This window comes from Asticcacaulis sp. (genome assembly GCF_051956075.1).
Taxonomy (GTDB): domain Bacteria; phylum Pseudomonadota; class Alphaproteobacteria; order Caulobacterales; family Caulobacteraceae; genus Asticcacaulis.
On sequence record NZ_JBQCGA010000013.1, the window covers coordinates 109,926 to 157,079 of the forward strand.

The following is a 47,154-nucleotide window of genomic DNA, read 5'->3' on the forward strand; positions in this document are numbered from 1 at the left end:
GAAGCCGTCGCCCATCAGCACGGCGCGCCGAAAAAGTAGGCGCAAGCGCGACTCAAGGTTACAGTCGCCGCACGGGCGCATGATGCGCCCGCCCGACTGAGGAAGCCTGTCCATGATCGCTGATCTTCTTATCGGCCTCGTCGCCGCTATCCATATTTACATTCTCGTTCTGGAGATGGCGCTATGGGACAAGCCGATGGGTCGGCGCGCCTTCGGCCTGAGCGAGGCGTTTGCGCGTTCAACCAGGGTTCTGGCCGCCAATCAGGGACTCTATAACGGCTTTCTGGCGGCGGGCCTGATCTATGGGCTTGTCGCCGGATCGCTGAGTTTCAAGGTCTTCTTCCTTGTCTGCGTACTGATCGCAGGCCTGTTCGGCGCCCTGACCGCCAGCCGCCGCATCCTGTTCGTGCAAGCCCTCCCGGCGGCTCTGGCATTGGTGGCGGTGTTTGTGAAGGTGTGAGGTGGGTTGGCTGCGTTTTGCTTCGCCGAACCTGTGCGCTGGGGTGCTCCGTTTGCAACCCTTGGTATGATTTAAGCGGGGAAATCATATCGCAAGGCTGTTGAGGTGCATTTTGAGTTTGATAAATCATCGCGGGATTGAGAAAATCTGTACCCGTACAGGTACTTGGTACCCTTTACCCAATTTTCAGAACCGGACGACACTCATGGGATTCGTTCGTTTGAATGAACGTGCGAACTGTCATTCGTGGCTGGCAAGAGCGCTAATGTCAGGCTGCTTACCTAAAATAGGAGAGGTCTTTTCCAGAAATTTGGACTGATGGAAATGCACCAGAACAAATCTGTGAGATCATTCCGCTTTGGACGTAAGGTAACAGTAGCGAAACATCGTCCTTGCTTGGCTGTCCTGCTAAATCCAACTGCTCGCCGTTTCGATATGCTAACCGATATGTTTCGGTCGCGTTGCGGCCAGTACAATTGACTGAAAATAGCTCTATCTCTTGAAAAGTAGTTTTGTCGTCAGCTCGGACGTTCACCAAAACGGCAGCGCGAGTAGTGCCCTGCTTCGGAATGGACAAAGAGCTCATTAGAAAATAGTCAACTTGACTATTGTCCAATACACCATAGCCGATTGGATAAAAATCTTGCGTAGACTCTGCCAACTGTTGAACGGTGGGTGTTTGGTTACCTTGCGCGACGTTTACACTTTGTAGTGTCATTACCAGCGCTACAACTCCCATCATTGTGGCCTCCTCAGATGCATAGAAAGTGTATTCGCAACTATTAAATCAGCGTGGAGTAAAATAAGCGGTATTAGCCACCGATACCACTAATATTTTAGGGACGAGTTTTGTAGGAACCTTTATGATAATAGCAGCCTAAATTAAAAAATAATCAAAAAATCAAATTATTATGGCAAATGTCGAACAGAGAGGGGTTGTCTGCGCTGCGCTCCCCCGAAACCTGCGCGCTGCCGCGCTCCGGTTTTCGAACCCGCATTAGGCTGGCTGCCGAGCGGTTCTGAACCCCGTTTCCGCCATTAAAAAAGCCCGCCGATTGGCGGGCTTTTTTAATGGCGGACAGAGAGGGATTCGAACCCTCGGTAGAGTTTCCCCTACACACGCGTTCCAGGCGTGCACCTTCAACCACTCGGTCACCTGTCCATCGCAGAAGGCGGCCTTTATAGCGGGGCCGCGCCAAGACGCAAGCGTTGAAATGGGTCTTTTACCGGCTTTTTTTGTAACCATATATCCGGCCCAGGCGTATAGTTGCTCCCAACCCATTTTTCGCGAGGTAAGTCCCATGTTCGGCCTCAAGACCCGCATGATCGCTCAAGCCGACGCCCTGCCGGGGCGCATCGAAGCGATCCCGACCGATGAAACCCACATCGTGCTGCACACGCCGCTGAAAGGCCCGTATCCGGCGGGTCTGGAGACGGCGGTGTTCGGCATGGGCTGCTTCTGGGGCGTGGAGCGTCTGTTCTGGCGCCTGCCGGGCGTCTATGTCACGGCGGCGGGCTATATTGGCGGCTACACCCCCAATCCGACCTATAAGGAGGTCTGCACCGGCCAGACCGGCCACACCGAAGGCGTGCTGGTCGTTTACGACCCGAAGAAGGTCAGCTTCAAAGACCTGCTCAAGGTGTTCTGGGAAAACCACGATCCGACCCAAGGCCATCGTCAGGGCAATGATGTCGGCACGCAGTACCGTTCCGCCGTCTTCCCCTCGACCGAGGCGCAGTATGAAGCCGCCCTGCAAAGCGCCGAAACCTTCCAGTCGGCCCTGAACGCAAAAGGCATGGGCCAGATCACCACCGAAATCTTCGCCCCGAACAGCCAGCCCTTCTATTTCGCCGAAGGCTATCATCAGGGCTATCTGGAGAAGAATCCCGATGGCTATTGCGGCCTGAAAGGCTCCGGTGTGGTCTGCGCTATTTAAAGCGTTTCTCCAAAAAAGGGCTTCATTTGTGTACAGGGGCGACAAGGCAAAGACTTGGAGCGCCGATCGGATGTCATCCTGTCATCGCTCCAAGACTGCGCAACACCGCCGGAACCTGTTCGCTCAAATCTTCGGCGATCAGGCCGGGGCCGAACAGGCGCGCGGCTTCGGCGTGGATGAAGGCGGCGGCGCAGGCGGCTTCGAACGGCGCCATGCCCTGCGCCATCAGCCCGCCCGCCAGTCCGGCCAGCACGTCGCCTGAGCCTGCGGTCGCCAGAGTCGGCGGCGCGTCGCGATTGACGACGATGCGGCCGTCGGGAGCGGCGATGACCGTATCGGCGCCCTTGAGCAGCACGACCGCGCCGGAGGCTCTGGCAGCGCGAAGGGCGTCTGTTTCGCGCGCCGTCGCCTGACTGAATAGACGCGCGAACTCGCCCTCGTGCGGCGTCAATAGGACGGGGCCGCGAATGGCGTCAAACAGGCTTTGCGGCGCGTCCTGAAACACCGTCATCGCGTCGGCGTCGAGGACGCAGGGCCGTTCGGTCGCCAGCGCCGCCAGAACCATCGCCTGCGTGCGGTCGGTAACGCCCGCCGCCGGTCCCAGAACAAGCGCCGTGATCCGCCGGTCCGCAATCAGATCGGCGAAGGCGTCGGCGTCTTTCACAACCTTCGTCATCACCGCCTGCAAGGCGGTCGCATAGACGATCAGGCTGCCCGGATCGCAGGCGATGGAGACGAGGCCCGCGCCGATGCGCAAGGCCGCGCGCGCCGTCATGCGCGCCGCGCCGGTCTGCGCCGCCGGTCCGCCCAGCACGACGCAGTGGCCGCGATCGTACTTGCTACCCTCGCGGCGCAAGGCGGGCAGATCCCAGAGCGCGGGCGAATTGTCCATATCCAGCGGTTTCCTGTTCGGTTTGCAATTTATTATGACAAGGCGCGCGCCGTGAAGGCAAGCGGGCGGAGTTGCTTTACGGTCGTGGCAAGGCGACGCTGTTCGACGGAGCCTGCCAGCGCGGGCTTAGGCCATGCGACAGCCGAACCCAGTCCTCGATAATCGCCGCCTGCTGTTCGTAGCCATAGGCTGGGAATGAGCGGCCATCCAGCCGGTAGGCGTAAACGCCCCTTTCGCGCCACAGGTAACGTAGCAAGGTCATGCCATCGGCATATTGCCAGACATGCGTCAGTTCATGCGCCAGCAGGGCCAGAAGCGCCGGATCGCGACTCATATCGTCCGGGGCGCCGGGCCAGAAGATTCGCTGTCCTCGAACCACGATCTGCGGTCCGCGACCGATCAGCCTGGCCAGCCTCGACGCCCAATGCTCGGCGTCAACCAACCGCGCCGCCCGCGCAGGCAGGGCGTCCGGCAGGGCGACGATTTCAGCCAGGGTTAAGCTGCGCGTCTGAGGTTTCGACATCACGTCTGATCATTATGCCCGCTTTCGTTCTTCGTCCACAGGGCCGCCGCAATCGCGCCCCATTGTATTCATGACCGGTTCATATCGGGTGCAGCATGATACCTTCGCATTGCTAATTTATACGCGCATACCCATCTGATGCTGGTCAGCGCGTAAGGCGCCTGAAAAGGAGACGCTCATGTCCTCGAAACTCATTCTCGCCGCAGCGGCTGCGGCCCTTTCGCTTGGCGCGCCTCCGGCCGCCCACGCGCAATATTCGACCCAGGCCTATGACGGCTATTGCTACGCCCGCAAGTCGGACGCGCAGAAGAACGGCGCCATTATCGGCGCCATTGTCGGCGGTCTGGCCGGGTCGCAAATCTCCAAGAACGAACGCGGTCTTGGCGCGGTCGGCGGCGCGGTTGCAGGGGGCGTGGTTGGCTCTCAGATCGGCAAGTCCTCGGTCAAATGCTATAACGGCGCCTATTACGCCTATAATGGCCGCTACTATACGCCCCCGGCGGCGCCGGACGGCTATGACGTGCTGTATTTCAAGCAGCGCCCGACCACTGGCGACTATTATGACCGCGTCTACACCTCGCCGCCCTCCGGTTATTCGGACAGCAACAGCGGCGGCTATTACGACAATAACCAGAACCGTTATGACAACGGCGGCCAGTATAACGACAATCGCTATAATGATAACCGTTATGGCGATAACGGGTATAACAACGACAACCGCTATAATAATGGCTACGGGCAACGGACTGAAGGCTTCCGCGACGATCAGGGCCGCTGGTATGTCGGCCAGCCGCGCGCCTATGGCTGGCAGGATGATCGCGGCCAATGGCACACCGGCGACGTGACCTATGGCTACCGCGACTCGCGCGGCGCCTGGCATGTCGATGACAACCAGAACAACCGCTAGACGATAGGAGGGGGAGCTTCGGCTCCCCCTTTTCATATCCGGCGTTTCATGCGACCTCTTGGCTATAAAGACAGGGAGAGGACGCCATGAAGACCGTGTTGACCGCAGCCGTATTGGGCCTGTCAGTGATAACGCTACCATGCGCTGCGCAGATCACGGCGCATGACGACCATCAGCAGATGATGCAGCAACTGGGGATCAAGACCCTGCGTCCCGGCCCCAGTGGCGATCCGTCCGCGCCGGACGCCGCCAATAACGATGAGGCGAAGGCCAATCCCTACCCCGACTGGCCGGACGCCCTGACCTTTCCCGACGGCTCGAAGGTCACAACGCCGCAGCAATGGTGGACGCAGCGCCGTCCGCAGATTGTCGCAGCGTTCGAGCGCGAGGTCTATGGCCGCATCCTCGACACCGTCCCCATGGTGAGCTGGCGCGAAACCGGTTCGGAAAACGAGTTCTGGCTGACGGGCGGCGGCTTTCAGGCCGTCACCGCGACGAAGCTGGTCGGTCATGTCGATAACCGCGCCGATCCGGCCATCAGCGTCGATATGCAGGCCATGCTGATCCTTCCTGCCGGCGCCAAAAACGTCCCCCTGCTGATCATGTTCGGCGCCGCCAACTTTCCGGCGCCAAGCGGTCCGTCCGGCGCCGATCTTGACCGCGTCAACGACGCGCTCAAGGCCGAGCTGGTCGCGCGCGATCCGTCGCTGGCGCAGATTTTTGCGCAGCATCCGGGCTATCGCATCGCCCCGGCAAGCGCTTTTCCGCCGCCGCCGCCGGAACAGCGCGTGCAGGATCTGATCCATGACGGCTGGGGCGTTCTGTTGCTCGACACCGCCTCGATCCAAGCCGATAGCGGCGACGGTCTGCGACAGGGTATCATAGGTTTGACCAACCGGGGACAACCGCGTTCGCCGGATCAGTGGGGCGCGCTGCGGGCTTGGGCCTGGGGCGCGTCGCGGGCGCTCGACTATCTCGAAACCCGCCCGGAGGTCGATGCCAGGCATGTCGGCGTCGAAGGCGTGTCGCGCTGGGGCAAGGCGGCCCTGGTGACGATGGCCTTTGATCCGCGCTTCTACATGGTTCTGGTCGGCTCATCGGGCGAGGGCGGGGCGGCGCCGTTCCGACGGCATTTCGGCGAGGCGGTGGAAAGCCTGGCTGGCGAAGGCGAATATCACTGGATGGCGGGCAATTTCCTCAAATATGCCGGGCCGGAGACCCCGAACGACCTGCCGGTGGAGTCGCCGGAGCTGATTGCCCTGTGCGCGCCGCGCCTGACCTTTATCTCCTATGGCAATCCCGCTGCCGGGGACGCCTTGTGGCTGGACCAGCAGGGCAGCTATATGGCCACGGTGCAGGCGGGGGCGGTGTGGAAGCTTCTGGGCGCCAAAGACCTCGGCGTCGGCAATGACGGCAAGACCGCCATCCTGCCGCCGATCGGGACCGATCTGCTGGACGGCCAACTGGCTTGGCGTCAGCACGAAGGCGGCCACACCGACACGCCCAATATGCCGTATTTCATCAAGTGGGCGGATAAAAACATGGGCCGGGAGAGCCAACTGCCCTAACCGAACACCTCGCCGAGCCGCGACAACTGGATCGACCAGAGGGTGAAGACCTCGCGCAGGCCGTCCTCATTGGCGACGCCGGACAGGAGGTCCAGTTCGACCGCCAGCAGGCCGTGCGGCGACTGGTAGGCTTTGACGAAGCGGTTGTTGCGGTTCCAGACATTGACCTGGTGTTCGTTGACGCTGAGGTCGAAGCCGACGAACAACTGGCCGGAGCGGACATGGCCGTTGTGGATGTCGAGGAACAGGATGCAGCGGTAGTCTCCGGTGTAGAAGTTGTAGGCGCTGGGCGCATTGGCGTGCGGCTCGAAGCGTCCGAAGCCGCAGCGGCTGGCCAGGCTGAGAAAGGCGGCCTCCTTGATCTTCATCGTCAGGCGCTTTCACGCTTGGCGGCGATGGGACGCTGAACGCGCAGCGTGTTGCCGAAGTCGAGCTTGACCCGCGCCTTGACGTCCAGAATGGCGTCGGCGCGCGCCAAGGCGTTCAGGTCGTCGGCCTTTATGTCTTCGCACAGATTGCGGCACATGCCGGCGGCGCGCGTCGCCAGACGCTGATCGCGGTTTCGGAACAGATCCATCGACAAAGCCCCCTTTGTTACGACAAGGAGGGCATGGTTAACCGGCGCCGTCAATCATGCTTCCATGACGATAGGGCCGTTTGCGGGCCTGTGGATTGTTTTCGCGCTCGGCTGTGGCGAGGCGACATCAGGTCGGGCGCCAAAAGCTTTCGCTTGAAACGGTTTCAAACCTGCGCAACAGTCGCGGCTTCCGTTACGATCTTACGAGAGACCGCATGTTTATCGCCGCCCTCGCCGCCGCCGCCCTGATGCAGGCCGCGCCCGCCACTTCGGTTCACAGCTATGGCGCCCTGTCGCTCAGTCCGGCGGGCGATAAGATCGCCACGGTCGAGAGCGTGAGCGGCGGCGATAAAAAGCCGCACGGCGTCGTCACCCTGCGCAATCTCAAGGGCGCGGTCAGCGCGACCGTCGATCCGTGCCAGACCTGCCGCTATACCGACACGGCCTGGTCGCCGGACGGCAAGACGCTGGCTGTCGTCGCCTCGGACGCCAAGGCCGGGACGGTGACGCTTTACGCCATCACCGGCGGCAAGGCGACGGCCCTGACCACGATCAAGGGCCTGATGGCGCACCCCAGCTTCTCGCCGGACGGGCAGAGCCTCGCCGTGCTGGCCGTGGTCAATCCGCACAAGCAGGTCGGCGCCACCCAGGCCGGGGCGCGTCAGGTCGGCGAGATCGACGTCGCCCAGGTCATTGACGAGCAGCGCATCGGCGTGGTCCCGGTCAGCGGCGGCGACCTCAAACTGGTGACCCCGGACGATTCCTGGGTCTATGAGTACGACTGGACGCCGGACTCCAAAGGCTTTGTCGCTACCTCGTCCAAGGGCGACGGCGACGCCAACTGGTGGGTCGCCAAGCTGGTCAGCCTTGGCCTTGACGGCTCCGAGCGCGTGATCGCCGCGCCGGACATGCAGATGAACTATCCGCGCATCAGCGCCGACGGCAAGACGGTCTATGTCATCGGCGGCCTGATGAGCGATTTCGGCTCGGTCGGCGGCGATGTCTATTCCGTACCGTTCGACGGCGGCGCGCCGGTGGATGTGACGCCGGGCGCCAAGGTCACCTTCACCAGCCTGACCCTGACCAAGTCCGGTCCGGTGGCCACCCTGATCACCGGCGGTGAGACCGGCGTGGCGCGGCTCGATCCGGCGAAGAAGACCTATACTGTCATCTCGCACGCCGAGGTCAGCGCGCGCGGCATGGACTTTGACGCGGCGGGCAAGACCTCGGCCGCGGTGGTGTCGTCCTTCTCCGTCGCCTCGCATATCGAGGCCGGGGCGCTGGGAGCCATGACGGTCCTGACCCACGACAATGACGCCATGAAGCCCGCCTATACCGCCAAGAGCATCACCTGGAGCAATGAAGGCTTTTCGGTGCAGGGCTGGCTAATGGCCCCGGCGAATATCGAGCCGGGTAAAAAGTACCCGATGGTCACCATCGTGCATGGCGGGCCGTCGGCGGCCTATACGCCCGGTTTCGCCACCGAAGGCACGGTGGCCGACCTGCTGAAGGCCGGATATTATGTCTTCGAGCCGAACCCGCGCGGCTCCTACGGTCAGGGCGAGGCGTTTGTCCTTTCCAACAAGCGCGACTTTGGCGGCGGCGACCTGCGCGACATTCTGGCCGGGATCGACGCCATCGAAAAGCAGGCCCCCGTGGACGATAACCGCCTCGGCATTATGGGCCATTCCTATGGCGGGCTGATGACCATGTGGACCGTGACCCAGAGCCATCGCTTCAAGGCGGCGGTCGCGGGCGCGGGCATCGCCAACTGGTCGAGCTATTACGGCGAGAACGGCATCAATACCTGGATGATCCCGTTCTTTGGCGCGTCCTTCTATGACGACCCGGCGATCTACGACAAGCTGTCGCCGATCCGCTATATCAAGAACGCCCAGACCCCGACCTTTATCTATGTCGGCGAGCTGGACGTGGAGTGCCCGGCGGCGCAGTCGCTGGAATTCTTCCGGGGTTTAAAGGCGATGAACGTGCCGACCTCGCTGGTCATCTATGCGGATCAGGGCCACGGCATCTATGACGCCAATGACCGCAAGGACATAGCCGACCGCGAACTGGCCTGGTTCGACACGTATCTTAAGTAGGCGTCTTGAGCGCCTTCTGCGTCGCCTTGACGGCTTCGTCCTCGGTTAAAGGGCGGTCGTCTTCGGGGCGCACGGTCTTTTCGTCGGTCCCTTCCGGGGGGAAGGGATCGGCGTCTTCGTCCTTGCGTTCCGCATTGACGGCTGTGTCGGCAGGGTTCGGCATGGCGCGCAGTTTCGCATATCCGGCATAAGGGCCGGATGCGGGTCGGGGCGCGGCATGTAAGAAAGTCAGAAAGACAGGAAGATACCCCACCACCAAACCGCCTTTGGCGGTTCGGTCCCCTCGCGGGCGAAAGCTATACTTTCGCCTCGCTCGACCCCAGTGAACTGGGGAGGCATAAGATAAGAAGGTGGTGGGGTTTCTTACTTTCTCACGGCGGCAATTGGCCGTTTTCGAGTTGGGTCATCAGGCTGCGCCAGGTCAGGCCCTCGGTCTCGAACAGTTTTCCGCCAGTCTTGGCTTCGACCTCGCGCATGATCTCATCGAGCGGCAGCAGCTCGTCCAGCCCTTCATATTCGTCGTCCTCGTCGATCTCATCCGTTTCGGGTTCATCGACGGGGAGAAGCGCACCTTCCTTATGCCTCCCTGAATGCGTCGCATTCGGGGAGGGGGACCGAACCGCCGCAGGCGGTTTGGTGGTGGGGGTTCTTACTTCAACAGCCACACCCGGTCGCGAGACGCCGACTCTGTCCGCCGCGCCCGGCGCATAGTCGGGCGCATATTTGATCCCGCCGCCCAGCGTCCGCCGTCCGGCGTCCTGAAACAGAAGGGTGAACATGCGATCCGCCGAGATATAGGCCTTGGCGGCGCGGTCGGCTTCGAGATGCGTCTCCGGCGCGTCGAGGCCTTCAAGCGTGTCCAGCAACTTGTCGGCCAGCGCGCGCAACCGCGCCCGCCGCGCTTCCAGCGGCGTCAGTTCCTCCCGGCCTGTCTCGATAGACTCCATCGGGACAGGATAAGCCCGCGGCGAGGGGAGGGGATAAGTTGCATTGATCTTATTATGCAGCTAGCAATGGAAGCCGCATTGATAGGGGTGGGATTCTTGCTTAGAAATGCTGAGGCTGTCGAACTTATTCGCCCCACGTCGGTGGGGAGGACTGGGCCACTTATTATCGCATGTGAACTCGACAATGGTGATGTGGTTGAGCTTGTCGCCAAATTTTCCGGTAGATGCGAGGAGGGGGCAATACATCTGGCAAGGGAGGTAATCGGCGCTTCTCTAGCGGGTTATTTGGGTTTGCCAGTACCGGAGCCATTTTTTGTAAATATTTCAGACGATTGGGTGTCCACGATTCCGGACCCTACGATTCGACAAAATGTTCTTATAAGTTCTCGAACTGCTTTCGGCTCCAGACTTATCACAGGCCAATATTCAATTTGGAGCGCTGGGAACATAGTCACTGCCGCAATGTTGCCTATGGCATCTGCAATCTTCGCTTTTGATGCGATAGTGCAAAACCCGGACAGACGAATTGGAAATCCTAACTGTCTTGTCCGCGGTGACCAACTGCGCATTTTTGATCACGAATTAGCCTTTTCTCATCGACTGCTAATTGGATGGCAACCTCCCTGGGCGTTAGGCTCACTTCAGTCTTTCCAAAATAATGGGCAGCATATTTTTTATCATGGTCTAAAAGGTAAAAATGTTGACTTGCAGGCTATAAAGGCTGCATGGAGCGCACTCTCTGATGAAACTATTGCAGGATTAGCAGACGGGCTTACCGGAATTTGGGACAACGTAAACGCCAGCGTCTCCGACGCATTAACCCTCATAGCTGGTGCGCGTGATAATATCGACGGATGCATAACCGAAATTGGACGGGTACTTGCATGAAAAAGATCGCATATAGTTTTACGGTGCTCCGTTACGTGCATGATATTGTAACAGGAGAGTTCGTAAACATCGGTATAGTTCTCTACGTTCCTTCGACACGCGAAGTGATGTTCCGTGTTCGTCGTACTATTGGCCGTCTTAAAGGGGTTTTCCCAGACATAGATAGGGCGGCCTTTCTGACCTCTGTGAATGCTGTTCATAGAGCGCTCTCCATTGTCGCAAAAAGAGAAACAGCTTCAGCTATGTTTAGCGAGGCGATCGATGCTGGTGGATTTGCGAGAGCGGTGGTTCCACCAGATGATAGTTCTCTTCAGTGGTCAACAGTTGCAACAGGAGTTGCAGAGCAACCGGCGAAGTCTTTAAATCGGCTCTATGAGCGATACGTCTCTAAATACGACCATCATTCGCGTCATAGACGCACCGACGATGACGTATGGCGGCCAGTTAAGCAACGACTCGAAGAAATGCATCTTGCAGACCGCTTCCAAGAAAAGGCCATTATAGGTTCTGTGGATGAAATCAGTTTCAAACATGCGTGGAAGAATGGCCTTTGGCATGTTTATGAACCTTTATCTTTTGATTTGGTCGATGCTGACGGAATTAAGGGTAAGGCTCGTGAATGGCTTGGGCATTTATCGGCCGTCTTGGCAGATAGTGAAGCAGAAGTCTTTAAGGCACACTTTGTCGTGGGGCGACCCTCAAATCCTGCTCTAGAAACCGCCTATAAAAATGCAATCGCTATCTTAAAAGCAGCTCCGAACAGGCCAGAAGTATTTGAGGAAACGGACGTTGATCAGTTGGTTGCAAATATAGAGGACGAAGTAAAAAGTCATGAAGCGGGCCGTTTGAATTAACCATCATAATAACTTTCCCTCTCGCACCCGCGAAAATAGTTGCGCGGGTGCTATGGCTTTATGCGCAAGTTTCGGTTATAAGCCGCGCCAATTCACCTGACATTCGCGTTCAGGTTTCCGCCTGAAAGCCCCTCGGTCGCAAGCTGGCAGGGTTAGGCCTCTCCGAACGGGAGGCTTTTTTTGGGTTTGGGGTTTCGCCAACACCTTTCCCGCTGACGCAGGGGAGGAGGGTAGGGAAGAACCCCCACCACCAAACCGCCTGCGGCGGTTCGGTGTCCCTTTCCGGTGAACCGGGGAGGTATGAAAAAGAAAGATACCCCACCACCACGCCCTTCGGGCGCGGTCCCCCTCCCCGAAATCAGAGATTTCAGGGAGGTATAGGTAGGTAAGATACCCCACCACCATCGCTTTGCGATGGTCCCCCTCCCCAAACGCTGCGCGTTCAGGGAGGTATGAGAAAGAAGACGCCCCTCCCACCGCTTCGCGGTCCCCCCTCCCCGCTGCGCAGGGAGGGATGAGGGGGAACCGGAACCCTTTATCCTCATCCCGGACGCGGGGCGGGGGACAACGCAAAAGAGTCATTTCGTCATGAATATGCGTAACATCGCCATTATCGCCCACGTTGACCACGGCAAGACCACGCTGGTCGATGCGCTGCTGGCGCAGTCGGGCGTCTTCCGCGCCAACGAAGCCACGGTCGAGCGCGCCATGGACTCCAACGATCAGGAGCGCGAGCGCGGCATCACCATTCTGGCCAAATGCACCTCGGTGCTGTGGCACGGCAAGGCGGGCGAGACGCGCATCAACATCATCGACACGCCGGGCCACGCCGACTTCGGCGGCGAGGTCGAGCGCATCCTCGGCATGGTGGATGGCTGCGTGATCCTGATCGACGCCGAGGAAGGCGTCATGCCGCAGACCAAGTTCGTGCTGGGCAAGGCGCTGAAGCTGGGCCTGCGCCCGATCCTGTGCATCAACAAGGTGGACCGCCCGCACGCCGATCCCGACCGCGTTCACCTTGAAGCCTTCGACCTGTTCGCGGTCATGGGCGCTTCGGAAGAGCAGCTCGACTTCCCGCACATCTATGCGTCGGGCAAGAACGGCTGGGCGACCATGGACATGAATACGCCGTCCGAAAACCTGGCGCCCCTGTTCGATCTGATCGTCGATCACGTCCCGGCTCCGAAGGCGCAGGCCAAGACCGACGAACCGTTCCAGATGCTGAGCGTGCTGATCGAATCCGACCCGTTCCTGGGCCGCCTGCTGACCGGCCGTATCGCTTCGGGCAAGGCCGTGCCGGGCCTGGCCATCAAGGCGCTGGACCGCAACGGCAACGAAATCGAGCGCGGGCGCATCACGAAAGTCCTCGCCTTCCGCGGCCTGAAGCGCCAGCCGGTCGATGAGGGCGCCGAAGCCGGCGACATCGTCGCCATTGCGGGCCTTTCCAAGGCGACCGTGGCCGATACGCTGTGTGCGATGGAGCTAAGCGAGGCCCTGCCCGCGCAGCCGATCGACCCGCCGACCATCTCCATGACGGTATCCGTGAACGACTCGCCGCTGGCCGGTCGCGAAGGCGACAAGGTGCAAAGCCGCGTCATCGCCGCGCGCCTCCAGAAAGAAGCCGAGTCAAACGTCGCGATCCGCGTCACTGAAACCTCGGAAAAGGACGCCTATGAGGTCGCCGGTCGCGGCGAACTGCAACTGGGTGTGCTGATCGAAAACATGCGCCGCGAAGGCTTCGAACTGGCGATCTCGCGTCCGCGCGTCGTCTTCCAGAAGGACGAAGAGACTGGCGAGCGCATGGAGCCGATCGAAGACGTGGTGATCGACGTCGATGACGAATATTCCGGCGTGGTGATCGAAAAGCTGTCGGCGCGCAAGGCCGAGCTGAAGGATATGGGCCCGTCGGGCGCGGGCAAGACGCGCATCACGCTGAAATGCCCGTCGCGTTCGTTGATCGGCTATCAGGGCGAGTTCCTGACCGATACGCGCGGCTCCGGCGTGCTGAACCGCGTCTTCTCGCACTATGAGGGCTATAAGGGCCTGATCGAGCAGCAGCGCAAGGGCGTCCTGGTGTCGAACTCGGACGGCGAAACGGCGGCCTATGCGCTGTGGAACCTCGAAGAGCGCGGCACCATGTTCGTCGGCGCGGGCGAAAAGACCTATATGGGCATGATCATCGGCGAAAATTCGCGCTCGGACGATCTGGACGTCAATCCGATGAAGGCCAAGCAGCTCACCAACGTGCGCGCTTCGGGCAAGGACGAGGCCGTGCGTCTGACCCCGCCGCGCCGCCTGACGCTGGAACAGGCCATCGCCTACATCCAGGACGACGAGCTGGTCGAGGTGACGCCGAAGAATATCCGCCTGCGCAAGAAGGAGCTGAACCCCAGCTTCCGCAAGAAGCGCGTGAAGGAAGACGCGTAGGGAAAGTCATGGGGGAAACGATCTTTCCCCCATGTGCCCCTTTGGGATTTGAGAAACGGCCTCGGTGGTGAAAACTGCCGGGGCTGTTTTTCTCTTGTCGGAGAGCATTACGGATGTCAGCCTCAGCCTATGAAACTTTATGGTATTTTCCCGACGATCCAGGTTTATAAGCCTGCGGACGCACGTGCACAGAGGTGTATAGAGATCGTTGCTGATATGGTCTTTACCAGCCTAAGATGGAACGGCGACCATTTCCATTTTGCCTTGGATTGGCATGATCCCGAAAGCGATCCGGACATGTACGGCTTCCATGAAGATCGTGCTCTCCCGCACATGGTCGATTTACGGGATGCTGAAGCACTTCGGAAAAGAATTGCCCAAATGGCCGATCCGAATATCCCCGGTCCCGGCAGCGTGATCAGATCCATTGCAACCTGTCGCGCTGTGCTTTTCGGTTATGATGGCCAAGCATTTCTTTGCCTGAGACATGAAGATCCAGCGCCCATTTCTTCTGACCCGGTGTTGGTTGTTGTTGAAGAGCGACCGGACATTCTTAATGAGACAGACTATCTTGATGGCTTTTTTCTGCCCGGAGAACAGGCTAAAAGCTCAAGCGGCGTTTAGGGAAGGTATTCTATTTATTTACCAACTCCGCGCGTTCCGCCGCTGTCATCAGGCGCCACTGGCCTTCGGGGAGGTTGGCGAGGGGGAGGGGGCCGATGCGGATGCGCATCAGGTCGATAACGCGCAGTTCGCACATGTCGCACATGCGGCGGATCTGGCGGTTGCGGCCTTCCTTGAGGATGAAGGTCAGGGACTGCGGGCCGGTCTGGGTGACGATGGCGGGTTTGAGCTTGCGCCCGTCGAGTTCAAGGCCGTGGCGCAGCCATTTCAGCTTTTGCTCGAAGATCGGACCACGCACCTGGACATGGTATTCCTTCTCAAGCTCGCTGTCCGGGCCGATAATGGCTTTCGCCAGCACGCCGTCTTCGGACAGGATCAGCAGGCCGTGCGAATCCTTGTCGAGGCGGCCCACGGGGGCGAGTTTCGAGTCGCGGTCGGGATAGACATCCGCCGGGCCGAAGACATTGGCGCGGCGGATCATGCGCACGGCGGGAGTCTCGCCCGGTTCCGGCTGGCCCGACACGATGCCGACCGGCTTGTTATAGATGACGGTCATTTTCGCGCCGACCGCCTGCGCATCGGTGAAACCGACGGTTTGTCCGCGCGTCAGCTTGCGGCCCGCATCGGTGACGGTTTCGCCATCGACCTGCACGCGGCCATCGAGGATCAGTGCGTCGGCCTCGCGGCGCGAACAGACGCCGCTTTGCGCCAGCCATTTGTTGAGCCGGATCGGCTCGTCGCCGTCATAGGTGAGGGTCTGCATGGCCGCTCTGTACGAAAAAAGCGCGCCTTGCGCCACTGGAAAGCTGCGTCGGATCGGGTTACCTCTTGGCTATGGACAGGTTCGATTTCTATCAGGACTGGTTGATGGACGCGGCATCGCGTACGCCCGTGATGGACGGGCTGGATGATTGTGATGTGATCGCGCTCGACGCGGCGGGGATGGCGGCGCTGGGGCGCGATGATTTGCCCGGCGATGCGGTGGTGCAGCGGGACGGGCGGCTGGCGCTTGGCGGCTATGATGAGGATCGCGCCATCTATGCGACGGCAGCATTTGCGGCAGGCGATGAGCCGCGCACGATCCATCTGGGGCTCGATATCTTCGCCGCCGAGGGCGCGCCGGTCTATGCACCGCTGGATGGGGTTGTGCATTCGTTTCAGGACAATGCGGCGCCGCAGGATTACGGTCCGACGATCATCCTCGAACATGCGGCGACAAGCCAACTGACTTTTTATACCCTGTATGGCCATTTGAGCCGCGACAGCCTTGAAGGGCTGGAGGTCGGGCAGGCGTTCAGCGCGGGCCAGACACTGGGCTGGCTGGGCGGGCCGGAGGTCAATGGCGACTGGCCGCCGCATCTGCATATCCAGCTTATCCTCGACCTGATGGACAGGGCTGGCGATTTTCCGGGCGTATTCAAAAAAAGCGAGCGCGAAACATGGAAGCGAAACTGTCCCGATCCGCGCCCCTTTCTGGGGCTTTCCGACTTTTCATAGGGCTGGCGGCGGCGCTGATCCTGCCCGCCTGCGCGAAGGCGCAAGACGTGGCGGCGGGCAAGGCGGCGTTCGAGGCCAGTTGTTCGCTATGCCATGACGCCAGCCCGCAGAAACAGATGTTTCAGGGGCCGCCCCTGTTCGGCGTGGTCGGGCGCAAGATCGGCGGCGTGGCGGGCTTTTCCTATTCGTCAGCGCTGAAAAACGCGGGCGCCAAGGGGCAGGTCTGGACGAAGGCGTCGCTCGATCGGTTCCTGGCCGATCCGCAAAAGGCGATGCCGGGGACGGCTATGCCGGTTAATGTCTCTGATGCGAAGACGCGGGGCAATATCGTCGCCTATCTGGCCAGTCTGGGCGGCGGCGCGGCCAAGCCGAAGCCGGTGGCGAAGACAAAGAGCGCCGCTTCGGACCTGAGCGCGCGGCTGGACTGGCATAAGGACGCGCCGGGCGTGGTCCATACGGTCACCGCGGCGGACCTGCCCGCCCCTTACGCCACGCAGTCGGCGGGCAATTCGGCGCGTTACGTCAAGCCTGCGGCAGGTAAGTTGCCCACGGTTCCGGCAGGTTTTGCGGTGTCGGTCTTCGCGGACGGACTGGACGGGCCGCGTCTGCTGCGCGCCGGGCCGAATGGCGACCTTTACGGCGTGCTGTCGGGTGAGGGCAGGGTGATCGTCTGGCGCAATCAGAACGGTCGTCTGGCGGCGACGCCGCAAACCTTCGCCACCGGCCCCAATCAGCCGTTCGGGATCGCCTTCTATCCGCAGGACAAGCCGCAATTCGTTTATATCGCCAATGTCGATTCGGTGGTGCGCGTCCCCATTGGCGGCGGCGAGGCGCAGACCGTGGTGGCGAATCTGAGCCGGGGCGGCGGACACACGACGCGCGACATCGCCTTTTCCGAGGACGGGCGTTACATGTATGTCTCGGTCGGTTCGGGCAGCAATGTTGCGGAAAATATGGGCGATGCGCCCACGGATTGGGCCGCGTCGCATATGTTGGGCGAGGCGTGGGGCAGCGAGGCGGGACGGGCGATGGTGTTGCGCTTTACGCCGGACGGCGGCGACCGGCATGTGGTCGCCACCGGCATCCGCAACTGCGTCAGTCTGGTCAGGCGGCCGGGGACGGGCGATCTTTACTGCACAGTCAATGAGCGCGACGCTCTGGGCGATAATCTTGTGCCCGACTATTTTACCCGCGTGCAGGACGGACAGTTCTATGGCTGGCCGTGGTGGTATCTGGGTGATCATCAGGATCCGCGCCATAAGGGCGAACGCGAGGACTTAAAAGGCCATGTCAGCCTGCCCGACGTTTTGTTCGCCTCGCATTCCGCGCCGCTGGGACTGGTCTTTTATCAACCGGCGCCGAATGGAGCCGCCAACTTCCCAGCGGACTATACGGGCGACGCCTTTATCGCCCTGCACGGCTCATGGAACCGGGCGCAGCGCACAGGGTCCAAGATCGTCCGCGTGAAATTCGAGAACGGCAAGCCGTCGAAAAGCTATCAGGACTTCATGACCGGGCTGATTGTCGATGACCACACCGTCAATGGCCGCCCGGTCGGCGTGGCGGTCGGGCCTGACGGCGCGCTCTATGTCTCGGACGATGCGGGCGGGCGCATCTGGCGGATCGCGCCGGCGGGGACGTAAAGGTTTTTATCCACAGATCAGCCAGATGTTCTGGATCATTGCACGCTACCGCTATCGTCGCGGGTAGCCCATTTTAAGAAAGGCGCTTCGCGCTCTCATCAAAACGGCTGACTCCAAAGATAGCGGTAGCGTGACGCCATCATGAAATCTGTGCTGATCTGTGGATAAAACCTTCTGACTGACTTAATCCTTGTTATGCCTAAACCCTGATCCCTGCCTTGAGCGCGGCGAGGGCCAGTTGGCGCACCTTGGCTTCGTCGAGGCCGTCGAGCGAGGGCGGCGGGGGTTCGGGGGCGTCGAGGATGTGGCCGTGATGGAGGCGGAGCGTCCGGTCGGCCAGCCGTTCGACCTCATAGGCGTCGTGGCTGACATAGAGGACCGGGACGCCCGCCTCACGGGTCAGGTCGGAGATCATCGGCACGATCTGGCTGCGCGCCTCGTGATCGAGGCTGGAGAGCGGCTCGTCCATCAGCAGCAGGTCGGGCGCGTTCAGGAGGGTGCGGCACAGGGCGACGCGCTGGCGTTCGCCACCGGACAGGGTTTCGACGCGGCGGCCGAGCAAGGGGGTGAGCTTCAGGCGCTCGATCCAGCCGTCACGGTCCACCTTGCGCCCGCCATTGCGCCTATGCGCAAAATCGAGATTGCCGCGCACATTCAGATGCGCGAGCAGGGACGGCTCCTGAAACACATAGCCGAGGCGGCGCTGATGCACGGGCGTGAACTGCGCGCCGTCCTGCCAGATTGTATCGCCAAGCCGGACGTGGCCTTCGAGCCTGTTCAGTCCCGCAATGGCGCGCAACAGCGTCGTCTTGCCCGCGCCGGACGGTCCCCACAGGGCGGTGACGCCCGAAGCGGGAACGACGAAGGCGGCGTCGATATGCGGACCCTTAAGCGCAATCTCGATCATGCGGCGGACTCCAGCCGCCGGTCGAGGCGCAGCAAGAGCAGAAGAACGGCAAACGAAAAGACCAGCAGCCCGCCCGCCAGCAAATGCGCCTGCGGCCAGTCGAGCTGCTCGACAAGCTGCCAGATGCGGATCGAAATCGTCTCGGTCTTGCCAGGAATGGCGCCGCCGATCATCAGCACCACGCCGAACTCGCCGACCGTGTGCGCAAAGGTCAGCACGAAGGCGGTCAGCAGGCCTTTGCGCGCCAGCGGCAGGGCGACATGGAAAAAGCTGTCCAGCGGTCCGGCGCGCAAGGTGGCGGCGACCCCCAGCGGGCGCGGGCCGAGGCTTGCAAAGGCGTTGCGGATCGGCTGCACGGCGAAGGGCAGGGAATAAAAAACCGAGCCGATCAGGAGGCCGGTGAAGGAAAAGGCGAGGGTGCGGACGCCGAATGGCCTGAGCAGCCAAAGAAGCGGGCTGTTCGGCCCCATCGCCACCAGCAGGTAGAAGCCCAGAACGGTCGGCGGCAGGACCACGGGCAGGGCGACCAGCGCAGTGACAATATCATGCGTCCAGCCCTTGCCGCGCGCCAGCCACCACGCCAGTGGCGTGGCGAGGACGAGCAGGCAGAGGCTGGTCGTCGCCGCCAGACAGACCGTCAGTTTCAGCGCGGTCAGGGCCTCGTTCATTTGACGCTGTAGCCGTAAGACGCGATGATCTGGCGCGCCTGAGAGGATTTGAGGAAGGCGAGCCAGGCTTTCGCGGCGGGATCGTTTGCGCCGGGCTTGAGCAGGACGGCGTCTTGCAGGATCGGCTTGTAAGCGCTGGCCGGGACGCGCCACATCGAGCCGCCCTGTTCCTTAATCACCTGCGATAATGCGACGAAGCCCAGTTCCGCCGCGCCGCTTTTGACGAAGCCATAGGTCTGGCCGATCGACGATCCCTTGACGATTTTCGGCGCGACGGCGGCGTAGAGGCCGAGACTGTTCAGCGTTTCGACGGCGGCCTGACCGTAGGGGGCGGCGGCGGGATCGGCGATGGCCAGGTGCTGGTAAGCGCCGGTTTTCAGCACCGCGCCCCCGGCATCGACAAAGCCGGGCGTAGCGCTCCACAGGACGAGCGCGCCTTTCGCATAGGTGAAGCGCGTGCCCGCGACCGCAAAGCCGTCGGCCTCCAGCTTTTGCGGGCGTTCGGAGTCGGCGGAGAGAAACACCTCAAACGGCGCGCCCTGTTCGATCTGGCTCAGGAAAGCGCCGCTGGAGCCGAAGCTGAGCGTGACGTGATGCCCTGTCTTGCGTTCAAAGGCGGCGGCGATGTCTTTTGCCGGTTCGGTGAAGTTGGCGGCGACCGCCACGCTGACGTCCGCAGCGCGGGCCGCGGCGGGCAGGAGAAGCATGGCGGCGGCGATGATCAGCAGACGGCGGCGCATGACGACCTCATTCGTGGATGCAGGTCTATACGCAATGATCCGTCGCGGGGTTGCAAACTTTTTATTGGCGGCCCGGCGGGAAAGGCGTTACTCCGACGCGAGATTTCAGGAGATCCGACATGGCGATTGCACAAAGCGACCTTCAGGCCCGAATCGAGGCGGCCTTTCCCGACGCCGAGGTGACGATCACCGATCTGGCCGGGGATGGCGATCATTATCGCGCGCGCATTGTCTCGGCGGCGTTCAACGGCCTGCCGCGCGTGCGCCAGCACCAGTTGGTCAACAAGGCGCTGGCCGATCTGTTGAGCGGGCCCTTACACGCGCTGGCGCTGGAAACGGTGGCGAAGGGGTAAGGGATGGTGACGCGGGCGGAGTTGCGTGAGATCATCATCGCCCTGCCCGACGTGGTTGACGGATCGAGCGAGGACCGGCTTGGCTTTTCGTATCGCGGCAAGGGGATTGCCTGGACCTTCATGCAGCGCGACGCCCCGCGCAAACCGCGCTGGCCCAATCTCGACGTGCTGGCCATCTCCTGTCCGCTGGAGCATAAGGAGATGTTGATCGCGGCGGCGCCGGACATCTATTTCGACGACGATCATTACCGGGGCTATCCGGCGGTGCTGACGCGGTTGCCGGTGATAGACGGCGAGGAGCTGGCGCATCTGCTGCGGCGCGCCTGTGAATTTCAGCTCAGCAAGCCGAAGCGGCGGCGCTAACGGTCATGAAGGCGCGCGCGTCCAGCGATAGGCGTCGCCGTCTTTGAGGTTCAGGATCAGCATGTCGCCGTCGATGCGGTAGGAAACGACCTCGGCCATGTCGCGGGCGATGCGTGTGTCCAGCGCGCCTTTGCCGCACATGGCGCGCGTCATGGCCAGCGGGCCGAAGGTCAGCGCGCCGCCGTCTGCGGACAGGGGTTTAGCCTCCCAGATGCCGCTGGCGCGGTTGCAGTCGAGTTGAAACGCTGCGCGGCCTTTCGGCAGGAAGCTGAGTTCATATTTGGCCGGATCGACGGGCGCCGAATCGGGCGTGGCGGCCAGCCGCCAGTCGCCGCCGAGGTCGCGGGCGACGCGCGCCTCGCCGCTCCAGGGCAGGGAGGCGCAGGCGCTTAACGGGATCAGGGCGAGCAGGGGCAGGAGCGGGCGCAGGGACATGGCTTCGCCTTTCCGGTGGGAAGAAGACCGATACCGAAAAGCTGCGCGATGATACCGTAAAAAAGCAATACGCGTAATATGGCGACCGGCCCCCTGATGGCCCCTCATCCGGGGAGCAAGGTTTACACGCTCGGCGAGGCGTCGCGCTTGAGGCGGCGCAGGCAGAAGGTTGAGCGCGCGTGGCGGATGCCTGGAAATTTCAGCAGCCGCTTGCGCAGGAAGTTTTCGTAGTCCTCGGTGTCCTCGACCGCCGCGATGATCACATAGTCGTATTCGCCCGTGGTCAGCCAGGCGTCGGTGACCTCGGGCAGGGCGGCCAGGTGGCGCGCAAAGGCCTCGATCTTGTCGTCGTCGTGCTGGTCGAGATTGACCTCGACGATGACGCTTAACGGGCGGCCGATCTTGTCGGCGTCGAGCAGGGCGACATAGCCGGTGATGACGCCGGTTTCCTCCAGCCGCTTGATGCGCGTCCAGCACGGGGTCTGGGACAGCCCGACCTTGTCGGCGACCTCCTGCGTGGTCAGGTGCGCGTCTTCGCGAAGCAGCCGCAGAATCTTGCGGTCAATCTCATCCGGGACATAGTCCGGTTTGGCCCTGTTCATTGCGCGATATTGCTCCGCAGCAAAAGATTATTCTGTTTTTCGCGACTATCGCAGAAAAACTATTTTGTGACCAGCGGTTTGCGAAACGCACTTCGGAAGCACTTTCCGCCCGGGCTGGCTTAGTCTCTTTCGTAACAAGATATACGAACAGGGACAATGTAAGAATGCGCGATCAGGTCACGCTCGACGACAAATACCTTCTCGATTCCGGCCCGGTCTTTATGGGCGGGATTCAGGCTCTGGTGCGTCTGCCGATGCTGATCCGCGACCATGACCGCCGCAGGGGCTTGAATACGGCGGGCTTTATCTCCGGTTATCGCGGCTCGCCTCTGGGCGGCTACGACACCCAGCTTGAGCTGGCCGCCGAACATCTGGCGGCGCACGACATCGTCTTTCAGGCCGCGATCAACGAAGACCTCGGCGCCACCGCCGTGTGGGGGACGCAGCATGTGCCTTTGTTTCCCGATGCGAAAAAGGACGGGGTGTTCGGCCTGTGGTACGGCAAGTCGCCGGGCGTGGACCGTTCGATGGACGCGATCCGCCACGCCAATTTCGCCGGGACCAGTCCGTTGGGCGGCGTACTGGCCCTGGCGGGCGACGATCACGCCAGCAAGTCTTCGACCCTGCCCAACCAGTCGGAATTTGCCTTTATGGACGCTGAAATTCCGGTGTTGGCGCCCGCAACCCTCGACGAGGTGATCGACTTCGGCGTGCGCGGCATATCCCTGTCGCGCTATTCCGGCTGCTGGGTGGCGCTGAAAGTGCTGTCCGACCAGATGGATTCGTCCGCGGTCGTGCATCTTGATCCGTCCAACTGGCAGAGCGTCATTCCCGATTTCGACATGCCCGATGAGGGCGTGTCGATCAGGCTGCACGACAGCCCCGAAGCCAAGGAGCGCCGTCACCGCCATATCAAGCTGCCCGCCGCTCAAGCCTTTGCGCGCGTCAACGGCTTCAACCGGCTGATTCTGGATGCGCCGCGCCCGCATATCGGCGTCGCCGCCAGCGGCAAGGCGTATCTGCATGTGCTGGACGCGCTGCGGCTGTTGCAGATTTCCGACGCCGAGGCGCGTGATCTGGGTCTACGGCTCTGGAAGGTCGGGATGGTGTGGCCGCTCGATGCGGCGGCGGCCAGCGCCTTTGCCGACGGTTTGCAGACCGTGCTGGTGGTCGAGGAGCGCCGCGCCCTGATTGAGCCGCAACTGCGCGACGCCCTTTATAACCTCCCCGACCGCCGCCGCCCGCAGGTGCTGGGCAAAAAAGACGCCCTAGGCGCGCCTTTACTGCGCGACCTGATGGAGTTCGATTCGGCGCATGTCGCTCTGGCCCTTTACCGCGTCCTGCCCGAAGCGGCGAAGACCGAAGCGCGCCGCGCCATCGTCGCGAAGCTGGAGCAGGCGGCCTGCGCTAAGGACGGGCTGCATCCGTTGCATGTGCGCTCGCCGTTTTATTGCGCGGGATGTCCGCACAATACCTCGACCGCTGTGCCGGAAGGCAGTCGCGCCCTGGCCGGGATCGGCTGTCATTACATGGCGCAGTTCATGCCGAACCGGAACACCGATCTGGTCACGCAGATGGGCGGCGAGGGCGTCACCTGGGTCGGCCAGTCGCCCTTCACCAATGAAAAGCACGTCTTCGTCAACCTGGGCGATGGCACCTATTTCCATTCCGGCCTGCTGGCCATCCGTCAGGCGGTCGCAGCGAAGGTCAATATCACCTACAAGATCCTCTATAATGACGCGGTGGCCATGACCGGCGGCCAGCACGTCGATGGCCAGCTCAGCCCGATCACGGTGGCGCAGCAGGTCGCGACCGAGGGGGTGGCGCGCATCATCCTGGTGTCCGAGACGCCGGACCGTTGGCGCAACCATCCGAAAATGCCAGCGCGCGTCAGCTTCTATCACCGCGACGCCTTCAAGACCGCCGAGGCCGAATTGCAGGCGACGCCGGGCGTCACTGTGCTGATCTACGACCAGATGTGCGCGACCGAGCGCCGCCGCCGCCGCAAGCGCGGTCTGGCGCCGCAGGCGACGCAGCGCATCTTCATCAACGACGCCGTATGCGAGGGCTGCGGCGACTGCTCGGCCAAGTCCAACTGCATTGCGGTCGGTCCGAAAGAGACCGAACTGGGCCGCAAGCGCGAGATCGACCAGTCGGCGTGCAATATCGACACATCGTGCGTGCAGGGCTTCTGCCCCAGCTTCGTGGCGTTGGATGGGGCGAAACCGAAAAAGGCGCAGGCCGCCGCCATCGACCATCTGATCGTGGATCTGCCCGAAGCGCGCCCCGTCGCGCTCGGCGATCAGCCGTTCAATGTGCTGCTGACCGGCATTGGCGGGCTGGGCGTCACCTCTTTGAGCGCCATTCTCGGCATGGCGGCGCATATCGACGCGTTGGAGGCGGTGTGCGTCGATCAGACGGGTCTTGCCCAGCGCGGCGGTGCGGTCGATGCGCATATCCGCCTGCGCCGGGCGGGCGTCGTGCCGGGCGGGCGCATTCCGCTCGGCGAGGCCGATGTGCTGATCGCCGCCGACATGGTGACCGCGCACGGCAAGTCGTGCCTGCCGCTGCTCGATCCGGCGCGCACCCACGGCTTCCTCAATACGCGCCTGACCCCGACGGCGGAATTCACGCTCAATACCAAGACCGTCTTCGATCCGATGGCCATGACGCGGCGCGTTAAAAAGGCCGTGCGGCAGCTCGACAGCTTCGACGCCAATGGGCTGGCGCGCACCTATCTGGGCGATGCGGTGTTTTCGCTGATGGTGATGCTGGGCGCGGCCTGGCAGTCGGGCGCCTTGCCGCTGACGCGCGCGGCGATCGAAAAGGCGATCGCGCTCAATGGAGCCGCCGTGAAGGCCAATCTCAACGCCTTTGCGCTCGGGCGGGCCTGGGCCGAAGGGCGGTTGGACGCGACGATCAAGCCGGAGCCGAAATTCGATCTTGACGCCTTTGTCGCGCGCCGCATGGCCGACCTGACCCAGTATCAGAACGCGGCCTATGCTGCGCAATATAAGGCGCTGGTCGATCTGGCGACATCGGCGGAAAGGCCGCTGAACGATGCGCGTTTCAGCGAGGCGGTGGCGCGCTACGCCTTCAAGCTGATGGCCTATAAGGACGAGTACGAAGTGGCGCGGCTCTACAGCCTGCCGACCTTCCGCAAGCAACTGGCCGAGCAGTTCGAGGGGACGAAAAAGGTCAATCTCTGGCTGGCCCCGCCGCTGCTCGGCGAAAAGAAGCGCAAGTTCGGCCCGTGGGTGTTCGGTCTGTTCGACGTGCTGAAAACATTGAAGGGCCTGCGCGGCACGCCGCTCGACCTGTTTGGCTATACGCATGAACGCCGTCGCGAACGCGCCATGGCCGCCGACTATGCGGCCATGATCCAAGAGATCGCGCCGCGTCTGGCCGCGCACAATCTCGACATCGCCGTCGCCCTGGCCAGCCTGCCTGACGAGATTCGCGGCTTCGGTCCGATCAAGTCCGCCAGCGCCGACAAGGCCGACCTGAAGCGCGAAGAGCTGCGCGCCCGTTTCGACGCCGCGCAGGCGCAGAAAACTCCCTCAAAAACCTCCCAAAAAGCCATGCCAACAAAGGAAAACGTGCATGTTTGACCATCCCGATTACGACGGCCACGAAAAAGTGCTGATGGTGGAGGACGCGCAAAGCGGTCTGCGCGCCATCATCGCGGTCCATTCCACCGTCATGGGGCCTGCGGCGGGCGGTTGCCGCCTGTGGAGCTATGAAACGGGCGAGGCGGCCCTGTCCGACGCGCTGAAACTGTCGCGCGGCATGAGCTATAAGAACGCCATGGCCGATCTGCCGTTCGGCGGCGGCAAGGCGGTGATTCTCGGTCCTGTCGCGCCGGAGCGTCGCGAGGCGGTGCTGGAAGCCTTCGGGCGCGCGGTCGAAAGCCTGAACGGCGCCTATATTACCGCCGAGGATGTCGGGGTGAATGTGGCCGATATGCAGACCGTGGCGCGCACGACGCGCTTCGTGTCGGGGCTGGCGGGCGCGGAAGGCCGTTCCGGCGGCGATCCGTCACCCTATACGGCGCGCGGCGTGCGCGTCGGCATCGAGGCGGCGGTGCGCGCGCAGCTTGGCCGCGCCGAGGTCGCGGGTCTGGCGATTGCGGTGCAGGGCCTCGGCCATGTGGGCATGTATCTGTGTCAGGAACTGCATGAACTGGGCGCGAATCTGGTCGTGGCCGATATCAATCCTGCGCGCGTTGACGAAGCCGTGGCGCGCTTCGGCGCCAGGGCGGTCGGCGTCGATGACGTGCTGACCCAGGATGTCGATGTGGTGGCGCCGTGCGCGCTGGGCGGGGCGATCAGCGAATATGTCGCGCGCTACGTCAAGGCGAAGATCGTCGCGGGCGCGGCCAATAACCAGCTCGCCACGCCGGAAGCGGGGCGGATTCTGGCCGAGCGCGGCGTTCTGTACGCGCCGGACTATGTGATCAATGCCGGCGGCATCATCATGGTGTCGGGTGAAATCTCCGGCGATAACGATACGCAACTGACCCTGCAACGGGTGGACGCCATCGGCGCGCGGCTCGATGCGATCTTTGCGACGGCGAAAGCCGAAAATGTGATCACAAATGAGGTTGCCGATCGCATGGCGCGCGCTAAGATCGCCGCCGGTAAAATCGTTAAGGCTCCGGTTCCCGCGGTCGCTTAAGGTTTCATCCCTCCCCGTTTAGGGGGTGGGGGGACCGCGAAGCGGTGGGAGGGGGGCTTCCATCGCTTCAGATCCCGGAATTGACCATGCGCGACATTCATCACTTTATCGACGGCAAGGCTGTGGCGGGAACGTCCGGCCGTTTCAGCGACGTGTACGATCCGAATACGGGGCAGGTGCAGGCGCGCGTGGCCCTGGCCAGCCCTGCCGAGGTCGATGACGCGGTGCGCCGGGCGGTAAAGGCGCAAGCCGGGTGGGCCGCCATGAACCCACAGCGGCGGGCGCGGGTCATGTTCGCGTTCAAGGCGCTGCTTGAAGCGCATATGGACGAACTGGCGCAGCTTCTGTCGTCCGAGCACGGCAAGGTGATCGCCGATTCGCGCGGCGACGTGCAGCGCGGGCTGGAGGTGGTGGAGTTCGCCTGCGGCATTCCGCACCTGATGAAGGGCGACTACACCGAAGGGGCCGGGCCGGGCATCGACGTCTTTTCGATGCGCCAGCCGCTCGGCGTTGTGGCGGGCATTACGCCGTTCAACTTCCCAGCCATGATTCCGTTATGGATGAGCGCCATCGCCATCGCCTGCGGCAACGCCTTTATCCTCAAGCCCTCTGAGAAAGACCCCTCCGTACCGGTGCGGCTGGCCGAACTGATGATTGAGGCGGGCCTGCCCGAAGGCGTCTTGCAGGTGGTGCAGGGCGATAAGGTCGCGGTCGATGCGCTTTTGACGCATCCCGATATTCGCGCCGTGTCCTTTGTCGGCTCATCCGACATAGCTCAATATGTCTATGCGACGGGTGCGGCATACGGCAAGCGCGTGCAGGCGATGGGCGGGGCCAAGAACCACGGCGTCATCCTGCCCGACGCCGATATGGATCAGGTGGTGAAGGATATTGTCGGCGCGGCCTTCGGTTCGGCGGGCGAGCGCTGCATGGCGCTGCCGGTGGCCGTGCCGGTGGGCGAGGCGACCGCGGATGAATTTGTCGCGCGCATGAAGGACGCTATCGCCGGGCTGAAGGTCGGAATATCCACCGACGCCGAGGCGCATTATGGCCCGGTGATTTCGGCGGCGCACAAGGCGAAGATCGAAAGCTACATTCAGATGGGCGTCGATGAAGGGGCGGAACTCGTCATCGACGGGCGTGGTCTGACGCTTCAGGGTCATGAAGGCGGCTATTTTCTCGGGCCGTCCCTGTTCGATCACGTTACGCCGGGGATGAAGACCTATCAGGACGAAATCTTCGGCCCGGTCTTGCAGGTGGTGCGGGCGCAGAGCCTTGAGGAGGCCGCCGCCCTGCCGTCGCAGCACGCTTACGGCAATGGCGTCGCCATCTTCACGCGCAACGGGCTGGCGGCGCGCGATTTCGCTGCCAAGGTCAATGTCGGCATGGTCGGGATCAATGTGCCGATCCCCGTGCCGGTGGCCTATCACTCCTTCGGCGGCTGGAAGCGCTCGGCCTTCGGCGATCTCAACCAGTATGGCGAGGACGGGGTGCGCTTCTACACCAAGGTCAAGACGGTGACGCAACGCTGGCCCGAAGGCGATATCGGCGATCAGGCGTTTGTCATCCCCACAATGAGGTAATATGGACATTCTCACCCGCATCGAAAACGGCGTAGGCCGGATCACGCTGAACCGGCCTAAGGCGCTGAACGCCCTGACAGAGGATATGTGCGCAGGCATAGACGCGGCGCTGATCGCGTGGGCGGATGATCCTCTGGTGCGGCTGGTGATGATCGAGCATGCGGAGGGGACGCGCGGTTTTTGCGCGGGCGGCGACATCAAGGCGGCTGCGCAGAGCGGGCGCGGCGATGGGCGGGACGGCGAGCGGTTCTTCCATACCGAGTACGGCATGAATATGCGCATTAAGGCGTTTCCCAAACCCTATATCGCCTTTATGGACGGGGTGACGATGGGCGGGGGCGCAGGCATTTCCGTGCATGGCTCGCACCGCATCGCGACCGAAAACACCCTGTTCGCCATGCCGGAGACGGGCATCGGCCTGTTCCCCGATGTCGGCGGCGGCTGGTTCCTGCCGCGCCTGAACGGCCAGTTGGGGACGTGGCTGGCCCTGACCGGCGGGCGGCTGAAAGGCGCGGATGTGGCGGCGGCGGGGATCGCGACTCATCTGGTGGCGTCGGCGGACATTCCCGCGATCAAGGCGGCGCTGCTGGCGGGCGAGGGGCCGGATCAGGTTTTGCCGCGCTTCGCGCAGGATGTGCCTGCGCCGACCTATGGCGAGCATATTGTGGTCATGGATCGCTGTTTCGATCAGATGAGCGTCACCGCGATTATCGACGCTCTGCGCGCCGAACAGGATGACTGGGCGACGCAGCAGGCCGACATTCTGGCGACGCGCTCGCCCCTGTCGATGTGCGTGGCGCTGGAGCAGTTGCGGCGCGGTCGCGAGATGACGGACTTTACCGAGGTGATGCGCATGGAGTACCGCATCGCCTGCCGCATCCTCAGATCGCACGATTTCTCCGAAGGCGTGCGCGCCGTTCTGGAGGACAAGGACCATGCGCCGCGCTGGTCGCCTGCCTCGGTGCGCGAGGTTACGCCGGAGATGATTGCCGGGGTGTTTGCGCCGCTGGAGCGCGAGTTGGCGCAGGAATAGCTACGATTTTCCTCTCCCCTCGTGGAGGGGAGAGGGGAGTCAGATCACGTACAGATCGACATACTCATGCACCGGCATGGCTTCGAGCGCACGCTGGTCGAGCGAGACCTTGAGGATGACGTCCTGCTGTCTGGTCGGGAAGCGGCGGTTGAGATTGGTGCGGAATTTGGCTTCGAGCAGCGGGATGCCGTCCTTGCGGCGGCGTTTGTGGCCGATCGGGTATTCAACCACGACCTCGTCGAGCTTGGTCCCGTCTTTCAGGATCACCGTCATGGCGTTGGCGATCGAGCGCTTGTCCGGGTCGTGATAGTCGGCGGTGAAGGCCGGTTCCTCGACGCAGGTGATCACGCCGCGCAAAGTATCGATGCGCGGGTCGACGGCGATATTGTCCTCATAATCGGCGGCGGTCAGGCGGCCGAAGATCAGCGGCGCGGCCACCATGTACTGGATGCAATGGTCGCGGTCGGCGGGATTGTTCAGCGGCCCCTGCTTGTCGATGATGCGAATGCAGGCCTCGTGGGTGCGGATGGTGACGGCGGCGATATCGTCGGCGCTCTTGCCCATCGCTTTCAGGCGCTCATGCAGCGTCATGGCGGCTTCGACGGCGGTTTGCGAGTGGAACTCCGCCGGGAAGCTGATCTTGAACAGGATGTTCTCCATCACATAATGGCCATAGGGGCGTTGGAACCTGAACGGCTGGCCTTTGAACAGCACGTCGTAAAAGCCCCAGGTTTTTGCGGTCAGCACGCTCGGATAGCCCATCTCGCCCTTGGCGGCCATCAGGGCCAGACGCACGCCGCGCGCGGTGGCGTCGCCTGCGGCCCACGATTTGCGCGATCCGGTATTGGGCGCATGGCGGTAGGTGCGAAGGCTCTGGCCGTCCACCCAGGCCAGCGATACGGCGTTGATGATCTCATCGCGGGAAAGGCCCAGCATCTGCGCGACCACGGCGGTGGTGGCGACCTTGACCAGAACGACATGATCGAGGCCGACGCGGTTGAAGCTGTTTTCCAGCGCGAGGCAGCCCTGAATCTCGTGCGCCTTGATCATGGCCGTCAGCACGTCGCGCATGAGGAGCGGCGGCTTGCCGTTCGCGACGGCTGTGCGGCTCATCCAATCGGCGACGGCCAGGATGCCGCCGAGATTGTCGGACGGGTGACCCCATTCCGCCGCCAGCCAGGTGTCGTTAAAGTCAAGCCAGCGGATCATCGCGCCGATATTGAAGGCGGCCTGCACTGGATCGAGCTGGAACTGCGTGCCGGGCACTTTTGCGCCATTAGGCACGATCGTGCCGGGGATGATCGGCCCCATCAGCTTGGTGCAGGCCGGATAGTCGAGCGCCTCAAGCCCGCAGCCCAGCGTGTCGATCAGGCAGTTGCGCGCCGTCTCATAGGCCAGGTTGGAATCGATGCGGTAGTCGAGCACGTAGTCGGCGATGTCGGTCAGGACGGCGTCGGGTTCGGGGCGGTGGTTGGGGATATGGGCGGACATGGGGTGATTTTCCTTAGGGAAGATTAAGGAAGGCGATCCACAGATAAGCCAGATAAGCACAGATATTTATATGGCGTTTCGGCCTTGAGGGCAGGACGATAACCACAGCGCGTCGGCGCGGAGCGCCATCTGTGCTTATCTGGCTGATCTGTGGATAAACCTTCTTAAGGCCTCTGGTTCAGCGGCACGAACGGGCGGTCTTCGGGGCCGGTATAGTGGGCGTTGGGGCGGATGATCTTGCCGTCGGCGCGCTGCTCCAGCACGTGCGCGGCCCAGCCGGTGGTGCGGGATATCACGAACAGGGGGGTGAACATGGCGGTCGGCACGCCCATCATGTCGTAGGAGACAGCCGAGAACCAGTCGAGATTGGGGAACATGCGCTTGGCGTCCCACATCACGCTTTCCAGCCGCTCGGCGATATCGAACATGCGCGGCTGGCCCTGTTCCTGGCTCAAGTCACGCGCCACCTCCTTGATCACCTTGTTGCGCGGATCGGAGACGGTATAGACCGGGTGGCCGAAGCCGATAATGACCTCCTTGGCCTCGACGCGGCGACGGATGTCGGCCTCGGCCTCGTCCGGGCTGTCATAGCGCTTCTGGATTTCATGCGCGACCTCGTTTGCGCCGCCGTGCTTGGGGCCACGCAGCGCGCCGATGCCGCCCGCGATGCAGGAATAGATGTCCGATCCGGTGCCGGCGATCACGCGTGCTGCGAAGGTCGAGGCATTGAACTCATGCTCGGCATAGAGGATCAGCGAGGTGTGCATGGCGCGCACCCAGGAGGCGGGCGGCGTCTTGCCGTGCAGCAGGCGCAGGAAGTGGCCACCTATGCTGTCATCGTCGCTTTCGACCTCGATGCGGTGGCCATTATGGCTGAAATGATACCAGTAGAGCAGCATGGAGCCTAAAGAGGCCAGCAGCCTGTCGGCGATGTCGCGTGCGCCGGGGACATTGTGGTCGTCCCTTTCCGGCAGGACGCAGCCCAGCACCGACACGCCGGTGCGCATCACGTCCATCGGATGCGCCGAGGCGGGCAGGGTCTCCAGCACCTGAGTCACGGCGGCGGGCAGGCCGCGTAAGGCCTTGAGTTTGGTCTTGTAAGCCTTCAGCTCGGCCGGATTGGGCAGGTGACCGTGAATGAGCAGGAAGGCGATCTCCTCGAACTCCGACGATCTGGCCAGGTCGAGAATGTCATAGCCGCGATAGGCCAGGTCATTGCCGGTGCGCCCGACCGTGCACAGCGCGGTATTGCCCGCAATCTGGCCGGACAGCGCGACGGATTTCTTCGGCCTGAAGGCGGGGGTGTCGATTGTGTCCATGTGTTCGTCCCTGTATTTATTTTTGACCACGAAAGACACGAAAGGGCACGAAAGGGACTGAGATGCGGAAACGTCCGTTCCAGAACTGACGGGTTTACTGAGCGCCTTTGGCGCTCCTTATCTGCTTTCGTGCCTTTTCGTGTCTTTCGTGGTCAAATCTCTTACTTTTTGTCGGCGTACAGCTTATCCAACTGCTGCTCGAAGGCGTGGTAGCCGATGCGGTCGTACAACTCCTCGCGCGTCTGCATGGCATCCAGAACGGCCTTCTGGTGGCCGTCGCGGCGGATGGCCTCATAGACGGCTTCGGCGGCCTTGTTCATGGCGCGGAAGGCGCTCAAAGGGTAGAGCTGGATCGCTACGCCCGCCGAGGCCAGTTCCTCACGCGTGAACAAGGGCGTCTTGCCGAATTCGGTGATATTGGCCAGCACCGGAACCTTCACCGCGTCCGTGAACTTCTTATAGGTGTCAAGGTCATAGGCGGCTTCGGCGAAGATGCCGTCCGCGCCCGCCTCGACGCATTTGATGGCGCGTTCGATGGCCGCATCGACGCCGTAGTTCGCGATCGCGTCGGTGCGGGCGATCAGGAAGAAGTCGGGGTCGGTTTTCGCGTCGGCGGCGGCTTTCACCCGGTCCACCATCTCCTCAGTCGGAACGATCTCCTTGCCCGGACGGTGGCCGCAGCGTTTCGCGCCCGCCTGATCCTCGATATGGCAGGCGGCAGCGCCGAACTTGTTCAGGCTTTTAACCGTGCGCGCGATGTTGAAGGCGCTGGGGCCGAAGCCGGTGTCGATATCGACTAACAGCGGCAGGTCGCAGACATCGGTGATGCGGCGCACATCGGTCAGCACGTCGTCGAGATTGATAATGCCAAGATCGGGCATGCCGAGCGATCCCGCCGCCACGCCGCCTCCACTCAGATAGATGGCGCGATACCCGGCGCGGTGGGCCAGCAGGGCGTGGTTGGCGTTGATGGCGCCAATGACCTGAAGCGGGGATTCGGCTTGGAGCGCGGCGCGAAAGCGCGCGCCCGGCGAGTCTGGCGTCATCATCTGTCCCTGTCTTGTTTTGCGCAAATGGTGTCATTTGCAACAATATCTGTCAAGCGTCGTTATTTACGCCCGCGTCAAGATCAGGGTCAAATCACGCTGCCTTGAGGACTCAGGTCTTGCCGCAGCCGCAAGCCGTCGCCGCGGCGTCATAACGGTCATGGTGGCGCAGCCAGTCGGTCATGCCGCCCGTCTCGTTGCGCCCCTTCGGGCTGATGTCGAGCAGGCCGAACACGCCGCCCGCCAGCTCCGTCCCGCGCGCATAGCAGGAATAGGTGTGGTAGATCGCGTCGTCCTCGTCCTTGTAGAAGGCGCTGAGGCCCGGCAGGTCTGCGGGCAGGTCCTTTTCTTCGCGGTAATTATAGAGCTGAGCGCCGTCACGAAAGGCGACGCCATAATCATAGTTGAAATCCGTATCGCCGCTGGATGCCCAGTCGAAGCGCCAGCCCATGCGCTGTTTGAACGCCGTCAGCTTCGCTAGCGGCGCGCGCGATACGGCGGTGAACTTGACGTCATGGTTTTCCAGATGCGGCAATATGCCGTTGATATGATCGCCGCCGAGCGAGCAGCCGACGCAGCCTTCCTCCCAGTCGGGCGCGAACATGAAATGCTGCACCAGAAGCTGACTGCGGCCTGCGAACAGGTCGGCGAGCGTCCTGGGACCGCCCGACGTCTCGAAGATATAGAGCTTATCGACTTTCACCCATGGCAGTTTCAGCCGCTTAGCCCGCAAGGCGTCGAACTTGCGGGTCAGGGCCTTTTCCTGCGCCAGCAAAGCCTTGCGAGCCTCCAGCCAGTCTGCGGGAGAAACGATCGGGTTCAGGGTTTCTGGCATGTTCTCAATCCTTCCAGCCACAGGTGAAGCTGGCGCACGCCCGAGGCGAGAAGATCGGCGCTCTGGGCGGTCTTGGCCAGCGAGATATAGCCTTCATAGGTCGCAATGAAGAAGGTGGCCGTATCGCGCGCATCGAGGTCGCGGCGCACCTTGCCATTAATCTGGCCCAGTCGCAGCGCATCGGTGACGCCGCCGATCCAGTCGGCGAAGATCTGCGCCAGCCGCAGACGAAACCCCTCATCGAGTGGGGACATTTCCTGCGCCAGATTGTTGAGCGGGCAGCCGCCGCTGACCGCCTCCGGGTCGAGCCGCGTCTCGGCGACAATGGCTTGAAGCGCGTCGATGGGATCATCGACATCGTCGAGCGGGGCCAGCCATTTGTCGGTGGTGATTTTCGTGATCACCTGCTCGATCACGGCGTGGCCGAGCCCGTCCTTGCTGCCGAAATGATGATAGAGCGCGCCCTTGGTGACGCCGGCATGACCGAGAATGCTGTTCAGGTCCGCGCCGCGGTAACCGCAACGGTACATTTCGGCAAAGGCGGCGGCGACCAGGTGGTCGCGCGTGCGGACAGGATCGCGGGAGAGGGTTTCGTGCTTCATACCGGTTGGTATGTAACGATGTTATTCTTGTGTCAAGTAACTATTCAGGTTCATGTTTGCGTATCGTTTAGAGATTCATAAAGAAGCGCTCTCGGAGGAAATTTTCTAATATGCTGACTCTTTTTGATCTTCTTCAATTGTCTTCTCACCAATTTGCGCCTGAGAAATGCAAGCTGCATTTGGCTCGACCAAATGATAATGGCGAGCACCCTTTGGAAGTTTTCAAGCGTGGTGAATTTGATGAGTGGCAAAGTTTGCAGAGGAAGCGGAACTTCACACGCCCTTTTGTGGCGGCTCTCGTTATTATGCCGGGGGCGAAATGGTTATTTGCAGGTATCTATTCGGTTGATGGCCAGCCCGAGTCTGTCCCTGGTGCAAGAGGGACAGAATTTAAATACCCTCTCACAAAACTAGACGCCGCTAAGGCTCCTTCTGGCCGGATTGTCGTCGAATACGACTATCGGCAACGACAAAGCTATCCCTACGCTGAAAATCATAAGGATAAGCTTGTCGTCTCCGAGATACTCAGTGAAGCGCCGTCGATATCTGATTTCAAAGGATTTCGAGATGTGGATATCTCGCTTTTGGATTTGCAGGTAATTTTTAACCGGTCACTCCCGGATTGGCGGGCGGCGCTTTCATCTGTAAAAGGAGTCTATCTGATTACTGAACCTGAGACGGGTAAGGCTTATATTGGAAAGGCAGACGGGATAGAAGGATTTTGGGGACGCTTTGCAACGTATGCCAAGACCTTACATGGAACGAATCTTGGGTTGATTGGACGGATGGAAGACATTGGGGTTGAAGTAGCGCTTAATTGGCGTTTGACGATTTTGGAAGTTGTCAGTCTTTATGCAAGCGAAAAGGAGGTAATTACCCGCGAGAACTTTTGGAAAAAGGTTTTAATGACCCACGCACCGTACGGTTACAACCACAACTGAGCCCGACTTGCGGTCGTGATACCGAATAATCTCGGCGCATAATCAGAAATATTTTTCTGCTGACAGAAACTGGCATTAAGATATCGGCATGTTGCCACCGTTCACGGGGAGGACACATCATGTCGCGCGCCACGCGTTTGCTCGATCTGTTGCAGCTTTTGCGCCGTCATCGCTATCCGGTGGCGGGGGCCGAGCTGGCGCGCGAGCTGGAAATATCTTTACGCACCCTTTATCGCGACATCGCCGCCTTGCAGGCGCAGGGCGCGCATATCGAGGGCGAGCCGGGGGTCGGCTATGTGTTGCGACCCGGCTATATGCTGCCGCCGCTCATGCTGTCGCCGGAGGAGCTTGAGGCGCTGGTGCTGGGCGCGCGCTGGGTGTCGGACCGGGGCGATGCGCGCCTTGGCGCGGCGGCGCAGAACGCCCTGACCAAGATTGTCGCCGTCCTGCCCAAAGACCTGGCCGATGAACTCGACTCGACCGGGCTGATGGTAGTCCCAAGCTGGTCGGCGCCGCGCGCTCAGGTCGATCTGGGTGATGTGCGTCAGTCGATCCGTTCTGAATGCCGCGTGACGGTGCGCTATGTCGACCTCAAAGAGCAGGCCACCGAGCGCGTGGTCTGGCCGATTGCGCTCGGCTTTTTCGAGCATGTGCGCATCGTGGTGGTGTGGTGCGAACTGCGTCAGGCGTTTCGTCACCTGCGCGCCGACCGCATCGTGGCGTGGGAGCCGATCGCCGGGCGCTATCCGAAGCGGCGCACGGCGCTGATGAAGGCGTGGAAGATCGAGCGCGAGGAGGAAAATGCGCGCTATGAGGCGGACTATCCGCGTCCTGATGAGATGGCGACGGTGCAGTAGGGGGTAATATGACCATCACCATCACCGCTTTTGAACGTTCGCCCGACGGCGGCAAGGGACTGGCGCGCGACACCCGCGTGCGCTGGGCGTTGGAGGAGGTCGGCCTGCCCTATGAGGTGCGGCTTGAATCCTTCGCTGCGCTGAAGGCCGAGGCGCATCTGGCGCGCAATCCATTCGGGCAGATTCCGACCTATGAGGAAGGCGATCTGACCCTGTTCGAGAGCGGGGCCATTGTGCTGCGCATCGCCGAACAACACGCGGGCCTGCTGCCGCCGGACGATAGGGCGCGGTCACGGGCGATCATGTGGATGTTCGCGGCGTTGAACACGGTAGAGCCGCCGATTCTGGAATTTTCGATGGCGCGGTTGTTCGAGGCGGACACGCCGTGGGCCGAGGCGCGCACGCCAATGCTTATGGAACGTGTGCGCGGGCGGCTAAGGCCCTTGTCCGAGCGGTTAAGCGCAATGGACTGGCTGGACGGCGACTTCAGCGCGGGCGACCTGATGATGGCCTCGGTGCTGTTGCGGTTGAAGCCATCCGGCTTTTTGAACGAATTTCCCGTGCTGGCCGCCTATGTCGCGCGGGCAGAACAAAGGCCTGCCTATCAGCGGGCCTTTGCGGCGCAACTGAAAGTGAACGCGCCTTAGTTTTTCACGATCGGCAGGAGGACCGCGCTCTTGGCGTCGCCGCCGTAAAAGACGCTTTCCGTCGCCTTCTGATAGTCGCCCGGCTTGGCGTTGAAGATATTATCGACATAGGTCTGCGGATTGCGGTCATAGAGCGGGAAGAGGCTCGACTGCACCTGGATCATGATCCTGTGGCCGGGCAGGAAGACGTGATCGACATTGGGCAGCGACCATTTGTACTCCGTCACCTGACCGGGGGTCAGCGGGCCGGGCGTGGCGAAGCCGTGGACATAGCGGCCGCGAAAAATCTCAATGCCGATGGGGATTTCCTCGCCCGCCGTGGTCTTTTCGGTCTGGCCCGGATCGTGTTCGGGCGTGGTCGCCGGATAGACGTCGATCAGCTTGACCACCCAGTCGCTGTCCGTGCCGGTGGTGGCGGCGAACAGATCGACCAGGGGCGCGCCCATGATGTGGACAGGACCGTCGAGCGCGCTTGTCTCATAGGTCAGCACGTCCGGGCGGCCATCGACGAAGCGCTGATCATGCACAAGCCAGGTCGTCCATTGCGGATAGTTGTTAAGATCGACCGGGCGCGGCACAAACGGCACGGGCTTTGCCGGATCGGACAGGTAGTCGTCATGGCCCGCCGCCGCCGGGGCGTCGAACCCGGCGGAGAAATGATCGCCCAGATAGAGCGGCGTCATCGTGCCCATCGGCCATTTCGGCGATTCGTCCCAATGGTTCTCGCCCGTCGCATAGGTCAGGACCGGCGGTGTGTGCGGATCGGGGGCGCCCTTCAGGTAGTGATCGAAAAACGGCTTCATATATTTGACGCGGAACTCTTTGGCCGTGTCGCCGGTGAAGGTCAGGTCGCCCAGAGAATAGCCGTAATGGTTGACGCCCGAATGCCGCCATGGGCCGATGACCAGCGACACCATGTCGTTGTTCTTATCCTTCGGCTCCAGCGCGCGATAGACGGCGGGCGCGCCGTAGGAATCCTCCTGATCCCACTGACCGACCACCAGCATGGTCGGCACGGTGAGCGGACGCGCCGCCAGCCACTTATCGACCGCCACGTCCGACCAGGTCTTGTCATAGGCCGGGTGCTGCAACATCAGTTGCGTGAAGGGCGACTTATCGAGGCCCCATTTGCGGATGTGATCGCCGGCCGATCCGTCCTTGAGATACATGTCGTACTGATCGCCGGGTGGATAGGCCGGGCCGCCGCCGTCGCCCTTCTTATAGCCCTGCTCCAGCGCGTAATCGGCCTGAGACTGGCGATAGGCGCCGTTATGGAAGGCGTCGTCGCCGATCCAGGTATCGACCATCGGGCTTTGCGGCACGACGGCCTTGAGCGCGGGGTGCGGATTGACCTCGGCCATCAGGGTGGTGAAGCCGAGATAGGAGGAGCCGACCACGCCGACCTTGCCGTTGCTTTCCGGCAGGTGTTTCACCAGCCAGTCGATCGTGTCATAGGCGTCGGTCGATTCGTCTATTTTCGTGTCATTACCGCCCGTGCCGATCAGCGGGCGCGTCATGATGAAGTCGCCCTCGGAATTGTGCATGCCGCGAATATCCTGATAGACGCGGATATAGCCGTCCTCGACAAATTCGGCGTCCATCACCGGCAGGATCTCGGTGATCTTCGGGCTGTTGTTGCGCGCCGCCGAGGACTTGGCGTCGTAAGGCGTGCGGCTGAGCAGGATCGGCGCGTTCTTCACGCCCTTCTTTTCGACGATCACCGTGTACAGCTTCACGCCGTCGCGCATCGGGATCATCTCCACGCGCTTGGTGTAGTCGGCGTCGGGGAAGGTCTGATCATAGGACGCCACGTAGTCCGGCGTCATGGGGGTTGGCGGCGTGGACGTCTGGGCCAGGGCCGGGGCGGCCAGGCTCAGGGCGAGGAGGGAGACGAAGAGGGCGCGAACCGGCATGGGATGGGCTCCTGAACAGCGGAAGTCGCGATCCTACACGCTTGACGCAGCGATACAATATACAAAGGTTACGCTTGAATCTAATTGCCGACATTGGTTTTGCGGCGTAGATGCGGATTTCACAATCGTGTTAACGCTGAATTGTGATGATCATGTGTATCTGAATTTTTTATTATAGTTTAATGCATTCAAATTATATGTAATAAATTCAAATGCGCATATTTATTTCGCATTTAAGTATAGATCATATCTAAGACGATCATCGTAAAGCCATAATGGCGTTCGGGAAATATCTGGTCGCATGTTGCCGTTGCGTTGCGGAATTGTCTAACATGGCTGAGGAATGTTCAGCATGGGAGACGATTATGATCACAAAAACGACCCTGATCTGGCTGGCGGTTGGCGTGGGCGCTCTGTTGGGCCTGTTGTGCGCCCCGGCGCAGGCGCGCAATGACGACCGGCAGTATGAGGTGCAAATTCACCGCACTACGCCGGACGGTCAGACGCATGACGCCACCACCTATATCTGCATGGGCCCCAAACAGTTCGCCAAGCCGTCCAAACGTCTGACCGGACCGCGCTGTCAGGGGCAGGCCTTTACCCTGACCGACGACGCGCTGAGCTGGACCGCCGCCTGCGACGCGGCCAAGGGGCAGGGGCAATGGAGTTTCAGTCACGGCGGCAAGACCTTCGAGGGGCGGTCGGTGATCGACACGCCGCAGGGCCGCACCACGACCAAGGTCGAGGGCGACGCTTTTGGAACCTGCGATCTTTAGCGTTTCCCGAAAAGCGCTTCGCGACTGTTAGGACGCTTTGCGGGCGAACATGGCCCTGGCGTCGGCTTTGAAGGCGGCGTCGCTGGCCGGACGGGCGTAGAACATGTGTCCGCCCGGATAGACCGACAGCTTTACGCGGTTGCTGACGCCGAAGTCCGGCATCTGGTTGATGACCAGTTGTGACGTGAAGAACGGGCACGACAGGTCGTTATAGCCGTGCGCGATCATCACGGCCATCTTCGGGTCGTTGGCGATCGCCTTGCGCAGGTCGCTGACCGGGCGGTCGCCATTGATGCCGTGATCCCAGTCCCAGCTTTCATTGACCTTGTAGGACAGGGCCTCGTAATGGGCGTCGGTTTTCCAGCCGACCTGGCGCGTGATGAAATCGACCATTGCGCTGGTCGTCGGCGCCATGGCGGCGTTGAGGATCGGATCGCCGGACTGGTTGCGCGGCGAGCTTGGGAAAGGATCGTAAGCCGTGACATTGGAGTCGTACACGCTGCCGATCTTGTGTTCGTCGCGGTGCGCTTCACGCAGATAGGTGCTGACGTCAATGCGACCCTCCATCTGCGCGACCAGTTTCGGATCGAGCCCGGTATAGTCCGTCACCTTTTGCACCAGACGGGCGACGGCAGCCGGATCGGAGCGGCCCGCCAGAAAATCGGTGACAAACTGGGTGCGGTCATAGGTCTCCACCTCAGCCATTTTTTCCGGCGTCAACTCGCCCTTGCGCTCAAAATTGCCGGCGGCCATTGACGGCAGGTTGATCATCCATGGCAGGGGCGACAGGGCGTCGTCATCGCCAATGGCGGCGGGGTCGAGATAGGGCGACACCATGACGAGGCCGGAGACGCCGACGCCCATGCGGGTCTGCAGGTTGAGCGCGATGCGCGGCGCGCGATAGCCGCCATAACTCTCGCCAATCACATATTTGGGCGAGGCGAGCCGACCATTCTTGACCAGCCAGTCATAGACGATGCGCGACAGATACTGGATGTCGGCGTCCGCGGCGTAGAAGTCCTTCTTGGTCTTGTCGGCGTCTTCCTCGGAGCGCGAGAAACCGGTGCCGACCGGATCGATAAACACCAGGTCGGTCATGTCGAGCCAGGTGTCGGCGTTGTCGCTGACCTTGAAATCGGAAGGCGCGTCGCCCTGATCGCCAAACGCGACGCGCTTGGGGCCGATGGCGCCCATGTTCAGATAGACTGACGAGGCGCCGGGGCCGCCGTTGAACGCGAAGGTTACGGGGCGGGTCGCCGCGTCCGCGCCAGGCGCGGTATAGGCGGTGAAAACGATCTCGGCGATGACCTTGCCCTTGTCGTCGCGTACGGGCAGCTTGCCCACCGTGGCGTCATAGGCCATCGACTTGCCGTCGATCATGACGGACTGACGGATCGTCTTATCGTCGGGCAGCGGCGGCAGATCCGAAGCGTCCTTGCTGTCGTCTGCGCTTTTATCGGCGTCTGCGGCGGGCTTGTCGTCGGCATGGGCGAGGGCGGGCAGGGCGGCGACGGCGATAAGGCCAATGGCCAGGCTGGACAAAAGACGATGGCGCAGGGACAAGGCGATCCTCAGATGGTTTCAATTGCAAAAACATACGTTGGCATAGGGCGGCGGAAGCTACAAGATAACATTTGGAGCAGGGCTTGACTTGCCGCCCTGTCTGCGCCGGGATGCGCTCTCAGATCGGAGGCGAGTCATGAGCGGCATCAAACTGGACGATGGCTGGAAGGCGCTGCTGGAGGGCGAGTTCGCCAAGCCCTACATGGCGCAGCTCCGGGCCTTCCTGCAGGCCGAGAAGGACGCCGGTAAGCGCGTCTTTCCCAAGGGCGCCGACTATTTCCGCGCGCTGGACCTGACGCCGCCCGATAAGGTGCGGGTGGTGATTCTGGGGCAGGATCCCTATCACGGCGAGGGGCAGGCGCACGGTCTGTCCTTTTCGGTCAGGCCCGGCGTGCGCGTTCCGCCCTCGCTGGTCAACATCTATAAGGAGCTGCAAGGCGATCTGGGCATAGCGCCCGCGCGACACGGCTTCCTTGAACCGTGGGCTGAGCAAGGCGTGCTGCTGCTCAATGCGGTGCTGACGGTGCAGATGGGCATGGCCGCATCGCATCAGGGTAAGGGCTGGGAGCTGTTCACCGATGCGGTGATCCGCGCGGTCAACGACCTGCCGCAGCCGGTGGTCTTCATCCTGTGGGGCGCCTATGCGCAGAAAAAGGCGGCCTTCGTCGATACGAGGCGGCATATGGTGATCAAAAGCCCGCACCCGTCGCCGCTCTCGGCGCATAATGGCTTTTTCGGCACAAAGCCGTTTTCGCGCGCCAATGATTTCCTCGTTTCCAAAGGCTATGCGCCGATCGACTGGCGCTTGCCGGACGCGGCGCAGGACAGCTCGAAAGTGGAGGCGGAGGGCTGATCCTTTCGCATTTCCTCCTTATTTCTGCGTTACTATGCTGCCTCTACGGCTGGCGGCGAGAGAATGAGGTGAAGATGACGGCGCCGAAGCGTCTGATCGTTCTGGGACTTTTGCTGGCGCTGGCGGCGTGTCAGCGCCATCCGGCGCCGCCTGCTGAACCGGCGAGCGGAACGCAAGGCGCCGCCTCCGTCGCCGAGGCGTCAGATATCGGCGACGCGACGTCCGGCGCGGCGTCATCGTCAACGCAAGCGTCCGCCGTCTCTGAAGCAAAAGCCATTGGCCCGCTGGGTCAGAAGCCTGGCCTTTGGGTGCTGACACAGAGCCTGCCGCAGATGGAGGCGACCTGGAAGGCGAAAATCTGCATCGACGCGGATCAGGGGCAGAGACTGGCCATGATCGGGCAGGATCTGCTGGGCAAGCCGGAAATGTCGCGCCTGACCTGCACGCGGCGCGGGGTCGCCAAGGGCGATGGGAGTTTGGAGGCCGATACGGTCTGCATGGTCAATGACACGACCCTGACCAGCCATATCCATGCTGACGTCATCGGTCACACCGTCTATCACCAGACCGTCGAGACGCGCTATGCGCCCGCCTTCGCCGGTCATGGCGACCAGATCACCGTCACCGACGCAAGCTGGAAGGGGCCTTGCCCCGACGGTATGACCAGCGGCGACTTTATCAACCGCGACGGCGTGCATTCCAACGTCTCGAAACTGCTGGCCAAATTTCGCTAGAGCGCTGATCTGATGAGATCAGATCAGCGCTCTAAATCATTGTTGTATCGCTCTTCCTTGTCCAGAAAGTGGAAGCACTTTTTGGGGAAACGCTCTGGCGCAAAAGGCGTGGTTCACGCGCGATGCGCGATGGTGTAGGCTGCGGGCCTCACACACGGAGATACGCCCATGAACACTCTGGCGCCCAGTCTGTGTAGCCTTATGGTCGTCGCGTCACTGACGGCCTGCTCCAAACCCCAATCCGGCCCATCCGAAACCTCAGTCGCGGCCAAGGCCTCGTCTTCGCCTGCGACGATGGCGGCAAATGGCAATCCGATGGCGCAGAAGCCGGGCCTGTGGCGCCTGACCACGAAGATGGCGCAACTGCCTAATGGCGTGACGACGCAGATCTGTATCGACGAGGCCCTGGCCGGACGCATGGCGCAGATGGCGACCTTAAGTCCCGGCGGCAAGCAGGATTGCAAGAACACGCAGATCCGCCAGAGCCCTGGCATGGTGGATATTGACGCGACCTGCACGACGAACGGACGCTCTTTCGCCAGCCATATCCATATGGAGCGCGTCAGCGATACGGCCTATCATCAGACCGTCACCAGCCACACCGATCATGGCGATATGACGGTCGAAACCGAGGGGACGTGGCAAGGCGCCTGCCCGGCGACGATGAAGGCGGGCGACATGATGATGCCCGGCGGCGTGAAGATGAATATGTACGCCATGATGGGCAAGGCGCAGAGCGCGGGCGCGAACTGAGGCGGGAGACTGTATGAGGGGGATGGTTCTGGTGTTGCTGGCCCTGTTCGCCGCCTTTCCGGCGGCGGCGCAGGTGGCGTTTCCGCTGCATACGGGTCTGAACGCCGATGGTCTGGCGGTGATTATGGACGCAAAGGACAGGCGCGTGCGGCTGCGCGCCGTCAACTGGTTCGGCGCGGAATCGGCGGCCTTGGTTCCCGGCGGATTGGACCGGCAGCCGCTCGGCCATATCGCCGCCCTGATCAGAAGCGGCGGCTTCAATGCCGTGCGACTGCCGTGGTGCAATGAGATGGTCGAGCGCAATCCGGTGGTCGATCCGGGGCTGGTGGCCGCCAATCCGGCGCTGAAGGGGCTGCATGCGCTGGCTGTGTACGATGCCGTGGTGCGGGCGCTGACCGATCAGGGGCTGATGGTCATACTCGACAATCACCGCAGTCGCGGCGACTGGTGCTGCGACGCGGCGCATGGCGACGGCTTGTGGTACACGCCGCTCTATCCGGAAAGCGCGTGGCTGGCCGACTGGAAGACCATGGCCGGACGGTATCGCGACAATCCGCGCGTCATCGCCGCCGAGCTGCGCAACGAGATACGGCCTGACGCCAGCATGGGGACGACGCCGAGCTGGGGAACGGACGACGCCGCCACGGACTGGCGGCTGGCGGCGCGGCGCGGCGCCGACGCGGTGCTGGCGGTCAATCCCGACCTGCTGATCGTGGTCGGGACGCCCGCCTACCAGACCGATTTATCGCCGGTGCGTCGGCATCCTTTGAGCCTGAGCCTGCCGAATCGGCTGGTCTATGCCGCGCATGACTACGCCTGGGACCGCAGCCCCGACGAACTGGCCGACCCGCTGGCGTTCGAGATCGGCGCGTGGCAGCGCTGGGGCTTTGTGCGCGAGGGCGGCCATCCCTATACGGCGCCGGTGCTGATCTCCGAATGGGGCGGCTGTGTGCAGGGGCCGTGCGCGCCTGACCGTGCGGCCTTTGTCACGGCGTTTGCGCAATACGCCCGGTCGTCGCGCATCGACTGGGCCTACTGGCCGCTCAACGGCGTGCAGATGGCGGGCTATAACCGCAAGGCCGGGGCGCTGGAAGGCTATGGCCTGCTCAAGCCGGACGGGAGCGACTGGGCCAATCCGGCGCTGGTGAAGCAGCTTACCGGGAATTAAAGCGTTTCACCAAAAAGCAGGTCCACTTTTTGGATAACCAAGAGTGACAAAACAAGCGCTCTAAGCGTCACGCAGCGCGTCGCCGACTTCGGCGATGCGGTCGCGTAGATCGGACAGGCCCGCCACATCGAGGCCCGATGCGCACAGCATGGCCGCCGGAATGGCGCGCGCGATTTCGCGTAAAGATGCGCCGTGCGCGGTCAGATGGATGCGCGTTACGCGCTCGTCTTTCTGATCGCGCTGGCGGGTCAGAAAACCGGCCTTCTCCATACGCTTCAACAGCGGCGTCAAGGTGCCGGAATCGAGGCGCAGCGGCGCGCCCAGTTCATTGACCGAACGTCCGTCGCGCTCCCACAACAGCAGCATGACCAGATATTGCGGATAGGTCAGGCCCAGCGGCTCCAGATGCGGCTTATAGGCCTGCGCGAAGGCATGCGCCGCCGAATAGACAGCGAAGCAGAGCTGGTTGTCCAGCTTCAGTTCGGGGGGATAGGGATCGGACATAAATAATTATATAGCGCACAATTTAGTTGACATCAAATTGTGTGCAATATAATTGTTGGCAATTAACATGGTCAAGGAGGCTCACATGACCCAATCCATCACCCCAATCTACACCGCTCACGCCGTCGCCACCGGCGGCCGCGAGGGAACGGCCCACACCGACGACAAGCGCGTGTCGCTGACCCTTTCGACTCCCAAGGAACTGGGTGGCGCAGGCGGCGAAGGAACGAACCCGGAGCAATTGTTCGCCATGGGCTACGCCGCCTGCTTTATCGGCGCGCTGAAATTCGTCGGCGGACGCGACAAGGTGAAGGTGCCTGCCGACGCTTCGATCCGGTCCAGCGTCGGCATCGGCGCCATTCCGGCCGGTTTCGGCATCAATGTGAAGCTGGAAATCTCCCTGCCGGGCGTTGAGGCCGAGGCGGCGGATCGCCTGATCGAAGAGGCGCACAAGGTCTGCCCCTATTCCAACGCGACGCGTGGCAATATCGATGTGGAACTGGTGCGCGTTTAGCGCTTGTCATAATCCTGTCTTTAGTTCGTCATAAGTCGCACTAAATACGTGGAGGCCCTATGACGGACGACCTGCAAGCTGACATCGCCCAATGCGCCGATCCGTTCACGGACGAACTGGATTCGGCGCATCTGGAGGCGATTGGCGACAATCTGGCCCTGGCCAAGACCAAGGCGGCGCGGCCCGTGGACGCCATTACCGGCCAGTCACTGAAGAAAAAGGATGCGGTACGGCTCGACGATCTGCGTCCAGCGCTGGTCGATTATATCCGCGCACATCACCCGGATATCAATGGCGACGACTATATCAGCCGCAAGCTGCTCGATGATTATCGCGGACGCTATATTGCGGGCCTGCTCAGTGAGGAGCGCGGCGAGTTGTCCAACCTCGAAACCGAGGTGGTCGAAAGCCTGAAAACGCACGACACCCTGACCGAGAACATCGAAGAGGATTACGAGGACCACCGCAGTTTCGGCGACCGGGTGGCGGACATCGTCGCCACCTTCGGCGGCAGTTGGACCTTCATCCTGTCCTTCTGCTTTTTCCTGGCCGTGTGGATGGGCGTCAATATCTGGCTGGGTTTGAAAGGGGCGTTCGATCCGTATCCCTTTATCCTGCTTAATCTGATCCTTTCGACGATCGCCGCCCTGCAGGCGCCGGTCATCATGATGAGCCAGCGCCGTCAGGAAGAGAAGGACCGCCTGCGCGCGCTCAACGATTACAAGGTCAATCTCAAGGCGGAACTGGAAATCCGCCACCTGCACGAAAAGGTGGACCACCTGCTCAATCGCCAGTGGGAGCGTCTGACCGAAATCCAGCAGATCCAGATCGAGATGATGCTGGAGCAGGCCAAGACGCCCGGCAAGGTGGTCAAGGTGCGCAAGGTGATCAAGCGCAAGGCGCGCAAAAAGCCCGCCGCGAAGACGGCGGCGCAGGTTGAGGAGCCCACGCCACCGGATGAGGCTTAACCCTTTACTGCGCCGGAAGCCATTTGAAGCCGTCGCCGTCCGCGGCAATCTTACCCACGCCGGGGAAGGGGAAGTGCGGCGCGAACACCTGTTCGCCGCTGGCCGCCAGCTTCGTCAGTTCGGCGCGGCGTTGTTGCGCGCCCTCGACCTGATCGCCGTCGAACTGAATCTTCCAGTCGGGTTTTTCCAGCGACAGGATGCTGGAATGGGCGGTGTCGCCGATATCGATCAGCTTGGCGTCGCCGGACGCGATCTCATACATCGTATGGCCGGGCGTGTGGCCGGGCAGGGCGATGGTCCTGATCCCCGGCGCGATTTCGCCGCCGGGCGTGAAGGCCTCGACTTGCGGGCCGATCACGCTGACGAATTGAGCGAGGCTGGGCTGCGCCTTGACCGACGCCCATTCGGCCTCGGACATGCGCACCTTGGCGTTGGGGAAGGCGGGCTTGCCGTCTTTGGTCAT

The 47,154-nt window shown here is 61.9% G+C and carries 49 protein-coding genes, 1 tRNA gene and 1 pseudogene (1 of these 51 cut by a window edge); 28 read left to right on the forward strand and 23 right to left on the reverse strand.

Annotated elements, in window-relative coordinates:
- Together ACTHLA_RS03930 and ACTHLA_RS03935 are read left to right on the forward strand one after the other, a co-directional pair.
- On the forward strand, window positions 1-39 hold the 3' portion of the coding sequence (locus tag ACTHLA_RS03930; protein WP_440185682.1) for an AsmA family protein. The gene continues 2,028 nt to the left of window position 1, outside the view; only the last 39 of its 2,067 coding nucleotides appear in the window; its start codon lies off the left edge, out of view; the stop codon is at window positions 37-39.
- A gap of 73 nt (window positions 40-112) precedes the next feature.
- Window positions 113-460 (forward strand): DUF1304 domain-containing protein, encoded by a 348-nt coding sequence (locus tag ACTHLA_RS03935; protein ID WP_440185684.1) that lies wholly within the window; start codon window positions 113-115, stop codon window positions 458-460.
- Between the two features lie 277 nt (window positions 461-737).
- Here the strand turns inward: ACTHLA_RS03935 and ACTHLA_RS03940 are convergent, their stop codons facing one another.
- Both ACTHLA_RS03940 and ACTHLA_RS03945 read right to left on the reverse strand, forming a co-directional pair.
- On the reverse strand, window positions 738-1,202 hold the full coding sequence (locus ACTHLA_RS03940) for a hypothetical protein (protein ID WP_440185685.1): 465 nt from the start codon (window positions 1,200-1,202) through the stop codon (window positions 738-740).
- Between the two features lie 330 nt (window positions 1,203-1,532).
- Window positions 1,533-1,622 (reverse strand) — tRNA-Ser (locus ACTHLA_RS03945).
- Window positions 1,623-1,761: 139 nt separating this feature from the next.
- Here ACTHLA_RS03945 and msrA point away from each other — a divergent pair.
- Window positions 1,762-2,397, forward strand: coding sequence for a peptide-methionine (S)-S-oxide reductase MsrA (gene msrA, locus ACTHLA_RS03950; RefSeq protein WP_440185687.1), 636 nt, complete (start codon window positions 1,762-1,764; stop codon window positions 2,395-2,397).
- A 73-nt stretch (window positions 2,398-2,470) separates the two neighbouring features.
- Here msrA and ACTHLA_RS03955 read toward each other — a convergent pair whose 3' ends face one another.
- Together ACTHLA_RS03955 and ACTHLA_RS03960 are read right to left on the reverse strand one after the other, a co-directional pair.
- Entirely contained in the window at window positions 2,471-3,289 is an 819-nt protein-coding gene (locus tag ACTHLA_RS03955; protein ID WP_440185689.1) for an NAD(P)H-hydrate dehydratase, read from the reverse strand.
- Between the two features lie 76 nt (window positions 3,290-3,365).
- Window positions 3,366-3,812, reverse strand: coding sequence for a hypothetical protein (locus ACTHLA_RS03960; protein ID WP_440185691.1), 447 nt, complete (start codon window positions 3,810-3,812; stop codon window positions 3,366-3,368).
- Window positions 3,813-3,990: 178 nt separating this feature from the next.
- Between ACTHLA_RS03960 and ACTHLA_RS03965 the strand changes: the two genes are divergently transcribed.
- Entirely contained in the window at window positions 3,991-4,719 is a 729-nt protein-coding gene (locus ACTHLA_RS03965; RefSeq protein WP_440185693.1) for a glycine zipper 2TM domain-containing protein, read from the forward strand.
- A gap of 86 nt (window positions 4,720-4,805) precedes the next feature.
- The gene (locus tag ACTHLA_RS03970; RefSeq protein WP_440185695.1) at window positions 4,806-6,287 is read left to right on the forward strand and encodes an alpha/beta hydrolase family protein; all 1,482 of its coding nucleotides are present in this window, start codon (window positions 4,806-4,808) and stop codon (window positions 6,285-6,287) included.
- Here the strand turns inward: ACTHLA_RS03970 and ACTHLA_RS03975 are convergent.
- Complete coding sequence (locus ACTHLA_RS03975; protein ID WP_440185697.1) at window positions 6,284-6,655, reverse strand: YbjN domain-containing protein; 372 nt, start codon at window positions 6,653-6,655, stop codon at window positions 6,284-6,286. The two genes, ACTHLA_RS03970 and ACTHLA_RS03975, sit on opposite strands and share 4 nt — an antisense overlap.
- Before the next feature lie 2 nt (window positions 6,656-6,657).
- Window positions 6,658-6,864 carry a hypothetical protein gene (locus ACTHLA_RS03980; RefSeq protein ID WP_440185699.1) on the reverse strand — a complete coding sequence of 69 codons (207 nt, stop codon included), beginning with the start codon at window positions 6,862-6,864 and terminating at the stop codon, window positions 6,658-6,660.
- Between the two features lie 215 nt (window positions 6,865-7,079).
- Between ACTHLA_RS03980 and ACTHLA_RS03985 the strand changes: the two genes are divergently transcribed.
- Window positions 7,080-8,966, forward strand: coding sequence for a S9 family peptidase (locus ACTHLA_RS03985; RefSeq protein ID WP_440185701.1), 1,887 nt, complete (start codon window positions 7,080-7,082; stop codon window positions 8,964-8,966).
- Here the strand turns inward: ACTHLA_RS03985 and ACTHLA_RS03990 are convergent.
- A complete protein-coding gene (locus tag ACTHLA_RS03990; protein ID WP_440185703.1) occupies window positions 8,959-9,129 on the reverse strand; it encodes a hypothetical protein in 171 nt (56 codons plus the stop codon). The two genes, ACTHLA_RS03985 and ACTHLA_RS03990, sit on opposite strands and share 8 nt — an antisense overlap.
- A gap of 208 nt (window positions 9,130-9,337) precedes the next feature.
- Window positions 9,338-9,913 carry a hypothetical protein gene (locus ACTHLA_RS03995; protein WP_440185705.1) on the reverse strand — a complete coding sequence of 192 codons (576 nt, stop codon included), beginning with the start codon at window positions 9,911-9,913 and terminating at the stop codon, window positions 9,338-9,340.
- Between the two features lie 66 nt (window positions 9,914-9,979).
- On the opposite strand from ACTHLA_RS03995, the gene ACTHLA_RS04000 reads away from it, so the two are divergent.
- The 4 genes from ACTHLA_RS04000 to ACTHLA_RS04015 all read left to right on the forward strand — a co-directional run bounded on the left by ACTHLA_RS04000 (window position 9,980) and on the right by ACTHLA_RS04015 (window position 14,706).
- Window positions 9,980-10,801 (forward strand): HipA family kinase, encoded by an 822-nt coding sequence (locus tag ACTHLA_RS04000; protein ID WP_440185707.1) that lies wholly within the window; start codon window positions 9,980-9,982, stop codon window positions 10,799-10,801.
- A complete protein-coding gene (locus tag ACTHLA_RS04005) occupies window positions 10,798-11,655 on the forward strand; it encodes a DUF3037 domain-containing protein (RefSeq protein ID WP_440185709.1) in 858 nt (285 codons plus the stop codon). The genes ACTHLA_RS04000 and ACTHLA_RS04005 overlap by 4 nt, the downstream gene beginning before the upstream one ends.
- Window positions 11,656-12,243: 588 nt before the next feature.
- Complete coding sequence (typA, locus tag ACTHLA_RS04010) at window positions 12,244-14,082, forward strand: translational GTPase TypA (protein WP_440185711.1); 1,839 nt, start codon at window positions 12,244-12,246, stop codon at window positions 14,080-14,082.
- Between the two features lie 129 nt (window positions 14,083-14,211).
- Window positions 14,212-14,706, forward strand: coding sequence for a hypothetical protein (locus ACTHLA_RS04015; RefSeq protein ID WP_440185713.1), 495 nt, complete (start codon window positions 14,212-14,214; stop codon window positions 14,704-14,706).
- A 10-nt stretch (window positions 14,707-14,716) separates the two neighbouring features.
- Here ACTHLA_RS04015 and ACTHLA_RS04020 read toward each other — a convergent pair whose 3' ends face one another.
- Complete coding sequence (locus ACTHLA_RS04020) at window positions 14,717-15,469, reverse strand: pseudouridine synthase (RefSeq protein ID WP_440185715.1); 753 nt, start codon at window positions 15,467-15,469, stop codon at window positions 14,717-14,719.
- Window positions 15,470-15,540: 71 nt separating this feature from the next.
- Between ACTHLA_RS04020 and ACTHLA_RS04025 the strand changes: the two genes are divergently transcribed.
- Window positions 15,541-16,203 (forward strand): peptidoglycan DD-metalloendopeptidase family protein, encoded by a 663-nt coding sequence (locus ACTHLA_RS04025; RefSeq protein WP_440185717.1) that lies wholly within the window; start codon window positions 15,541-15,543, stop codon window positions 16,201-16,203.
- Complete coding sequence (locus ACTHLA_RS04030; RefSeq protein WP_440185719.1) at window positions 16,146-17,846, forward strand: PQQ-dependent sugar dehydrogenase; 1,701 nt, start codon at window positions 16,146-16,148, stop codon at window positions 17,844-17,846. Before ACTHLA_RS04025 ends, ACTHLA_RS04030 begins: the two co-directional genes overlap by 58 nt.
- Before the next feature lie 199 nt (window positions 17,847-18,045).
- Here the strand turns inward: ACTHLA_RS04030 and ACTHLA_RS04035 are convergent, their stop codons facing one another.
- From ACTHLA_RS04035 to modA, 3 genes are read right to left on the reverse strand one after another with little or no spacing between them, the layout of a single operon-like run.
- The gene (locus ACTHLA_RS04035; protein ID WP_440185721.1) at window positions 18,046-18,753 is read right to left on the reverse strand and encodes an ATP-binding cassette domain-containing protein; all 708 of its coding nucleotides are present in this window, start codon (window positions 18,751-18,753) and stop codon (window positions 18,046-18,048) included.
- The gene (gene modB / locus ACTHLA_RS04040; RefSeq protein ID WP_440185723.1) at window positions 18,750-19,421 is read right to left on the reverse strand and encodes a molybdate ABC transporter permease subunit; all 672 of its coding nucleotides are present in this window, start codon (window positions 19,419-19,421) and stop codon (window positions 18,750-18,752) included. Before modB ends, ACTHLA_RS04035 begins: the two co-directional genes overlap by 4 nt.
- Window positions 19,418-20,161 (reverse strand): molybdate ABC transporter substrate-binding protein, encoded by a 744-nt coding sequence (modA, locus tag ACTHLA_RS04045; protein ID WP_440185725.1) that lies wholly within the window; start codon window positions 20,159-20,161, stop codon window positions 19,418-19,420. Before modA ends, modB begins: the two co-directional genes overlap by 4 nt.
- A 119-nt stretch (window positions 20,162-20,280) precedes the next feature.
- On the opposite strand from modA, the gene ACTHLA_RS04050 reads away from it, so the two are divergent.
- Window positions 20,281-20,514 carry a BolA/IbaG family iron-sulfur metabolism protein gene (locus ACTHLA_RS04050; protein WP_440185727.1) on the forward strand — a complete coding sequence of 78 codons (234 nt, stop codon included), beginning with the start codon at window positions 20,281-20,283 and terminating at the stop codon, window positions 20,512-20,514.
- A 3-nt stretch (window positions 20,515-20,517) separates the two neighbouring features.
- A complete protein-coding gene (locus ACTHLA_RS04055; RefSeq protein ID WP_440185729.1) occupies window positions 20,518-20,877 on the forward strand; it encodes an MmcQ/YjbR family DNA-binding protein in 360 nt (119 codons plus the stop codon).
- 3 nt (window positions 20,878-20,880) lie between these two features.
- Here the strand turns inward: ACTHLA_RS04055 and ACTHLA_RS04060 are convergent, their stop codons facing one another.
- Together ACTHLA_RS04060 and ACTHLA_RS04065 are read right to left on the reverse strand one after the other, a co-directional pair.
- Window positions 20,881-21,312, reverse strand: a complete 432-nt coding sequence (locus ACTHLA_RS04060; protein WP_440185731.1) for an META domain-containing protein — start codon at window positions 21,310-21,312, stop codon at window positions 20,881-20,883.
- A 122-nt stretch (window positions 21,313-21,434) separates the two neighbouring features.
- On the reverse strand, window positions 21,435-21,914 hold the full coding sequence (locus tag ACTHLA_RS04065; protein ID WP_440185733.1) for an Lrp/AsnC family transcriptional regulator: 480 nt from the start codon (window positions 21,912-21,914) through the stop codon (window positions 21,435-21,437).
- 164 nt (window positions 21,915-22,078) lie between these two features.
- Here ACTHLA_RS04065 and ACTHLA_RS04070 point away from each other — a divergent pair, with 164 nt between their 5' ends.
- The 4 genes from ACTHLA_RS04070 to ACTHLA_RS04085 all read left to right on the forward strand — a co-directional run bounded on the left by ACTHLA_RS04070 (window position 22,079) and on the right by ACTHLA_RS04085 (window position 29,207).
- On the forward strand, window positions 22,079-25,525 hold the full coding sequence (locus ACTHLA_RS04070; protein WP_440185735.1) for an indolepyruvate ferredoxin oxidoreductase family protein: 3,447 nt from the start codon (window positions 22,079-22,081) through the stop codon (window positions 25,523-25,525).
- Window positions 25,518-26,591 carry a Leu/Phe/Val dehydrogenase gene (locus ACTHLA_RS04075; protein ID WP_440185737.1) on the forward strand — a complete coding sequence of 358 codons (1,074 nt, stop codon included), beginning with the start codon at window positions 25,518-25,520 and terminating at the stop codon, window positions 26,589-26,591. The genes ACTHLA_RS04070 and ACTHLA_RS04075 overlap by 8 nt, the downstream gene beginning before the upstream one ends.
- A gap of 86 nt (window positions 26,592-26,677) precedes the next feature.
- On the forward strand, window positions 26,678-28,174 hold the full coding sequence (locus ACTHLA_RS04080; RefSeq protein ID WP_440185739.1) for a CoA-acylating methylmalonate-semialdehyde dehydrogenase: 1,497 nt from the start codon (window positions 26,678-26,680) through the stop codon (window positions 28,172-28,174).
- A 1-nt stretch (window position 28,175) separates the two neighbouring features.
- Window positions 28,176-29,207, forward strand: coding sequence for an enoyl-CoA hydratase/isomerase family protein (locus ACTHLA_RS04085; RefSeq protein WP_440185741.1), 1,032 nt, complete (start codon window positions 28,176-28,178; stop codon window positions 29,205-29,207).
- Between the two features lie 39 nt (window positions 29,208-29,246).
- Here the strand turns inward: ACTHLA_RS04085 and ACTHLA_RS04090 are convergent, their stop codons facing one another.
- From ACTHLA_RS04090 to ACTHLA_RS04110, 5 genes are all read right to left on the reverse strand, one after another.
- Window positions 29,247-30,698 (reverse strand): bifunctional 2-methylcitrate dehydratase/aconitate hydratase, encoded by a 1,452-nt coding sequence (locus ACTHLA_RS04090; RefSeq protein WP_440185743.1) that lies wholly within the window; start codon window positions 30,696-30,698, stop codon window positions 29,247-29,249.
- A gap of 164 nt (window positions 30,699-30,862) precedes the next feature.
- Window positions 30,863-32,017, reverse strand: a complete 1,155-nt coding sequence (prpC, locus tag ACTHLA_RS04095) for a bifunctional 2-methylcitrate synthase/citrate synthase (protein ID WP_440185745.1) — start codon at window positions 32,015-32,017, stop codon at window positions 30,863-30,865.
- A 161-nt stretch (window positions 32,018-32,178) separates the two neighbouring features.
- The gene (gene prpB, locus ACTHLA_RS04100) at window positions 32,179-33,066 is read right to left on the reverse strand and encodes a methylisocitrate lyase (protein ID WP_440185747.1); all 888 of its coding nucleotides are present in this window, start codon (window positions 33,064-33,066) and stop codon (window positions 32,179-32,181) included.
- 109 nt (window positions 33,067-33,175) lie between these two features.
- Window positions 33,176-33,898, reverse strand: a complete 723-nt coding sequence (locus tag ACTHLA_RS04105; protein ID WP_440185749.1) for a DUF899 domain-containing protein — start codon at window positions 33,896-33,898, stop codon at window positions 33,176-33,178.
- A complete protein-coding gene (locus tag ACTHLA_RS04110) occupies window positions 33,883-34,500 on the reverse strand; it encodes a TetR family transcriptional regulator C-terminal domain-containing protein (protein WP_440185751.1) in 618 nt (205 codons plus the stop codon). The genes ACTHLA_RS04105 and ACTHLA_RS04110 overlap by 16 nt, the downstream gene beginning before the upstream one ends.
- Before the next feature lie 110 nt (window positions 34,501-34,610).
- Here ACTHLA_RS04110 and ACTHLA_RS04115 point away from each other — a divergent pair, with 110 nt between their 5' ends.
- From ACTHLA_RS04115 to ACTHLA_RS04125, 3 genes are all read left to right on the forward strand, one after another.
- Complete coding sequence (locus tag ACTHLA_RS04115) at window positions 34,611-35,441, forward strand: GIY-YIG nuclease family protein (RefSeq protein WP_440185753.1); 831 nt, start codon at window positions 34,611-34,613, stop codon at window positions 35,439-35,441.
- A 119-nt stretch (window positions 35,442-35,560) separates the two neighbouring features.
- Window positions 35,561-36,298 carry a helix-turn-helix transcriptional regulator gene (locus ACTHLA_RS04120; protein WP_440185755.1) on the forward strand — a complete coding sequence of 246 codons (738 nt, stop codon included), beginning with the start codon at window positions 35,561-35,563 and terminating at the stop codon, window positions 36,296-36,298.
- Between the two features lie 8 nt (window positions 36,299-36,306).
- Window positions 36,307-36,945 (forward strand): glutathione S-transferase family protein, encoded by a 639-nt coding sequence (locus tag ACTHLA_RS04125; protein WP_440185757.1) that lies wholly within the window; start codon window positions 36,307-36,309, stop codon window positions 36,943-36,945.
- Here the strand turns inward: ACTHLA_RS04125 and ACTHLA_RS04130 are convergent.
- Window positions 36,942-38,858, reverse strand: a complete 1,917-nt coding sequence (locus tag ACTHLA_RS04130; protein ID WP_440185759.1) for a CocE/NonD family hydrolase — start codon at window positions 38,856-38,858, stop codon at window positions 36,942-36,944. The two genes, ACTHLA_RS04125 and ACTHLA_RS04130, sit on opposite strands and share 4 nt — an antisense overlap.
- A gap of 365 nt (window positions 38,859-39,223) precedes the next feature.
- On the opposite strand from ACTHLA_RS04130, the gene ACTHLA_RS04135 reads away from it, so the two are divergent.
- Complete coding sequence (locus ACTHLA_RS04135; RefSeq protein WP_440185761.1) at window positions 39,224-39,634, forward strand: hypothetical protein; 411 nt, start codon at window positions 39,224-39,226, stop codon at window positions 39,632-39,634.
- Between the two features lie 27 nt (window positions 39,635-39,661).
- On the opposite strand, the gene ACTHLA_RS04140 is transcribed toward ACTHLA_RS04135, so the two are convergent.
- Window positions 39,662-41,197 carry a S10 family peptidase gene (locus tag ACTHLA_RS04140; protein WP_440185763.1) on the reverse strand — a complete coding sequence of 512 codons (1,536 nt, stop codon included), beginning with the start codon at window positions 41,195-41,197 and terminating at the stop codon, window positions 39,662-39,664.
- A gap of 136 nt (window positions 41,198-41,333) precedes the next feature.
- Here ACTHLA_RS04140 and ung point away from each other — a divergent pair, with 136 nt between their 5' ends.
- The 4 genes from ung to ACTHLA_RS04160 all read left to right on the forward strand — a co-directional run bounded on the left by ung (window position 41,334) and on the right by ACTHLA_RS04160 (window position 44,705).
- Window positions 41,334-42,050: a uracil-DNA glycosylase gene (gene ung / locus ACTHLA_RS04145; protein ID WP_440185765.1), complete on the forward strand. Its 717-nt coding sequence runs from the start codon at window positions 41,334-41,336 to the stop codon at window positions 42,048-42,050.
- A 74-nt stretch (window positions 42,051-42,124) separates the two neighbouring features.
- Window positions 42,125-42,784, forward strand: coding sequence for a DUF3617 domain-containing protein (locus tag ACTHLA_RS04150; RefSeq protein WP_440185767.1), 660 nt, complete (start codon window positions 42,125-42,127; stop codon window positions 42,782-42,784).
- 168 nt (window positions 42,785-42,952) lie between these two features.
- On the forward strand, window positions 42,953-43,537 hold the full coding sequence (locus ACTHLA_RS04155) for a DUF3617 domain-containing protein (RefSeq protein WP_440185769.1): 585 nt from the start codon (window positions 42,953-42,955) through the stop codon (window positions 43,535-43,537).
- Between the two features lie 13 nt (window positions 43,538-43,550).
- On the forward strand, window positions 43,551-44,705 hold the full coding sequence (locus ACTHLA_RS04160) for a glycoside hydrolase family 5 protein (protein ID WP_440185771.1): 1,155 nt from the start codon (window positions 43,551-43,553) through the stop codon (window positions 44,703-44,705).
- Window positions 44,706-44,765: 60 nt separating this feature from the next.
- On the opposite strand, the gene ACTHLA_RS04165 is transcribed toward ACTHLA_RS04160, so the two are convergent.
- Entirely contained in the window at window positions 44,766-45,209 is a 444-nt protein-coding gene (locus tag ACTHLA_RS04165) for a MarR family winged helix-turn-helix transcriptional regulator (RefSeq protein ID WP_440185773.1), read from the reverse strand.
- 85 nt (window positions 45,210-45,294) lie between these two features.
- On the opposite strand from ACTHLA_RS04165, the gene ACTHLA_RS04170 reads away from it, so the two are divergent.
- Window positions 45,295-45,723: an organic hydroperoxide resistance protein gene (locus ACTHLA_RS04170; RefSeq protein ID WP_440185775.1), complete on the forward strand. Its 429-nt coding sequence runs from the start codon at window positions 45,295-45,297 to the stop codon at window positions 45,721-45,723.
- 59 nt (window positions 45,724-45,782) lie between these two features.
- On the forward strand, window positions 45,783-46,691 hold the full coding sequence (locus ACTHLA_RS04175; protein WP_440185777.1) for a DUF1003 domain-containing protein: 909 nt from the start codon (window positions 45,783-45,785) through the stop codon (window positions 46,689-46,691).
- Window positions 46,692-46,695: 4 nt separating this feature from the next.
- Here ACTHLA_RS04175 and ACTHLA_RS04180 read toward each other — a convergent pair.
- Window positions 46,696-47,154: pseudogene (locus ACTHLA_RS04180) on the reverse strand (MBL fold metallo-hydrolase); the annotation flags it as partial.

What these genes read in the sequence shown, in the direction of transcription:
- ACTHLA_RS03935 (WP_440185684.1), top strand. Translation starts at nt 113, where the DNA reads ATGATCGCTGATCTTCTTATCGGCCTCGTCGCCGCTATCCATATTTAC.
- ACTHLA_RS03940 (WP_440185685.1), bottom strand. Translation starts at nt 1,202, where the DNA reads ATGATGGGAGTTGTAGCGCTGGTAATGACACTACAAAGTGTAAACGTC.
- msrA (WP_440185687.1), top strand. Translation starts at nt 1,762, where the DNA reads ATGTTCGGCCTCAAGACCCGCATGATCGCTCAAGCCGACGCCCTGCCG.
- ACTHLA_RS03955 (WP_440185689.1), bottom strand. Translation starts at nt 3,289, where the DNA reads ATGGACAATTCGCCCGCGCTCTGGGATCTGCCCGCCTTGCGCCGCGAG.
- ACTHLA_RS03960 (WP_440185691.1), bottom strand. Translation starts at nt 3,812, where the DNA reads ATGTCGAAACCTCAGACGCGCAGCTTAACCCTGGCTGAAATCGTCGCC.
- ACTHLA_RS03965 (WP_440185693.1), top strand. Translation starts at nt 3,991, where the DNA reads ATGTCCTCGAAACTCATTCTCGCCGCAGCGGCTGCGGCCCTTTCGCTT.
- ACTHLA_RS03970 (WP_440185695.1), top strand. Translation starts at nt 4,806, where the DNA reads ATGAAGACCGTGTTGACCGCAGCCGTATTGGGCCTGTCAGTGATAACG.
- ACTHLA_RS03975 (WP_440185697.1), bottom strand. Translation starts at nt 6,655, where the DNA reads ATGAAGATCAAGGAGGCCGCCTTTCTCAGCCTGGCCAGCCGCTGCGGC.
- ACTHLA_RS03980 (WP_440185699.1), bottom strand. Translation starts at nt 6,864, where the DNA reads ATGGATCTGTTCCGAAACCGCGATCAGCGTCTGGCGACGCGCGCCGCC.
- ACTHLA_RS03985 (WP_440185701.1), top strand. Translation starts at nt 7,080, where the DNA reads ATGTTTATCGCCGCCCTCGCCGCCGCCGCCCTGATGCAGGCCGCGCCC.
- ACTHLA_RS03990 (WP_440185703.1), bottom strand. Translation starts at nt 9,129, where the DNA reads ATGCCGAACCCTGCCGACACAGCCGTCAATGCGGAACGCAAGGACGAA.
- ACTHLA_RS03995 (WP_440185705.1), bottom strand. Translation starts at nt 9,913, where the DNA reads ATGGAGTCTATCGAGACAGGCCGGGAGGAACTGACGCCGCTGGAAGCG.
- ACTHLA_RS04000 (WP_440185707.1), top strand. Translation starts at nt 9,980, where the DNA reads ATGGAAGCCGCATTGATAGGGGTGGGATTCTTGCTTAGAAATGCTGAG.
- ACTHLA_RS04005 (WP_440185709.1), top strand. Translation starts at nt 10,798, where the DNA reads ATGAAAAAGATCGCATATAGTTTTACGGTGCTCCGTTACGTGCATGAT.
- typA (WP_440185711.1), top strand. Translation starts at nt 12,244, where the DNA reads ATGAATATGCGTAACATCGCCATTATCGCCCACGTTGACCACGGCAAG.
- ACTHLA_RS04015 (WP_440185713.1), top strand. Translation starts at nt 14,212, where the DNA reads ATGAAACTTTATGGTATTTTCCCGACGATCCAGGTTTATAAGCCTGCG.
- ACTHLA_RS04020 (WP_440185715.1), bottom strand. Translation starts at nt 15,469, where the DNA reads ATGCAGACCCTCACCTATGACGGCGACGAGCCGATCCGGCTCAACAAA.
- ACTHLA_RS04025 (WP_440185717.1), top strand. Translation starts at nt 15,541, where the DNA reads ATGGACAGGTTCGATTTCTATCAGGACTGGTTGATGGACGCGGCATCG.
- ACTHLA_RS04030 (WP_440185719.1), top strand. Translation starts at nt 16,146, where the DNA reads ATGGAAGCGAAACTGTCCCGATCCGCGCCCCTTTCTGGGGCTTTCCGA.
- ACTHLA_RS04035 (WP_440185721.1), bottom strand. Translation starts at nt 18,753, where the DNA reads ATGATCGAGATTGCGCTTAAGGGTCCGCATATCGACGCCGCCTTCGTC.
- modB (WP_440185723.1), bottom strand. Translation starts at nt 19,421, where the DNA reads ATGAACGAGGCCCTGACCGCGCTGAAACTGACGGTCTGTCTGGCGGCG.
- modA (WP_440185725.1), bottom strand. Translation starts at nt 20,161, where the DNA reads ATGCGCCGCCGTCTGCTGATCATCGCCGCCGCCATGCTTCTCCTGCCC.
- ACTHLA_RS04050 (WP_440185727.1), top strand. Translation starts at nt 20,281, where the DNA reads ATGGCGATTGCACAAAGCGACCTTCAGGCCCGAATCGAGGCGGCCTTT.
- ACTHLA_RS04055 (WP_440185729.1), top strand. Translation starts at nt 20,518, where the DNA reads ATGGTGACGCGGGCGGAGTTGCGTGAGATCATCATCGCCCTGCCCGAC.
- ACTHLA_RS04060 (WP_440185731.1), bottom strand. Translation starts at nt 21,312, where the DNA reads ATGTCCCTGCGCCCGCTCCTGCCCCTGCTCGCCCTGATCCCGTTAAGC.
- ACTHLA_RS04065 (WP_440185733.1), bottom strand. Translation starts at nt 21,914, where the DNA reads ATGAACAGGGCCAAACCGGACTATGTCCCGGATGAGATTGACCGCAAG.
- ACTHLA_RS04070 (WP_440185735.1), top strand. Translation starts at nt 22,079, where the DNA reads ATGCGCGATCAGGTCACGCTCGACGACAAATACCTTCTCGATTCCGGC.
- ACTHLA_RS04075 (WP_440185737.1), top strand. Translation starts at nt 25,518, where the DNA reads ATGTTTGACCATCCCGATTACGACGGCCACGAAAAAGTGCTGATGGTG.
- ACTHLA_RS04080 (WP_440185739.1), top strand. Translation starts at nt 26,678, where the DNA reads ATGCGCGACATTCATCACTTTATCGACGGCAAGGCTGTGGCGGGAACG.
- ACTHLA_RS04085 (WP_440185741.1), top strand. Translation starts at nt 28,176, where the DNA reads ATGGACATTCTCACCCGCATCGAAAACGGCGTAGGCCGGATCACGCTG.
- ACTHLA_RS04090 (WP_440185743.1), bottom strand. Translation starts at nt 30,698, where the DNA reads ATGTCCGCCCATATCCCCAACCACCGCCCCGAACCCGACGCCGTCCTG.
- prpC (WP_440185745.1), bottom strand. Translation starts at nt 32,017, where the DNA reads ATGGACACAATCGACACCCCCGCCTTCAGGCCGAAGAAATCCGTCGCG.
- prpB (WP_440185747.1), bottom strand. Translation starts at nt 33,066, where the DNA reads ATGATGACGCCAGACTCGCCGGGCGCGCGCTTTCGCGCCGCGCTCCAA.
- ACTHLA_RS04105 (WP_440185749.1), bottom strand. Translation starts at nt 33,898, where the DNA reads ATGCCAGAAACCCTGAACCCGATCGTTTCTCCCGCAGACTGGCTGGAG.
- ACTHLA_RS04110 (WP_440185751.1), bottom strand. Translation starts at nt 34,500, where the DNA reads ATGAAGCACGAAACCCTCTCCCGCGATCCTGTCCGCACGCGCGACCAC.
- ACTHLA_RS04115 (WP_440185753.1), top strand. Translation starts at nt 34,611, where the DNA reads ATGCTGACTCTTTTTGATCTTCTTCAATTGTCTTCTCACCAATTTGCG.
- ACTHLA_RS04120 (WP_440185755.1), top strand. Translation starts at nt 35,561, where the DNA reads ATGTCGCGCGCCACGCGTTTGCTCGATCTGTTGCAGCTTTTGCGCCGT.
- ACTHLA_RS04125 (WP_440185757.1), top strand. Translation starts at nt 36,307, where the DNA reads ATGACCATCACCATCACCGCTTTTGAACGTTCGCCCGACGGCGGCAAG.
- ACTHLA_RS04130 (WP_440185759.1), bottom strand. Translation starts at nt 38,858, where the DNA reads ATGCCGGTTCGCGCCCTCTTCGTCTCCCTCCTCGCCCTGAGCCTGGCC.
- ACTHLA_RS04135 (WP_440185761.1), top strand. Translation starts at nt 39,224, where the DNA reads ATGATCACAAAAACGACCCTGATCTGGCTGGCGGTTGGCGTGGGCGCT.
- ung (WP_440185765.1), top strand. Translation starts at nt 41,334, where the DNA reads ATGAGCGGCATCAAACTGGACGATGGCTGGAAGGCGCTGCTGGAGGGC.
- ACTHLA_RS04150 (WP_440185767.1), top strand. Translation starts at nt 42,125, where the DNA reads ATGACGGCGCCGAAGCGTCTGATCGTTCTGGGACTTTTGCTGGCGCTG.
- ACTHLA_RS04155 (WP_440185769.1), top strand. Translation starts at nt 42,953, where the DNA reads ATGAACACTCTGGCGCCCAGTCTGTGTAGCCTTATGGTCGTCGCGTCA.
- ACTHLA_RS04160 (WP_440185771.1), top strand. Translation starts at nt 43,551, where the DNA reads ATGAGGGGGATGGTTCTGGTGTTGCTGGCCCTGTTCGCCGCCTTTCCG.
- ACTHLA_RS04165 (WP_440185773.1), bottom strand. Translation starts at nt 45,209, where the DNA reads ATGTCCGATCCCTATCCCCCCGAACTGAAGCTGGACAACCAGCTCTGC.
- ACTHLA_RS04170 (WP_440185775.1), top strand. Translation starts at nt 45,295, where the DNA reads ATGACCCAATCCATCACCCCAATCTACACCGCTCACGCCGTCGCCACC.
- ACTHLA_RS04175 (WP_440185777.1), top strand. Translation starts at nt 45,783, where the DNA reads ATGACGGACGACCTGCAAGCTGACATCGCCCAATGCGCCGATCCGTTC.